Origin of the sequence: Actinomadura alba, assembly GCF_014323705.1 — a bacterium.
GTDB lineage: Bacteria > Actinomycetota > Actinomycetes > Streptosporangiales > Streptosporangiaceae > Actinomadura_C > Actinomadura_C alba.
Genome location: NZ_JABVEC010000049.1, coordinates 1 through 46,203, shown reverse-complemented (window position 1 = coordinate 46,203; position 46,203 = coordinate 1). Strand labels below are relative to the sequence as shown.

Here is a 46,203-nt window from a genome sequence, read left to right as displayed (position 1 = left end):
AAGGGCCGGCACCATCGCCATCGCGATGACCGGGAGCGCCAGCACCACGGAGGTGATGAGCCGGTGACGCAGTGACCGTGCCTCGTGGTCCTCGGACTCGTCCTCGCCCCGGTCGCCGGCGGCCTCGGTGCCGGCGGTGTTCGGGGGCGGGGGCAGCTCGGCGGTGTAACCGGCCTTCTCCACCGAGGCGATCAGCTCGGCGGGGTCCACGTTCTCTTGGAAGTGGACCTTGGCCTTCTCGGTGGCGTAGTTGACGGTGGCCGTCACGCCCTCCATCTTGTTGAGCCGTCTCTCGATGCGAGCGGCACAGGAGGCGCAGGTCATCCCGCCGATCGCCAGCTCGATCTGCGCCGTGGTCGCGCCGGATTCCACCGCGTCCTCCTCAGCCATGGTCGTGGTCCCTGGGGCCACCAGGTGCCCGTAGGCCTCCAGGTAGGGCTGAAGGTCGGTCACCGGCCGGCCGGCCGGCCCTGCTCACCGACAGCGTGAGCCGGCTGCTCTTCCCGGGGACGAGGTCGCCGGTCAGCTTCACTGTGTAGTCACCGATCCGCGCCGTCCGCTCGGCCTTCGGCAGCGGCTCGGGCCGGAAGTCGCCCGGTGCCGAGATGTCGGTGCCGAGGGTCAGCTGCCGCTCGGCCGTCTCGGGCCTGACGTCGGCGAACACAGGGTACACCCCCGCCTCCGGCAATCGCGGCCGACGTGGGCCCGGCCGGCCGGCCGGGCCCGGCGGCCGCGCCGAAGAGGACGGCCGGCCCCGCCACACACGCTCCGAGCCTGATGGGCGTGTTCATGAATCCTCCCGCTCGACCCCAGTTACCCCTAGGGGGTATCGATCTCAGAATGGCATCCGAGCGGGCGAGATGCAACCCCTACCCCCTATAGGTGTCAGCCCCTGGGTGGCAGGTGGGGGCTCTCCTTCGAGATCGGTTTCGGCGGTGCCATACCGGCCTCCTCCGGTTGGGACCGGCCGAACGGACGCCTTGACCTGCCCAGGAACCCGACGGTGGGCCGCTGTTCCCCCTCTTCGCGGGCGATCTGCTCGGGGCGCCGGGTCGTGCTGACGCCGACGCCCATGGGCGACCGCGCCAGGGTGTCCGTGGAGGGCACCCCACCGAGCTCCTCCTTGGACGGTTCACGGCCGGGCCACTGCGGCCCGGGTGGCGGGCTCGCGAAGGCGAGGTCGCCGGCCCTGCGGACCTCGGGGCTCCCCGTCCCCACGGCGGGAGAGAAACCGTGCCAGTGTTCCTCCGGATATGTCATCTCATGCCACCTCCGTTCCTTCTCCAGCCTGTCACCAGGCCTCGGCGGGAAAGCGACGACCGGTGGCGGCGTCACATCTGCCGGATCTTGATGTAGCGCCTCAGTTCGGGGAGCGATCGGACGACGAGCACGGTGATCCCGGCGACGGCCGCGCCGACGAGTATGTGCCTGAGCATGGGTCACGTCCTCTCTGGATGCCGTTCCCTGATCAGTTCGAGCACGAGATCAGCGGCCCGGTCCACAGCGCCGGCGACCGGCGGGCTGAGCTCCATGCCGGGCGAGGTGTCGGCCGGCTCGCAGCCGACGATGAGGACGCGACCCGCCGCCCCCACGCGACCCGCCGTCCCCTCGCGCTCGCCGCCGTGGTCGCCGCCGCCGTCGCGACCGAGCACTTCGGCGAGGGCCAGCACCGCCTCGGGGGTCAGGCCGTGGCCGTCGACGCACGGGACGGGCTGGTCGCCGGGCCGGGGCTCGATGACGTACAACGTGCCGGGCGCACCGCCATGGGGCACCGCGTCGACGAGGATCACGGCGGAGTAGCCGGAGCTGAGCTCATAGGCGAGGTGCAGGCCCCCGGTGCCGAAATCGGTCACCGAGGTCCCGGCGGGCAGTGGCATCGCGGCGAGCCGGCGGGCGACCACGCTGCCGAAGCCGTCGTCGCCGAGGAAGATGTTCCCGCATCCGGCCACCAGGACTCTCATGGTGCGGCTCCTTCGCGGTGGCCGTCCCGGCCGGCCGTGCCGCTGCGGCCCGGCCCGGCGGTGATGGGTTCGATCTCGTCCGGGGCGAAGTAGCGGAAGCGGCCCTGAGTCCGCTGCAGGTCGGCGCCCGGGTCGTCCTCCAGGGTGACCGCCAGGTGCTCGGCCCCGTCGATGTCGATGAGCACGGCCTCCACCACGGCGGCCCGGCCGGCGAGGAACATGTCCTGGGCGTCGGCCCCCCGCACGCCGGGCCGGAGGAGCACCCGGCTGCCCCTGCCGACCGGTACGCCCGCGACGAGCACGCTGTCGACCTCCGAGGTCACCGGGCCTTGTTGAGTCGTGGCGTGTCGGGGTTCACGGGCACCTGGAGACCCCGACACGCCACGAGTCGACGTCGTAACCGGGCCCAGGCCGCGGATCGCGCCGTGCAGCCGCTCGATCAGCTCCGGAGGCAGGTCGGCGACCCGCTGGACCAGCTCGGCGGCTCGCGGATCGGTGGCCACCGCCTCCCGCCGCTCCGCCTCGGTGAGGGTGAGCGTGCGCAGGCTCAGCAGCTCGTCGATCTCCGTGCCGTCGAACAGCTCGCCCGGGCTCTCGGGAGCGATGACCGGATGGTCGTACAGGATGATCGGTGACGACAGCAGCACGTCGCGGGCCTCGGGATCGCCGACGAGCACCGGCCAGGTGTGCTCGTTCCGGCAGTCCTCGGCGGCGGCTCTGGCCCACTCCGGCGGATCGAGCAGGGAGACGAATCGTCCGCCGGTGACACTCAGCAGCAGATGGGTGGCGATCAGCGAACGGCGCAGCGCCCGTTCGCGCGGTGCCTCGGGCTCGTCCCACCCGGCCGTGTTGCACACGTCGATCCGCAACCTGACCAGGCCGTACGGCCCGTCGACGCGCGTGGCGCGCAGCCGGAGCCCGGCCTGCAGCGGCAGGTGCTCGCGCACGATGCGGGCCGGCGCGCCGCTGATCGGCTCGACGTCCAGGTCGCCCGGGATGCCGACATCGACGGCGTGCTCGGCCTCGAGCAGGCCGGCCAGCGGCAGGACGGCCAGGGTCTCCCGGGGGGTCGCCTCGTCGTAGCCGAAGTGCGTTGTGCCGCCGACCGTGAGCCGCGTGACCGGGCGGTACCCGCCGGGGCCGTCCCCCTCGATCGCGCGCTCGATGGTACGGGTCCTGACGTGCAGGAATCGCAGGTGCAACCGCAGCGCCGCCCGTGTGCCGGCTTCGAGCAGGCATTCGGTGCGGCTGGCCGAGGGCTCGCCGGTCGCGGTGAAGCCGGGCGGCACGAGGACTCCGAACTGCCAGCGGATCCGGTTCTTCGGTGCGGAGGCGCGGTAGGGATAGAGCAGGTAGCCCTCGAACAGGACCGCGTCGGCGATCCTGCGGGCGTCCTCGATCGCGGTGCTCATCGCGGGGACTCCTGGAGCAGCCGTTCAACGGCCTCGTCCCACGTGGCCAGGGCATGGCTGGACTTGAACCGGTGAAGGGCCCGGAGAGTGTCGCGGCGGAGCCGCAGCCAGCCGGAACCGGGGAAGTAGAGGTTCATGAGCTCCTGCCACACGGCCACCGGAAGCCGGCACCGGGCCTCCCGGTCCCACGGCACCGGCCGTACGGTGAAACCGGCCGCCGCGCGGGCGAACACCGTGCCGCTGAACAGCAGGAGCAGCGGGATCTCACCGTCGTCGAGCGCGGCGAAGTAATGGCCCGCCGCGACCTCCATGTCGTAGCCGCACGGCACCGGCAGATCGACCTCCGTGCTGCCGGTGAAGCCCGGGACCATCAGCGAGACGCTGGCGAACTGCATCGCCTGCTGCGTCTCGTCCCACCGGGCGGGGGCGCCGAAGACGTCGGTGAGCAGTACCGACTCGGCCTCGGTGTAGCGCCGCAGCCGCGGCTCGACCCTGATCTGGCAGCGCAGCGCGATCGTGTGCACGCCGTCGGGCGACGGCTCGGTGATGCGCAGCCGCAGAAGCAGCGTGGGCGAGACGGCGTGGGCCTCCGCGCGCGCTCCCAGGCACTCGAACCGCAGTTCACTCAAGGTCGTCTCACTCAAGGTCGTCGATCCTTCCGGATGTCGTCTCCCGGCAACGCCCGCGCAACGTGCCGAAGTAGGACTCCAGCGCGTCCCATGCCTCCGGGCCGCCGGTGAAGCCCTTCCAGTTCAGCCGGAGCAGACCGACCAGCTCGTAGCAGGCGTCGATCGGCACCAGATAACAGCCGAAGCCGTCCGGGCCGCGGTCGACCAGCAATGCCTCCACGTCGGGCCGGGCGTCGGCGACCCGGGGGTTGGCGGCCAGCACGCGCTCCCAGGTGTCCAGCGGCAGCTCCGACTCGGTGGCGCCGCCGGGGCCCGGATAGAACGCGACACTGCGGCCGAGTGAGGAGTTGTGGAAGAAGAACGCCATCCGTACCGGGATCTGCAGCTCCTCCCAGTCGGCGGCCGAGATCTCGAATGTCGGCGTGTAGACGTAGCGGTCCGGCACGGCGCGATAACGCCCCCGCGCCGCCCCCGGTCGCAGGAACAGCAGACAGCAGCCGCGGCAGGTGCACATCAGCGCGCGGCTCTCCAGATCCACCACGTGGCGGTGCTCCGGCTCGATCGACTCCGCGCACATCTGGCACGCCTGCACCTCGGCCCCGGCCTCCGCCGGCTCGCGGAACCGCCGCAGTTTGATGATCATTTGGCTGCGCCCCCGGGCACCGGGCTCGGCTCCGGCGGGCGGCGGCCGATCTGCAGCAGCGGCGCCGTGTCGTCGGCCGGGACCTCGACCTCGACCCGCGAGATCTCCGGCGCCGCCTCGGCGATGGCCCGCTCGATGGCGTCGGTGACGGTGCGCAGGGAGGACGGGCAGCCGTGGCGGCCGCCCTCCATGCGCAGCCGTACGACGCCGTCCGCGGTGACGCCGAGCAGTTCCACCCCGCGCTGGTCCGCCCCGAGGCGCGGACGTACCTCGTCGAGTGCCTCGCGTACGCGCTCATCGGTGGTCAGCGGGTGCAGGTCGTGCAGGATGAGCAGCCCGGAGACGAGGTCGTCGGTGGTCAGCCCGTGGAGCACCTCGGCGGCGTCGGTCTCGATGACGATCTGCAGAATGCGCTCCAGGCCGCCGCCGTACAGCTCGATCAGAGCCTTGACCAGTTCCTCGGCCGTGGCCCGCGTCGTGGGGTCGGGACGGCCACGGAGCTCGTCGAGCAGGGCCTCGACCCGGTCACCGGTGGAGTGGACGGCGTGGAACGGCGGGGTCGTGCCGCCGGGCGGGCGGGCCGGCCGGCCGGGGCCTGGAGGGCCCGTGACGGAGCGGGCGGTACGGACGCTTCGGGCGGTCTGGGCTTCCGGCATCTGTGCTGATCCCCCTGTTCGTGCCGCGGCTGCTCACCTGCCGGGCGGTCATGGCGTCGAGAAGGCGTGCGGGCTGTGCACCCTGCGCAGCTCCTGTCCCTTGCCGAGGTACATGTGCACGCCGCAGGGCAGGCAGGGGTCGAAGCTGCGGACGGTCCGCATGATGTCGATTCCCTTGAAGTTCTCCGGTCCGTTCTCCTCGAAGATCGGGGTGTTCTGCACCGCGTCCTCGTACGGGCCCGGCGTCCCGTGGCTGTCACGCACGCTGGCGTTCCACGGGGTCGGCGGGTACGGGTGGTAGTTCGCGATCTTGCCGTCTCTGATCACCATGTGGTGGGACAGCAGGCCGCGCACCGCCTCGGTGAAACCACAGCTGATCGCGTTCTCCGGGACGGTGAACGGCGACCAGGTCTTGGTCCGCCCCTGGCGCACCTCGTTCAGCGCCTGCTCGGCGAAGTGCAGAGCACAGGCCGCCGCGTAGGCCTGGAAGTAACTGCGGGCGCGGTTGCGCTCGAGCGCGTTCGACATGAACTCGCCGCCACGCACGGGGATCCGCCAGACCAGGGTCTTCGGCGGGCGGGCGGCCGTCTTGGGCAGGTTGATGCGGACGCTGCCGTCGCCGGGCGTCTCGATGTAGCCGATGTCGACGGACGCCGACAGGGCCGTGGACCACAGGCGGGCGAGGGGTCCACCGCCGGTGTCGAGGGCGAGCAGGTCCGTGCCGTCGAACCACCGGGGCGACATCACCCAGCTGTAGTTGCCCGCGAAGTCGCGCTTCTGCGGTCGCGGGATCGTGTGCTGGTTCCACGGGTGCCGCCGGTCGACCGGGTTGCCGAGCGGGTCATGGGTGACGAACTGCTCCTGGTCCACCCAGTCGTCGTAGTAGGAGCTGCCCAGCAGGATCCGGATGCCGAGATTGATGTCGACGAGATCGTCGGTGACCAGCCTGCCGTCGACGATGACGCCCGGCGTGACGAACATGCGGCGGCCCCAGTCGCCCATGTTCTCGTACCGGAAGTCGCAGTGCTCGGGATCGTTGAGGCTGCCCCAGCAGCCCAGCAGCACGCGACGCCGCCCCACCTCCTCGTAGCCGGGGAGCGCGTCGTAGAAGAAGTCGAACAGGTCGTCGTGCATCGGTACGACCCGCTTCATGAAGTCCACGTACTTCATCAGGCGGGTGAGGTAGTCGGTGAACACCTGCACCGTCGCGACCGTGCCGACGCCGCCCGGGTAGAGCGTGGAGGGGTGCACGTGGCGGCCCTCCATGAGGCAGAACATCTCCCGCGCGAGCCGGCTCACCTGGAGCGCCTCGCGGTAGAACTCGCCCTGGAGCGGGTTCAGCGACCGCATGATGTCGGCGATGGTCCGGTAGCCGTGCTCGCCCGCGTGCGGTGCCTCGGTGCGCTCGGCGAGGGCCAGCACGCCGGGGTTGGTCTCGCGGACCATGTGCTCGCAGTAGTCCACCCCGACGAGGTTCTCCTGGTAGAGGTTGTGGTCGAACATGTACTCGGCGGCCTCGCCCAGGTTGAGGATCCACTCGCCGATGTGCGGCGGCCGTACGTCATAGGCCATGTTCTGGGCGTAGACGGAGCAGGTCGCGTGGTTGTCACCGCAGATCCCGCAGATCCGGCTGGTGATGAAGTGCGCGTCCCGCGGGTCCTTGCCCTTCATGAAGATGCTGTAGCCCCGGAAGATGGACGAGGTGCTGTGGCACTCCACGACCTCGCGGTTGGCGAAGTCGATCTTGGCGTAGATCCCGAGGCTCCCGACGATGCGGGTGATCGGGTCCCAGGCCATCTCCACGAGCTGCCGGTCCTGCTCCTTGCTCGTTGCGCGATCGGCTTTCTGGGTCGTCATGTGATCAGCTCCAGTGCGCCTTGTGACCGGTGAGCAGTTGGCGGCCCCTGCGGCGCCACTTCGGTTCCTTGTCGACGGTCCTCAGCGTGAAGCCGCGCAGGGTGCGGATCACCGTCCCGGTGGTGGAGCTGATGGAGGAGGAGACCCGGGCGCCCGGCGGCTCGTCCATGAACGGCATGAACTTGTCCGGGAAGCCGGGCATCGTGCAGGCGATGCAGATGCCGCCCACGTTCGGGCAGCCCCCGATGCCGTTCATCCAGCCCCGCTTGGGGACGTTGCACTTCACGACGGGTCCCCAGCAGCCGATCTTGACCAGGCAGGTCGGCGTGCCGTACTCCGTGGCGAACTGGCCCTGCTCGTAGTAGCCGCCCCGGTCGCAGCCCTCGTGCACGGTCTGGCCGAATAGCCAGGTCGGCCTCAGCGCCTCGTCGAGCGGAATCATGGGGGCCTGCCCGGACAACTGGTAGAGCAGGTAGAGGATCGTCTCGGAGAGGTTGTCCGGCTGGATCGGGCAGCCGGGCACGTTGACGATCGGCAGCCCGGCTTTGGACCGCCACTCCCAGCCGAGATAGTCGGCGACGCCCATGGCCCCGGTCGGGTTGCCCGCCATCGCGTGGATGCCGCCGTACGTGGCGCACGTGCCGGCGGCGAGCACCGCCGTCGCCTTCGGGGCCAGCCGGTCCAGCCACTCGCTGGTCGTCATCGGCTGGCCGGTCTCGGGGTTGTTGCCGAACCCCGCCCAGTAGCCCTCTCGTTTGATGGCCTCGTTGGGGATGGACCCTTCGACGACGAGGACGAACGGTTCGAGTTCGCCCCGGTCGGCCCGGAAGAACCACTCGATGAACGGATCGGCGCCCTGCATGGGCCCGGACTCGAAGTCGACCAGCGGCCAGTGCACCGCGACCCTGGGGAGCCCCGGCAGCACGCCGAGCGCGATGTCCTCGATGCTCGGCTGGCTGGCCGCCGTCAGGGCGACGGAGTCACCGTCGCAGCTCAGGCCCGCGTTTATCCAGAGAATGTGGATGAGCGGTTCGTCCGGCCGTCCCGGGCCGGCCTCCGTGGACGTGCTTGGCGCCGTCATGCTGCCTCCCCAGTGTCAGCGGTGGTCGCCTTCGAGCTGCCGGGCCGTCGCACTCCGGCCGGAGGACTGTGTGCTGCCCCGATTCCGGACATCCACACACTCCGTAATGGACCGTGCTATTCACGCTATGTCGCCTGTTCTCGGAGTCGACACCGTTGGCAACACAATCTGCGGTAAAGGCTGATTCGGCGATGTAAGTTCTTGTCGACGACACGCGCAGGGTCCGCAGGGGCCCGTCGGGAGCCGCCGGCGTGGGGACTATGCCTTGACGGAGGCCATGACCGCCGCGAACTCGTCGAGCTTCCCGTACGTCTCCTCGGCCGGGAGGGTGGGAAGGGCGAAAACCATCCTGTCGACGCCCGCCTCGACCACCCGCTCGATCGCCTCGCGGTCGGCGGGCACCCCGTAGACCGTCACCGGGAGGCGTCCCCGGCCGGCCTCGCGAGCGCGCCGCTCCAGCTCGGGGATCCGCTCGATGATGGTGTCGACGCCCATCGCGAAGCTGGGCATCCAGCCGTCGCCGTACTCCACCACGCGGTCGAGCGCGGTCGGCCCGCTGCCGCCGACGTAGATCGGCGGGTGCGGGCGCTGCACCGGCTTGGGCCAGGAGAAGATGCGGTCGAAGTTCACGAACCGGCCATGGATCGCCGCCTCGTCGGTCGTCCAGATCTCCTTCATCGCGAGGACCCGCTCGCGGAGCAGATCCATCCGGGTCGTCGGGTCGGTGCCGTGGTCGCGCATCTCCTCGCGATTCCAGCCCGCGCCGATGCCGACGATGACCCGCCCGCCCGACACCTGATCGAGGCTCGCCACCTCTTTGGCGGTGATGATGGGGTCGCGTTCGACGACGAGGAGGATCCCGGTGCCGAGCAGCAGCCGTTCGGTGACCACGGCGGCCGCCGTGAGGACCACGAAGGGATCGAGCGTCCGGTAGTACTCCCTCGGCAGCTCGCCGCCCTGGGGCCACGGTGACTCGCGCTTGACCGGGATGTGCGTGTGCTCGGCCACGAACAGCGACTCGAACCCGCGCTCCTCGACGGCACGGCCCAGTTCCACCGGTCCGATGCCCTCGTCGGTCACGAAGGTCGTCACCCCGAACCTCAGCCCGTCGTCGGTCACCACGGGTTCATTCCAGGCCCGTCCGTGGTCCAAACGCCTCGGTGATCGGTGGACACAGCCCGCTGACCAGGGCGATCCGGTGACCCGGCCGGGAGGGGGAGTCTTGGCCGCCGCGCTTCCCGGGTACACCCGGCGAGAGGAGCGGACAGCGGAAGGCACCGCCATACCCCGCGGGAATCCGGGTCGGCCCACGTTCCGGCCGGCGAAGAAACGCGCTTGTGCGGCCGTCGCCGCGCGCCGCGACGACGTCGTACGGCTCAGCCGGGCGATCCACGCCGAGCCCGAACTCGGTTTCGAAGAGCACAACGCGGCACGGTGGCTCGGGGACCTGCTCGCCGATGCGGGCTTCGCGGTCACGGCGGGGCCATGTGATCTGCCCACCGCTCTGATCGCGGCCACGGGCGGGGGTCCGTTCGTGGTGGACGTGTTCGCCGAGTACGACGCCCTGCCGGGGATCGGACATGCCTGCGGGCACAACCTGATCGCGGCGGGCGCGGTCGCCACCGCTCTCGCGCTGGCGCCGGCCGCCGACGACCTCGGGCTGACGGTGCGGGTGGTCGGCGCTCCGGCGGAGGAGACCGGCGGTGGCAAGGTCCTGCTCATGGAACGCGGGGCCCTGCGCGACACGCGACTGGCGCTCATGGCGCATCCGGGACCGTACGACTGCGTCACGCCGTGCTTCGTCGCGGCCGGTGGCCTCGAGGTGCGCTACGACGGCCGGGAGGCGCATGCCGCGCTCAATCCGTTCGACGGGATCAACGCCGCCGACGGGATGCATCTGGCCCAGACCGCGATCGCCCTGCTGCGCCAGCATCTGCGTCCGGGCGAGTTCGTGCACGGGGTGGTCACCGAGGCCGGGTCGGCGCCCAATGTGATCCCCTCGGTGGCGCGCGCGACCTATGGCCTGCGCGCTCCCGATCTGCCCGCGCTGGCCGAGCTCACCGCGCGGGTGACCGCGTGCTTCGAGGCCGGTGCCCTGGCGACCGGGGCGCGGCTGGGGTTGACGCCCGACGCCGTGTCGTACGCGGAGCTCAGGTCCGACCCCGCGCTGGCCGAGTCGTTCCGGGACAACGCACCCGCGATGTGGGCCGAGCCGGCCGACGCGCCGAGCCGGGTCTTCGGCTCCACTGATTTCGGCGACGTGTCACATGTCGTGCCCGCGCTGCATCCGGTGTTCGGCATCGGGGCGTCGGTGGCCAACCACCATCCCGGCTTCGCCGCCGCCGCGGCGACCCCTCACGCCGAGGAGGCCATGCTCGCCACCGCACGCTCGCTCGCCTGGACGGTGATCGACCACGCCGGTCGGCGGTCTCTCGGCTGACGGGCCGGGATCCGCCCCAGCGAGCGGGCACCGGACGATGGCGCGGGAGGAGCCGGTGCGGAGGTCCGCGACATGGGCAGGTCGCCGTCCTCTCTTCTGTCGACGCCTGGGACCGCCGGTCACCGTCTGTCACCGGCACCGTCGCGGCCGGCCCCGCTCCGGCGGTGTCCTCGCGGCGGGTGTCGAGGTCCCCGCACCGCCGTTTCCCGTGGTCCTCGTGGGTCGGTTGGCCCATTCCACGGCGTTGCAGAAGGAACGGGGGATAACGTGTTCCGTGACGGCTCGATTACGCTTCGTAAGGGACGGTCCTGATGTCGGATGGCCGGTCTGAGATTTCGGATGGTCTCGCCGAGGTGACGATCGGCGAGTGGCTGAATCGGCTCGCGACCGCCGAGGGCCCGGGCGGATACGCCTGCGCGCTGATCAGCGTCGCGCAGGCCGTGGCCCTGGTCGAGAGGATCTGCGACATCACGCTCGCCGATGACGCGCTCGAAACACTGCACCCGGCCGTCGCCGGGTGCCTGTCGGAGGCCGGTGGGGTACGGCTGCGGGTCCTGGAACTGCTGAGGCAGGCCGCGGAGGCGCACGTCGGTCTGCAGGCGGCCTACCTGCTGCCGGCCGACGACACGGCGGACCAGAACAGCCGCCGGCACGCGTTCCAGGCCACGGCCGAGGTGTCGGCGGCGGTCGGGATCGAAGTGGTCAAGGTGGCGGCCAAGGCCGCCGACCTGGCCGGTGATCTGCACGGCCGGGCCGACCCGGTCATGTTCGCGCACATCGGCGAGGCCGCCGCGCTCAGTGCCGCGGCCATCGAGGCGGCCGCGCTCCACTGCTGGTTGCATCTGGCGGATGTGATCGGCACAGGGTTGAAGACCGATCTCGATCGGGAGTTGCACGAGCACATCGACAAGGGGCTCGGCAGCGCCTCCGTGGCGATCTACAACGCGCGGGCCCAGGGCAGGGAAGGCGTCGGCCTCTGACTTAGCCGCGCGGCGGTCCCGGGCGCCCGCCCGGCCTCGCCCGTCTCATCGCGGCTCGGATCAGGTCGCGTACCCGATCGGCGAGCGCCGGCGCCGGACCGGCCGGCAGGTTCGCCGGGGCGCTCTCCATCCCGGGACGCGGACGGGTCGGGGTGAGGCCCTCCGCCACCCGCAGGGCGGCGGCCAGGCTCCTGCGCTCGTTCTCACCGACCTCCTCGCGCAGCCTGACGAACTCGTGACGCTCTTCCGCCAGCGCATGGGCGAGCACCTCGTCGCGCAGCTGATCCAGGATGCCCAGGAAGCGCGGGTCCTCGGTGTCCATGTTCTCCAGCTCGGCGAGGATGGCCTTGGCCGTTTGCTCCTCGGCGAGGCGGTCCCGCACGATGCCCTCGCCGCCGGCGAGGGTACGGCGGGCCAGTGGGTGCACGATCTGTTCTTCGGCGCTCTCGTGCACGGCGAGCAGCCGCGCCAGCCGATCGAACGCCGTCCGGCGTTCCGTCCCGATGGCGAGCGCGACCGCGATGAAGAGGTCTCTGATCTCGGCGTGCTGCCTGATGAGCAGGTCGATGACGTCCTCCGAGGCCGGAGCCGCCGGGGTCGGCGGGGTCGGCGGCTGCATGGCTCCCCCTCGTCGTCGAGTACGGCCGATCGCCGCTCATCTCCCTACCCGGGGGCCGGCGCCGCACGCGATGAGCGTGTGGGACGACGGTAAAGACTTCGTCTCCGGAGCCGACCTGCCGATGACGTGGCCGTGGACACGGGTGTACGGCCTGAGCTGCGGGAACGTTGTACGTGAGGGTCGACAAATCGCCTCGAATGGGGCAGGGGGGATCGATGATGAGCACGGAGAACGTCAGCAGCGCGCCCATGGGCTCGCACACCGGTGCGCACAAGGTCGTACTGGGTACGTACAGCACTCACGACGCGGCACAGCACGCGGTGGATCTCCTGGCGGAGCACAACTTCCCGGTCGAGCACGTCACCATCGTGGGCACCGGCCTGAGGCTGGAAGAGCAGGTGACCGGCCGGTGGACCCTGCCCAGGGCGGTGATCGCCGGCGCCGGTACCGGTGGGTGGATCGGACTACTGATCGGCCTGGTGTTCTGGATCGTCAGCCCATGGGCGGTGGGTGCGGTCATCTCCGCGATCCTGCTGGGCCTGCTCTTCGGCGTCGTCTTCGCCGCGATCGCCCATGGGGTGCAGCGGCGGACCTTCACGACCGTGTCCGCCATCGTCGCCGACCGCTACGACGTCATGGTCGACGCGGAGTTCGCCGAAGAGGCCCGGCGGGTGCTCGCCGCCGCGCTCTCGGCCACCGACCCGGCGGCGGACCAGCCGAGCTGAGGCGCCCGCCGATGGCTTGACGGCGCCGGTGGCGAAGTGTGATCTCGGGAGGGCCGGGTGTGGGAGCCTCGCGCACCCTCCCGATCACACGGCCGTCCCGTTTGATGACCCCGACCCCGACGTACGGTGGGACTGTGCGGCGTCGCAGACGGATCTATCTGATCATGATGGGCACCTGTGTCACGCTCTTCGTGCTGGCCTGGGCGGTCGTCCGGTTCTACTCGACCGGTGCCGCGGTCGTGATGTCGATGGTGGCCCTGGTGATCCCGCCGTTCGCCGCCATCGTCGCCAACCGCAGCGACGACCGAGGCGACCGAGGCGACCGAGGCGACCGACCGGAATAACCGTCGCTGACCGGGAAGAACCGGTCCATGACGACAGCTCGATCCGCGACCATCGAAACCCGTATCCCGGCCCGCTTGGATCGTCTGCCCTGGTCTCGATGGCACTGGCTGGTGCTCACCGGTCTCGGCACGGTGTGGATCCTCGACGGTCTCGAGGTCAACGTCGTCGGGGTCATCGGGCCGCGGCTCACCGACCCGTCGGGCGGTCTCGGGCTGACGGACTCGCAGGTCGGGCTGGCCGCCTCGATCTACGTCACGGGCGCGTGCCTCGGCGCGCTGCTGTTCGGTTACCTGACCGACCGTTTCGGCCGCAAGAAGCTCTTCCTCATCACCCTGGCGCTCTATCTGACGGCCACCGTCGCCACCGCGTTCTCCATGAACGCGCTCTGGTTCTACGCCTGCCGTCTCCTCACCGGAGCGGGCATCGGCGGGGAGTACGCCGCCATCAACTCGGCCATCGACGAACTGATCCCCGCCCGGGTGCGCGGGCGCGTCGACATCCTCGTGAACGGCTCGTTCTGGATCGGCACCACGATGGCGGCGGCCCTGTCCCTGCCCATCCTCAACTCCGATCTCCTGCCCGCCGATCTGGGCTGGAGGGCGATGTTCCTGCTCGGCGCGCTGCTGGGGCTCGGCGTCATGCTGGTCCGGCGTACGGTGCCCGAGAGCCCCCGCTGGCTGTTCATCCACGGCCGTCAGGACGAGGCCGAGCACATCGTCCGGGGCATCGAGCGCAAGGTCGAGGAGGACAGCGGCGAGCGCCTCGCCGAGCCCGATGAGAGCATCACCGTGCGCCAGCGCCGGGCGATCGGGTTCGGGATGATCGCGCGGACCATGGTCCGCGACTACCCCCGCCGGTCCATCCTGGGCCTGGCGCTGTTCGTCGGCCAGGCGTTCCTCTACAACGCCGTCTACTTCACCTATGCGCTGGTGCTCGCGAAGTTCTTCCAGGTTCCGGACGGCCGGGTCGGCCTCTATCTCATTCCCATCGGGATCGGGAACTTCATCGGGGCGCTCTTCCTCGGGCGGCTGTTCGACTCGATCGGGCGGCGGATCATGATCACGGGGTGCTACATCGTCTCCGGTGTCCTGCTGATCGGCACCGGCCTGCTGTTCCGGGAGGGCGTCCTGTCGGCGGCCACCCTCACCGCGTGCTGGTGTGCGGTGTTCTTCTTCGCCTCGGCCGGTGCGAGTGCCGCGTACCTCACCGTGAGCGAGCTCTTCCCGATGGAGACGCGTGCCATGGCGATCGCCTTCTTCTACGCGGTCGGCACCGCGCTCGGCGGCATCATCGGACCCACGCTGTTCGGCCGCCTGGTCGAGACGGGTGAGGTGATGGCCGTGACCAACGGATACTTCCTCGGCGCCGCACTGATGATCGCCGCCGGGCTGGTGGAGCTGGCCATAGGCGTCGAGGCGGCCGGGCAGTCGCTGGAGAGGATCGCCCCGCCGCTCTCCACCGCGAGCCGGCGCTGACCGGTTCCGGCGGCGGCGCGCCGCCGCATTGATCGCCCCTCTCGTGGCACAACGACTGCGAAGACCCGTTCCAGGGGAGGCGACATGGCAGTCTGGGGAAGGACGAACGCGAAGGCGTCCGACACGTCCGTGGACATGGGGCTGATCGGCGTCTACCTCAACGACCACCTGGCGGGGTCCACCGCCGGCGTCGAGCTCGTGCGTCGCGCGGCCAGGTCCCAGCGGCACTGGGTGGGCGGGCAGGTTCTCGAACGGATCGCCGCCGAGATCGCTGAGGACCGGGCCGAGCTGATCGCCATGATGCGGGCCCTCGGGGTTCCGGTCCGCCGCTACAAGGTCTGCGCCGGCTGGGCGGTGGAGAAGCTCGGCCGGGTCAAGGTGAACAGGCGGCTTGTGCGCAGGTCGCCGTTGAGCGACGTCATCGAGCTCGAAGCGCTCCGGCTCGGCATCGAGGGCAAGCAGGCCGGCTGGCGGGTGCTGCGAATGCTCGCCGACACGGACGACCGCCTCGACCCCGCCCGTCTCGACCGGCTCATCGGCCGGGCCCGTGGTCAGGCCGAGACCGTCGAGGACCTGCGGGTCCGCGCGGCCGAACGGCTGCTCGGGTCGGCTTGATCCGCGGCGGATGCCCGGCCGCCGGGCGCCACCCGCGCGGCGGCCGGCGCGGCCGGGGCTGGATCGCCGACGACCGGGCGGGCGGCAAGGGAGTCGGATGCCCGCCCGGTGTCGGGTTCACGCCGGGCACTGCGCCGCTACTCGGCGCCGTGCCGGCGAGCACTGGAGGCTCCGGCCGTCGTGGTGTACGGCCCGGAGCGGCTCGGGCCAGGGAGCCGGCCCGATCGGCCGTGAGGAGAAGTACCGTGAGGACAAGTGTGACAAAACTGGACTAACAGCAGCATAGTCCGTACGTGACGTCAGCCGGTGACGACCACGAGGGGGCGGGCCGGGGCGGAACTGCGCTCGAGTTCGACTTCGAAGCGGCTGCGGTCACCGCGATGGAACGCCACGAAGCTCTCCACGGGACGGTCGTCGACCCCGAGGCTGACACTGCGCAGGACGAGCACGGGGGCTCCCCGCGCGAGGCCCAGGCTGCGGGCGAGCGATGGGTTCGCCGCTGCGGCCTCCACCGACCGGCGTCCCCGCACCAGCCGTACGCCGTACTTCTGCTCGAGCAGCGCGTAGAGGGACTGGTCGGTCAGATCCTCGTCGACGAGTCCGGGCGCCAGGTCGGCCGGCACGTGGGTGATGGTGAGCACCCACGGTTCCTCGTCGACGTAGCGCAGCCGTTCCACCACGGTCACCGGCGTGTCCGGCTCGATGTCGAGGTCGGCCGCGATCTGGGCGTCCGCGGGCACCACCGCGAGCTTGCGGACGTCGCTGCGCAGGTGCCCGCCGCGCGCCGCCACGTCCTCGTAGAGGCCGGTGAGCGACTGCACGAGTCCCTCCACCGTCTTGGGCTTGGCGAAGAAGGTGCCACGTCCCTTGATCCGCTCGATGACGCCCTCGGCCTCGAGCTCGGCCAGCGCCTGCCGCACCACCGTACGGGAGATGCCGTACCGGACGCAGAGCTCATGATCGCCAGGCAGCCGGTCGCCCGGCTGGCAGTTCTGCCGTTCGATCTCCGCGAGGAGGATCAGCTTGAGCTGATGGTAGAAGGGCAGCGGTGAGGAGCGATCAATACTTGACTGCATGTCATTAGAGGATAACAAGTTACGGGCAGGCTGTCCCGCGCGCTCGGCGCCAGGACAGGGATGCAGCGCCAGGACAGGGATGGCGCTCAGGGGCTCCACGCCAGTGCCCTCGCCGGATTGTCCACGAGTACGGTGCGCACCAGCTCGGCGCCGCCTTCGCGTTCCAGCCGGGGAACGAACCGGGCCGGCAGGTAGGCGAGCCCGGGCATGCCGCCGTACGCCACGTAGCGGGTCCTGCGCGCGACGTCGCCGCCCAGCAGCACGCGGTCGGCACCGCCCAGCGCCGCGACCCGGAGCAGGCAGTCGAGGAGCACGGAGTCCGGCCACTGGCGGGTGCGCGCCATACCGTCGTAGCCGAGGTAGGCGCCCGTAGCGGCGAGTTCGGCGTGCGCGCCCGGGTCGGGGTTGCGATCGAGGTGGGCGAGCACCACCCGATCGGCGGGTACCCCGCCGGACGCGAGGAGCTCCAGGACCTCCACCGCCGCGCTGCCGTGCTCGAGGTGGACCATGACCGGTGCTCCCGTCGCGCGGTGGGCCGCAGCGACGGCGTCGAGCACGTCTCGTTCGAACGGGCTGATCGACCAGTAGCCGGTACCCGCCTTCAGCAGGCCGGCCCGCACGGGCTCGCCCTTCGGTGAGCGTGCCGGAGCGGATTCGCCGGGGCCGTCCATGGCCGGGGCACCGTCCAGCAGGTCCGCGGTGAAGCGCTCGGCCAGCCGGGCGGGCCCGAGTGCGGTCAGCCAGTGGCCGCTGGGATAGTGCGCCTCCCGGTGCGCCCCCGTCGTCAGCACGACGCCGAGCCCGGTGCGCGCGCTGATCCGCGCGGTCGCCGCCGGGTCGCGGCCGAGGCCGGTCGGCGTGGCCTCGACCATCGCGTCGATGCCCGCGGCACGCAGCAGCCGGGCCTCCTCGCCGCTGAGGTCCTCGTCGTCGAGCTCGTCGCCGGGCAGCAGCGGCGTCACCTGGAACAGGTGCTCGTGGTAGTCGGTCCGGCCCAGCGCGGCGGCCTCGATGTCGCCGAGCACCGTGCGGACCCGGCCGATCACCTCAGCTCCTCCGCGATGGCCGCCAGCCGCTCGACCGTCGCGGTGTCGAGGTCGAGATGGAAGACCTCGGCGATGGCCTGGGTCCAGCCGTGGATGAAGTAACGCCACCCGTCGATGACGGTCAGGTCGCGCGCGTCGCGCTGGGCGAGGGACTGCTGCAGGAAGTCGAGCCGGCCCCGGTAGTTGAGCTCCCACACCAGGCCGTGCTCGGGGAACCGCACCGCGGCGGTGAGAGGTGATCCGGGCCGGTCCTTGCCGAGCCCGGTCGCGTTGACGACCAGGCTGCCCCGCGCCGCCGCAGTGACCAGCCGGTCGCCGTCCCCGGCCGACTCCACCAGCTCGTAGCGGAAGAGGCCCGGATCGAGCTCTCCGCCCAGGTGCACGTCACGCAGATGGGCGAGCCGCTCCGCGGAGGTGTCGGTGCAGACGATCCGCGCGGGAGCGTCCGGCCGGCGGGCGAGATACCAGGTGAGGGCGGTACCGGCACCGCCCGCGCCCAGGCAGACGACGTCGGCGCCGGTGCGCGCGAAATGCCCCGGTGGCAGGAACTCCTCCAGCGAGAGCCCCGCCGTCACCGGGTCCTTGGCGTGGCCGATCAGGCGCCCGCCGTTCTTGGAGATCGACGAGATCTCGCCGCAGAGCCGCGCGAACTCGTCCAGCTCATCGAACTGGTCGCTCGCGGCCCGGAACACTCCGATCTTGTGCGTGGTCACGAGCGCCCCGAGATGTGCAGGGTCGTCGCGGATCGCCGTGACGAGCGCCCGGTAGTCGGCCGCGCTCGCGTCGAGTGGCAGATCGTGGCCGACCAGCCGCCGCGCCGGTAGCCCGAGCGCCTCGGCCCACCGGGGGAACACCTTCATGATGGACGACCCCGCCGTGCGCACCCCGACGAAGCCCATCTTCGGTTCCGTCCCCGGGCCGCCGCCCGGGCCGGTCTCGGTGGCCGCCCGCGGGCTCACGCCGCCCGCCACTGCCGGACCGCCTCGGCGAACCCGCGCGCCCGGTCCTCGATCTCCTCGTAGCGCCCCGCTGCCAGGTCGGCGGCCGAGCACAGTTCTCCGCCCGCGCCGAGGGCCACCGCTCCGGAGCCGAGCCACGTGCCGAGGTTGTCCGCATTGACGCCGCCGGTCGGCACGAACGGCACGTCCGGGAACGGTCCGCGCAGCGAACGCAGGTAGCCGGGACCACCGAGCGAGGCGGGGAAGATCTTCACGGCGTGGGCGCCGAGCGCGGACACGCGCATGACCTCGCTCGGAGTGAGCGCGCCGAGGAGCACCGTCGTCCCGGTGCCGAGCATGGCCCGGCCCAGCTCGTCGGTGGTGCCGGGGCTCACCAGGAAGCGCGCGCCCGCGTCGGCCGCCTCGGTGGCCTGCCCGGGGGTGGTCACGGTGCCGGCGCCGAGCAGCACGCGGTCGCCGTACCTCCGGTCGATCTCCGCGATCACCGCGGCCGCGTCCGGGGTGCTGTAGGTGATCTCGATGCCGGTGACGCCGCCGGTGACCAGCGCGTCGACACCGCGCAGTGCGCTCGCGGTGTCCGGCGCGCGCACGACGGCCACGACGGCGGCTTCGGCCAGTGCGTGGAGTTCGGGGGCCAGTGCCTGAAGTTCGGCGGACGGGGTCATTTTTCCTCCTGGACGCGTACGGGGTGAGCCGGGCCGGCTCCGGACAGCACCGCGAGCACGTCGGCCGTCGCGGCCGAGCCCATGCGGTCGACGGCCTCGACGGTCTGCGCACCGATGTGCGGCGTGATGACGACCCGCTGCGCGAGGTCGTCGGCGAGCAGCGGGCTTCCGGCATCGGTGCCCTCCGCTGACAGGGTGTCCGCGGCGTAGCCGCCGAGCCGGCCGGAGCGCAGCGCGGCCGCGACGGCCGCCTCGTCCACGAGATCGGCGCGGGCCGTGTTGACGATGACCTGCCCCGGCCGGGCTCGCTCCAGCCATGCCGCGTCCACGACCCGGTGCCCGCCGGGCGCGTGCAGTGAGACCGCGTCACAGTCGGCGGCCAGTTCCTCCAGCGAGGCCGGCCGGACGCCCAGCGCCCCGGCGTCGTCGCGGCGCAGGTACGGGTCATGGGCGAGGACCTCGGTGCCGAAACCGGTCAGCCTGCGCGCGACCGCCTGCCCGATCCGGCCGAAGCCGACCACGCCCAGGGTCAGGGATCCCAGCTCACGGCCGCGACGCACGCCCCAGTCGCCGGAGCGCACGCCCCGGTCACCGGCCACGATGCCGCGCAGAGCCGCCAGCAGGAGACCGATGGCGTGCTCGGCGACGGCGTCGCTGTTGGCGCCGGGGGTGTTCGTCACGGTCACCCCGCGACGTGCCGCCGCGGCCAGGTCGACGGCGTCGACGCCGACGCCGTACCTGGCCAGTACGCGCAGGCGTGGTGCCCGCGCGAGATGGTCCTCGGTGACCGGCCCGGTGCCGGCGATCCAGGCCACCGCGGCGGCGAGCGGCTCCGCCAACGCGGCGAGGTCGTGCGTCGCGGGTCCGCGCACCACAGTCAGACCGCCCGCCGCCAGTTCCGCGACCAGGTCGCGGGAACCGGAGGAGAACGACCGGGAGGTCACGAGCACGGTGCCGCGCGCCTGCGCCGGGACCGGGGCGGGTCCGGGGACGGGGGCGGGGGCGTCCGTGGTCGCCCGCGAGGTGTTCACGTGGACTCCCCGGCGTGCTCGAACCACGGCTCGAGCCTCTGGTAGGCGTCGAGGAAGAGCTCGTGGCGGCGGCGGTAGGCCTCATGCCGGGCCGGGTCGGGCGCGAACTCGCCGGTGACCTGTGACAGGGTCGGCGCGACCTCGAAGCCATCGAGGACCCCGGTGCCCACACCCGCCGTCACCGCGGCGCCCAGGCTGTTGGCCTCCTCCACGATGCTGCGCCGGCGGACCGTGGCCCCCCACACGTCGGCGAGGATCTGCAGCCACACGTCGCTCGCCGCTCCGCCGCCGATGGCGTCCACCCGGTCGACGGCGGCGCCGGACTCGCGGAAGGCGCCGACGCAGGTACCGAGATTGAACGCCACGCCTTCGAGAACCGCCCGGGTCAGGTGCGCGGGGCCGTGGTGGCGCGACAGCCCGACGAAGGCGCCCTTGGCGGCGGGGTTCCAGTACGGGGACCGCTCGCCGAGCAGGTGCGGCAGGAAGTACAGACCCTCCGAGGACGCCTCAGCCGTGTCGGCGTCGGCCACCAGGCGGCGGAACCGGTCGGCGTCGTCACCCGGCACCAGCAGATCGGTGACCCATTGCAGGGAGCCGCCGCCGGCCTGCATCGTCGCGGTCGGGACGTACTGGCCCGGCACGACATGGTCGAACGTCATGGTGCGCATCCCCGGGTCGTGCAGCGGAGCGCCCGCCGAGACCGAGACCCAGGACGATGAGCCGAGATAGGCATAGGCGCCCGCCTCGGGGCTCACCACCCCGGCTCCCACCGCCGCCAGTGGGCCGTCGCCGCCGCCGATCACCACCGGAGTGCCGGCGAGCAGCCCGGCCGGCCCGGCCGCGGCCTCCGTCACCTCGCCGACCACGGTCGTCGACGGCACGATCTCGGGGAAGAGGGCGGGGTCGAGGCCGGCGGCGGCGATGAGCTCCGCTGACCACGTACCGCGGAGCTGGTCGTAGGCGTTGGTCGACGACGCGTCCGACGGATCGGTGACCAGCACGCCGGTGAGCCGCTGGACGACGAAGTCCTTCGCCAGGCAGACGTGCGCGACCCGGGCGAAGGTCTCCGGCTCGTTGTCACGGACCCACATGACCTTCGTGAGTGAGTAGGTGGGGTTCAGCCGGTGGCCGGTGACGCGGTAGGCCGGCTCCATGCCGAACCCGTCGATGAGCACGTCGCACTGATCGGTGCTGCGATGGTCGGCCCAGATGATCGCCGGACGGACCGCCTCGTACGCGGAGTCGAGGAGGACCGCGCCCATCATCTGGCCGGAGAAGCCCACGCCCCGTACGTCGCCGGGTGCGGTGCCGGAGTCGGCGAGCAGCCGCCGGGTGGCCGAGCACACCGCCCGCCACCACTGCTCCGGATCCTGTTCGGCGACCCCGCCGTGGTCGAACCTGGTCGGGTAGGGCACCGTGACCGACGCGACGAGCCGTCCTCCGTCGTCGTGCAGCGAGGCCTTGTCACCGGTCGTGCCCAGGTCGTGTGCCACCAACATGGTCGTTCCTCACGCTTGTCTTCTGCGGTGCGCGGGCGTGCGTCCTGCCGGGTCAGATGTGCGTCCGGCGGCGGGTGCGGGTCCGGCCGGGGCCGGGACGCCGGTCAGGCGGATTCGTACGGAGCCAGCTCGTATCCGTTCGGGCTGCGCAGTGCCCGGGCCCCCATTCCGTGGTCGAGCACCCATTGGTAGTCGTGGCCGGCGCGACCGGGGTAGACGGCGAGAAAGCGGTACGGTTCGTCGCCGACGTTGACGCTGCGGTGGGCCCAGTGCGGCGGGATGTAGCCGATGACACCGGGCGCCATGTCGATCCACTCCGTCCGCTCGCCGTCGAACAGCAACAGGCCGCCGACGCCGGTCAGGCCCAGGTAGATCTCACCCTGCGGGTCAGGGTGCTGGTGGCCCTTGGTCATGTGGAACTCGCCGCCGCAGTCACCGGGCAGGATCGTGGTGATCGACTGGGGCAGCTCCCGGTCGAGCTCCGGCACGGGGGACGACGTCACGGTGTAGACGACCGGGTCGTCACCCGAGGCGGAGCGACGCCACTCGGTCTGATCGGCGAACAGTCCTTCCAGATCCGACATGCGCCGGGTCAGGATGGGCCCCGTCGGCTCGATCGTCGCGGTGGCGGGATCGAACGAGATCCGCAACGGACTGATCGGCGGGGTCGCGAACGCGGTCACAGGGTCCTCCAGAGCGCGGATGTCGGGCATCTGAACTGTAGTCCTGTACGTACAGGATGGCAAAGGTCGCGGATGCGGAAACCCCGAGAACACCGGGCATCCGGAGAATGAAAATGGTGATCACCTATTACAGTCCGTAGTAGCTCAGGTGAATCCGACGTTCAGCCCGACCTTCAAGCGATGAGGAGACCTCCATGGCCATCTGGAACCGGCTGCGCGAGTCCGCCAAGACGATGCAGGCGCAACTGGAGTCGAGGAAGAACGACCTCAAGAGCGGAGCCTTCCGCGACGCGAGCATGGCGATGTGCGCGCTCGTCGCGGCCGCGGACGGCAGCGTCGATCCGGCCGAGCGGCAGCGGGTCGCGTCGCTGATCACGAGTAACGAGGTCCTGCGGAACTTCCCCGCCGACGACCTGCAGCGGCGCTTCAACGACTACGTGACCAAGCTCACCGGCGACTTCGCCCTCGGCAAGGTGAGTCTCCTGCAGGAGATAGGCAAGGTGAAGTCGAAGCCGGTCGAGGCGCGGGCCGTGATCCAGATCGGCATCGTGATCGGAAGCGCCGACGGCGACTTCGACCAGAACGAGAAGGCGGTCGTCCGGGAGGCCTGCCTGGCCGTGGACATCCCACCCTCCGACTTCGAACTCTGACCGGCGACGGCCGCGGGTGACGCGCGCGGGATGTCGGGGTGCGTCGTGTTTGAGGTCTGTTGTCAGGGAAGAGAGTCCCGAGCAGTCGTCAGCGACGCAGAGAGGATACTCCCGTGACCATTGGCGTCAGCATCGCCCTCATCATCATCGGTGCCATCCTGGCGTACGCGGTGAACTTCAGTATCAGCGGCCTCGACATCGAGGTCGTGGGCTGGATCCTGATGGCCGGCGGAATCGCCGGCCTGATCATCGGCCTGTTCTGGATGGCCTCCGCGCGGCGTCGTGCCGCGCCTCCGGCCAGGGGTACCGCGCTGCGCGAGACCTACTACGACGAGACCCCGCCCGCCTACGGCGATCGGCCCCCGCGACGCACGTACTGACCCCTCCGGTCGCGCCGATTGCGCAGCCGTCGTGAAAGCCGGCCCGTACCGGCGCCCCGTCCGAACGGCGGGCGCCGGTGCGGGCCGGAGCCGTGTCCACTCGCCGGTTTTCTGGGCGGGCCTACTTCTTCGGGCCGCGGATCAGGTTGGCGAGCTTGCGGCCGACGAGCAGGTAGGCGAGGACGACGCCGGCGGTGTTGAGGATGACGTCGTCGATGTCGAATGCCCGGCCCTGGACCGCGAACCCCTGGGTGAGCTCGACCATGAACGAGATCAGGCCGCACACGAGGGCGAGGCGCAGCGGCCCGCGCAGGCGCGAGAAGACCACGGGGAGCAGGATGCCGAGCGGGGCAAAGAGCACGAGGTTGCCGCCCAGCTGCCGGATCGCCTCCTTGATGTCGGGCTGGTCGAGGTAGAAGCGCAGGCTGTGACCGGCGTCGGTGTTGCCGACCGCCTGCCCGTGGTCCTCGATGGGGGTGAGGGTGATCATCGCTGCCCAGTACGAGAACACGATTCCGATTCCCAGCGCGATGACGATGGCGAGGACCCGGAGCGGAGTGACGTACCAGGAGCTCTTCCGAGCGGTCTTCGCTGAGGGCCGTGACCTGGTCGACGTGGACACGCTGGCCTTCCCTTCGCTGTCGGTCGGTGGCGGCTGCAGCCTTCCTCCCCAAATGACGCGGATGTAAGCGAAGGCGGTGGATGCGATGGGGTGAACGTTCGCCCGGAATGCCAGGCATCGTACGGCTTCGGGAGAAGGGCTTCGGGAGAAGCGGTCTTGCCTGGGCAGGCGGAAGTGCCCGTGACTCCGCGTGGACCTGCGGGTGTGGACTTCTCAGCGGTGCGGATTGTCGTAGGCACACGGCACGATATGGGCATGACGGACGCACCAGACGCGATGCCGGTCGCCGACCAGGCCGCCTATGCCCAGGCCGTACAGACGGCCGTCGACGCCGCCGCCGCCTACTACGGCGATGGTGACTCACCGCTGGACGACGACGCCTATGACCGGCTGGTGCGCGGCATCGCCGCCTACGAGGACGCTCACCCCGACCACGTACTGCCGGACTCGCCCACCGGGAAGGTGGCCGGCGGTGCGATCGTCGGGGACATACCGCACACCATCCCGATGCTGAGCCTCGACAACGTCTTCTCCGCCGAGGACCTCGCCAATTGGGCGGCCGGGTTCGAACGCCGGATCGGCCGCCCGGTGGCGGCGTGGAGCGTCGAGCCCAAGCTCGACGGGCTCGCGGTGTCGGCTCGCTACCGCGATGGCCGGCTGGTGCAGTTGGTCACCCGCGGTGACGGTACGGCGGGTGAAGAGGTGTCCCACGCGATCGGAGCCATCCTGGGGCTGCCCGCGGAGCTGTCCGAGCCGGTGACGGTCGAGATCCGCGGAGAGGTGCTGATGACCGCGGCGCAGTTCGAGGCCGCCAACGTCACCCGGGTGGCGCACGAGGGCGTGCCGTTCTCCAATCCCCGGAGCGGCGCCGCCGGCACGCTGCGCGCGCGAGAGCGGACCTACCGGGTCGAGATGACGTTCTTCGGCTATGGCGCGCTGCCGCTCCCGCCGGACGACACCTCCGATCTCGCCACCAGGCTGCGGGAGCTGCCGCACAGCGAGATCATGGAGCTGGTCGCGGGGCTCGGCGTGCGGACCACGGCGGCGACACCGGTCGCCGGCACCGTCTGTACGACGATGGAGCAGGTGCAGACCAGGGTCGATGAGATCGGCGCGCTGCGGGCCGAGCTGCCGTTCGGCATCGACGGCATTGTGATCAAGGCCGACCTGGCGGCCGACCAGGAGCAGGGCGGATTCAGCTCCCGGGCACCCCGGTGGGCGATCGCGTACAAGCTGCCCGCCGTCGAGAAGATCACCCGGCTGGTCGGCGTGGAGTGGAATGTGGGGCGCACCGGGATCATCGCGCCACGTGCGGTGCTCGAACCGGTGCACCTCGACGGCTCGACCGTCACCTATGCCACGCTGCACAACCCGGCCGACATCACCCGCCGCGGCCTGATGATGGGCGACCACGTGACGGTCTACAAGGCGGGCGACGTGATCCCTCGCGTCGAGGCCCCCGTGGTGCATCTGCGCACCGGCGAGGAGAAGACGATCGAGTTCCCGTCGGTGTGCCCGCGGTGCGGCAGCGACATCGACGCCTCCCAGCAGCGGTGGCGGTGCGTCAGGGGGCGCGACTGCCACGCGGTGGCCTCGGTCTCCTACGCCATCGGCCGCGATCAGCTCGACATAGAAACCCTTGGCGAGACCCGCATCATCCAGCTCATCGAGGCCGGGCTGATCAGTGACTTCGCCGACCTGTTCACCCTCACCCGCGACCAGGTGCTGACCCTGGAGCGGATGGGCCCCACCAGCACCGACAACATGCTCGCGGCGATCGAGCAGGCCAAGACCAAGCCGCTCAACAAGGTCTTCTGTGCCCTCGGCGTACGGGGGACCGGCCGGTCGATGTCCCGGCGCATCGCCCGCCACTTCGGCTCGATGGACGCCATCCGCGCGGCCGGGATCGAGGACGTCCAGCAGGTCGAGGGGATCGGCCCGGAGAAGGCGGCCGTGCTGGTCGAGGAGCTGGCCGAGCTCGCCCCGCTCGTCGACAAGCTGGTCGCCGCCGGGGTCAACATGATCGAGCCGGGTGTCACGGGGCCGGCGCCCGGCCCGGCCGACCCCGGCCAGGAGCCGGACGCCGCCGACGCGCTGCCCCTCGCCGGGATGTCGGTCGTCGTCACGGGGTCGATGACGGGAACGCTGGCCGAGCTGTCGCGCAACGAGATGAACGAGCTCATCGAGCGCGCCGGCGGCAAATCGTCGTCGAGCGTTTCCGCCCGCACCTCCCTGCTGGTGGCCGGCGAGAAGGCCGGCTCCAAGAAGGACAAGGCCACCAAGCTCGGCGTCCGCATCGCGACCCCGGAGGAGTTCGCCACCCTCGTCCACGACCACATCTAACGGGCGAGCCGGTCCGATCGGCCGGCACCGTCAGCGCGCCCGTCGGCGGTGCGCCTTGCGGTGCCGACCCGAGCGAGTTCCGCGCCAGTTCCCTCAACCGGTGAGCAAAGGTGACTCGTCCTGGCCGTCGGGATCGGTGCGGGCACCCTTACGCGGTGACTGGGGTCAGTCGGTGCGGAAGCCGGCCATCATCGAGGCCGGGTAGCGGCCGCCCGCGGAGCCCTGGGGGAGGATCTCCCGGATACGGGCCAGGTCGGCCTCGGTGAGTACCACGCCGGCCGCGCCGGCGTTCTCCTCCAGGCGTGTGGCGCTGCGGGTGCCGGGGATCGGGACGACGTCCTCGCCCTGGGCGAGCAGCCAGGCCAGGGCAAGCTGGGCAGGGGTGACGCCCTTGGCGGCGGCAAGGTTCTTGAGCTGCTCGGCGGCGTTCAGGTTGTAGGCGTAGTTCTCGCCCTGCCAGCGCTCGTCCCAGCGGCGCATGTCGCCCTCGGGGTACTCGCTGGCCGGCTTGACCACGCCGGACAGGAAGCCGCGGCCGAGCGGCGAGTAGGGCACCAGGCCGATGCCCAGCTCCCGCAGGACCGGCAGGATCTTCTCCTCCACTTCGCGCTCGAAGACCGAGTACTCGTACTGGAGGGCCGTGACCGGGGTGACGGCATGGGCGCGGCGGACGTACTCCGGGCCGACATTGCTCAGACCGAAGTACTGCACCTTGCCCTCGGCGATCAGGTCACCGACGGTGCCGGCGACCTCCTCGGCCGGTACGTCGGGGTCGGCGATGTGCTGGTAGAAGAGGTCGATGCGATCGGTCTGGAGATAGCGCAGGCTGTTCTCGGCGACCTTGCGGATGTTCTCCGGGCGGCTGTTGGCACCACTCCCCGGCGTCTCGCTGGTCATGTCGAAGCCGAACTTGGTGGCCAGGACCACCTCGTCGCGGAAGTCCTTGACGGCCCTGCCGAGCAGCGTCTCGTTGCTGCCGGTGCCCTGGCCGTACAGCTCGGCGGTGTCGAAGAAGTCGACCCCGAGCTCGTGGGCGCGGCGGATGGTGGAGATGCCGTCCTCGTCGTTCGAGGGGCCGTAGGCCATGGTCATACCCATCACGCCCAGCCCGAGCGCGGAAACGCGCAGTCCCTGCTGTCCCAGGGTGCGGTGCTGCATGAGTTCGCTCCTCGTGTCACGTCGGCTGCCCCAGCTGACCAAACCGAACTGTTTGGTATGAGCATATGCGCACCTCGGGCGCAATGCAAAACCGAACGGTTCGGTCGCCTATCCTGGGTCCATGCCTAGCTCCACCGCATCCGGCCAGGCCTCGGACCCCACCACCGCGGGCGAGTCCGCCGACTCCACACGCGAGCGGATCGTCGCCGCAGCCAAGGAGGAGTTCGCCCGACACGGGATCGCCGGCGCCCGCGTGGACCGCATCGCCAAGCAAGCCAGGACCAGTAAGGAACGGGTCTACGCCTACTTCCGCGGCAAGGATGCCCTCTACGCCCACGTCGCCGAACGTGAACTGACCGCGCTCGCCGAGGCCACACAGATGGATCCGGCCGACCTGCCCGGCTACGCCGGCCACCTCTTCGACCACTTCACGGCCCGCCCCGACCACTACCGGCTAATCACCTGGGGCCGCCTGGAGCTGACCGAGTCCGCCGCCAACACCACCGGTCCCCTCCAGGCCACCATCGCCCGCAAACTCGACCAGCTCCGCGACGCACAGAGCATCGGACTGCTCGACCCGGCCTGGGACCCGGTCGACGTTCTGGCCCTGATCAACCAGATCGCCACGACCTGGGCGGGCCAGCCCGAGATCGGCGCCGCCGCCGCGGACCAGGCCGCGTACCCGTCCATCGCCGCCCGCCGCGCCGCCTTGGTGACCGCCGTCGAGCACCTGTTCCCCCGCGCGAGCTGAGTGCGTCTACACCCAGCACGAGCCCCGCGACGAAGTGCTGACGGTCGGCAACTACTTGTCCGTGTATGTCGTGGAATGGACGTTGCACCACCTCGACCTGATCGCGCACCTGCCCTCGGCCGCCGAACCGCCCGCCGAGACCCTTGCGGCCGCCCGCGCGTCGCTGGAAAAGATCGCCGGGGCACCGATTCCGGCGTCGTTCTCCGACAAGGACGCGCTGCTGGTCGGGACCGGACGTCGCGCTCCGACGGACGCCGAGACGGCCGCGCTGGGTGGGCTGGCCGCGAAGATCCCGCTCGTGCTCGGCTGAACGAGCCACCTAACCCCCTACTGACCTGGGCAGACCATCCCTGAACAGACAGGGACAGCCGGGAATGCCCAGATCAGCAGCGCGCTTGTCATGCGGTTGTTCGCGCTCGGCGCCATCACAAGGCGGCGTTCGCCAAGATCACTTCCGTCGGCAAGCCGCCCGTCACCTCCTGGAGAAAGAGCGGGAGAACGCTCGTCCCCTGACAGGCCCATATGGAAGGGGACACGCTATGACATCGACATTCCGCACCACCCGTACTATCCGCACCCTCGGCACAGCCCGCACAGCCCGCACAGCCCGCGCCCTGGCCACCGTGGCCGGGCTGGCGGCAGCGTTCGGCACAGCCCTCTCCACGCCCGCCGGCGCCGCCGGCGAAGGCAGCGCCGTCCACTTGCGCGTGGCCACCTACAACATCCACGCCGGTGCCGGCGAGGACGGTGTGTTCGACCTCGACCGCACCGCGGCGGCCATCCGCGGCCTGAACGCGGACGTCGTCGGACTCGAGGAAGTGGACGTCAACTGGTCTGATCGCAGCGCGTGGATGGACGAGGCCGCCGAACTCGGCCGCCTGACGGGCATGCGGGTGTTCTTCGCGCCCATCTACAGCCTCGACCCGCTCTCCGCGGGGGCGCCGCGTCGGGAGTACGGCGTGGCGGTCCTCAGCCGGTTCCCGATCGCCTCCGGCGAGAACCATGAGATCACCCGCCTGTCCACGCAGGTGCCGAACCCGGTGCCGACTCCCGCTCCGGGCTTCGCTGAAGCCGTGGTCAAGGTCAAGGGCGTGCGCGTGCACGTCTACGTCACTCACCTGGACTACCGTTCGGACCCGGCCGTCCGCAGAGCCCAGGTCGCCGACACGCGGCAGGTCATGGCGCAGGACGGGCCGGCGGCCAGGCAACTTCTGCTCGGAGACTTCAACGCAGGGCCGGCGGCACCGGAACTCGCGCCGCTGTGGGGTGGTCTCACCGACGCGTGGAGCGCCGTCCACGGCTCCGGCGGGGGCCTGAGCTACCCGGCCGGCACGCCGGTCAGTCGCATCGACTATGTGACCGCCTCGCCCGGCGTCCAGGTCGGCGGCGCCGAGGTGGTCGACACGAAGGCGTCCGACCACCGCCCGGTCGTCGCGGACGTGGTGATCGACCGGAAGGGCTGAGCGCGTAACCACTCCCGTGATCTTGCAGTCGCTCGCGGACCGGCCGGTCTGCCGCGAACGGATGGCCGCACCGCTCGCGGTGCGGCTCCAAGATCACGCGATCCAGCCGTTGGAGCGGGCTCGGGAGAGTTCGCGTTCCGCCTCGCGGTTGTCGAGCATCTCCAGGCCTCTGATCGCCCAGAGCCGCAGTGACTCGTCATCGTTGTCGAGCTGGCCCGCCAGCACCGGCAACGCACGGGGAGAACGCGCCTCGCAGACGAGCTCCAGGAGCCAGCAGCGCAGCGCGTGGTCCTCGTGTTCTTTCTCGAACTCGGCGATGAGTTCGTCGACATAGGCGTCCGCGTGCTCGCGGAGGAAGTCGAAGCCGTCCCCCCGGAGCCGGGAGTCCGGGCCGCGCATCGCCTGCAGCGCCCGGGTGAATCGTTCGTTCGACATCAGACCACCTGCGCCGCGGGGCGGTCGGGCTTGGTGCGCTTCATGCATCTAGTGTCCCGCCACGGCGCGTACGAAGGACACGTCGCGTGCGCAGCGGCGGAATCCCACCGCCTGGTAGGTCGCCCGCGCGGCCGGATGCGCGTCGTCACCGCGAGCGCGGACCCGCGCGGTCTCGGCGCCGAGTTCCCGGGCGGCGTGCAGTGACGCGAGGATCGCGGCGCCGGCCAGGCCACGGCGGCGGTGTGCCGGGTCGGTGCCGACCGGTTCGAGTACGGCCGCGCGATTGCGCTCGTCCAGCCAGACCAGGCAGAACGCCACCGGCGTTCCGTCGGCCGCTTCGACGAGCCAGTCCAGCTCTGTGCGATAGGGCCACGCCCGCATGACCGCGCGGTAGCTCTCGGCGCTGACCTTGGAGGGCGGCAGCCCGGGCAGGGAGAAGGCCGCCCGGTGCACACGGGCACGGGCGTCGGCATCGGCCGTACCGGACACGTGGCGAAGGGTGTATCCACCCGGGGTCGCGGGCTCAAGGCCGGCCAGGTCTCTGCGGAGGTGGATGAAGAACGGCCCCTCGGTCGCCTCGACGTAGCCGTGCCGGCGGAGGACGTCGATGAGAGCCGTCTCAGCGTCGAGCACCGTGACCGTGCGCGTCTCACCGGTGGCCACCTCGTCGAACCATCGCAGGATCTCGACCGCCAGATCCGGGTGCGCGGGATCGAGCTGAAGCTCGAGGTCGCCGGGCGATGTCGCCCAGGCCCAGGCGACCGGTTCCCCGTCGCACTCCCACAGGGCCGTACGCCACTCCGGTTCCCGCCCGATGTGCTGGAACCGGGACCAGGCGAGCTCGCCGATGTGCCATCGGCTCGCCGGTGACCACAGCCGCCGGCTCAGCGACTGCATCACCCGCAGATCGGCCGCTCCTTCGTAGGGCCGCCGTCGATATCGGTCCCGCACCCGCCCGGCGCTCACTGCTGCGATGCGCCCACGCGGTACTCCTGCGGGCTGACCCCTCGTACGCGCTTGAAGGCGGTGCTGAGCGCGAAGGAGCTGCCGTAGCCGACCTGCCGGGCAACGGCGCCGACGGTGGCGTCCGGCTCGCGCAGGAGCTCGGCGGCCATCGCCAGCCGCCAGCTGGTCAGGAAGGCCATGGGCGGCTCGCCCACGAGGTCGGTGAACCTGCGGGCCAGCGCCGCCCGCGAGACGCCCGTCCGGGCGGCCAGCGTGGCGACGGTCCAGGGGTGCGCCGGGTCGCCCTGGAGCAGCCGCAGGGCCGGGCCGACCACGGGATCGCTCTGGGCGCGGTACCAGGCCGGGGCCTCGGCCTCCGGGCGGGAGAACCAGGCCCGCAGCACCGCGATGAGCAGCAGGTCGAGCAGCCGGTCGAGGACGACGTCCTGGCCCGGCTCGTCCCTGCCGATCTCCCTGCCGAGCAGGGAGATGAGGGAGCCGTCCCACGCCTCGGACGGCAGGACCAGCAGCGGAGGCACCGCGGTCAGCAGCCGCCGGGTGACCTCGCCGCGCATCTGGTATGTGCCGACGAGCATCTCCACCGACCCGTTCGGGTCGGAACCCCACGTACGGACGCCGAGATCCATCACGGAGCACAGGGCGTCGCCCTGCGGGGTGGTGCTGAGCTGCCCCGGCTGGATGACGACCTGTGGCGGCGTGGCCGGGTGGTCGGAGACGGTGTAGGGATCCGGGCCGCGCAGAACCGCGACGTCACCCGGGGGGAGCCGTACCGGCTCACCGTGGTGCGGGAGCACCCACGCGTCGCCCTTCGCCATCGAGATCAGCGTGAGCGGCGCCTGATCCTCGACCCGTACGGACCAAGGCGGGTTCAGCAGCGCCCGCAGGAGAAACGCTCCCCGGGCCCTGGGGCCGTCGAGAAGGCCCGAGAGTGGGTCCATGGCTTCCAGATTAGACGCAGGAACATGCGGTCGAGCCTTTCAACCATGTCGTACGCCGCGCCGTGGGACTTCACTGGTGGCATGACGGAAAGCACGCGCGAGAAGGCGCAAGAGAAGACGACGCTGGTTCTCGGCGGCACCGGCAAGACCGGTCGCCGCGTGGTGGAGCGCCTCACGGCCCGCGGCCTGCCGGTGCGCATCGGTTCCCGTTCCGCGGAGCCGCCGTTCGACTGGGACGACCAGGCCACCTGGGAACGCGCGCTCGAGGGCATGACCTCGGTGTACGTGACGTACTACCCGGACCTGGCGTTCCCCGGGGCGGCCGACGCGGTCCGGTCGCTCGCCGAACTGGCGGTGCGCAGCGGCGTCCGGCGGCTGGTGCTGCTGTCCGGTCGCGGTGAGGAGGAGGCCGCGGTCAGCGAGCAGGCGGTGAGGGAGTCCGGCGCCGAGTGGACCATCGTGCGGGCGAGCTTCTTCAACCAGAACTTCAGTGAGCACTTCCTGCTGGAGCCGGTGCTCAGCGAAGAGGTCGCGTTGCCGGCCGGGACGGTCGCGGAGCCGTTCGTCGACGCCGATGACATCGCGGACGTCGTGGTCGCGGCGCTGACCGAGGACCGGCACGTGGGCCGGGCCTACGAACTGACCGGTCCCCGGCTGCTGACCTTCGCGGAGGCGGCGGCGGAGATCGGCGAGGCGATCGGGCGGGAGATCCGTTACATACCGGTGTCCGCGGAGCAGTACGAGTCCGCCCTGGTGGAATACGACGTGCCCGCCGAGTACGCGAAGTTGCTGACCGAGCTGTTCACCCAGGTGCTGGACGGACGCAACGCCCACCTGGGCGACGGTGTACAAGAGGCCCTGGGCCGTGAGCCCCGGGACTTCGCGGACTACGTGCGGAGCACCGCCGCGACCGGCGTCTGGGGCCGGTAGGCGACGGAGGCCGTGCGGGCGGACGGAGATCCCCTCCGCCCGCACGACCCACGGGGGTCGAAGACCCCGCTGCAGGAGATAGGCGGGCTCGCGCGGGCGAGCGCGATCTCGGGTGATGGAGGAAAGTGATGTTGGATCAGTTTCGAGGCGTCTCGTTGGTCGCGGCCACGATCGCCATGGGGCTCGCCGCGGGCCTCTACTACGCGTACGCCTGTTCCGTCATGCTCGGACTGGGCAAGGCCGACGACCGGACGTTCGTCGAGGGAATGCAGAAGATCAATGTGGCGATCCTCAACGGCTGGTTCTTCCTGACCTTCGCCGGCGCGCTGCTGCTGACCGCCGTGGCCGCCGTGCTCCACTTCCGCGGAGACGGTGGACGCGCGGCGTTCGCCTGGATCGTGGCCGCCCTGGTCCTGTACGTGGTGGTGCTCATCGTCACGATGGGCTTCAACGTGCCGCTCAACGATCGGCTCGAGGCGGCCGGGGACCCCGCCCGCATCGCCGATCTCGCCGCGGTGCGCGAGAACTTCGAAGCGGCGTGGGTCCGCTGGAACATCGTCCGCACGCTCGCGTGCACGGCCGCGTTCGGGTGTCTCACCTGGGCCCTCGTGCTGTACGGGCGGAGCGGGAGCTGACGCCGGGAGAACGATCGGGTTCGAGGGGCGGTGTCCACCGGCGAGGGCCGGTGGACACCGCCGTGTCATTTCGGCGTCTCCGCTCCGCGCCCGGAGCCGGGGGCCGTCGCCGTCTCTGTGGGAACCCCACTGGCGCATGGGTGTGAGGGTTCCGTAAAGACCGTGGGCGCAGGCGTATGGAAACCGTCAAGACTCCCGAATTGCCCACCTAACGGGTGTTTTCTTCTCTGCGGCGCTCGCGTTCGGCGAGGCGGAGAGAGGCGGTGGAGTGACCATGGATTCGGACCACCCACCGCGTTCACCGCCGCCCGGCGGACCGGCGGGCGGTACGGCGGCACAGTGTCGATCCGCCGCCGCTGGGCACGCTTCTCATAGCGGCACCGGGCGGCCCGCAGCAGGGCCGGCGACCGGTGCTCCCAGCAGGCCGTACCGCGGTCCACGGTCTCTGACGCCATCACGCGGCAGGGCCGCGTTCCGCCGCCCGTGAATCCGCCCGCAGGGGCGTGCCGGCAGATCGACATCAGAACCCGGCCGGAGAACCGGGCCATCAGGTGATCAAGGAAATCAGGAGAAATGGCTGACGTCGTGTTCGTGGTGCTGACAGTCGCGGTCTTCGCGCTGTTCAGCCTGGTCGTGAGGGCGGTGGGGCGGCTGTGAGCGCCGACAATCTGATCGGGCTGGTGCTGGTCGCCGGGCTGATCGTGTTCCTGGTGATCGCCCTTCTACTCCCGGAGCGGTTCTAGATGAGTTCGACGACCGCGGGGATCCTGTTCATCGGATCCCTGGTGATCGCTCTTGTGGCCGTCCATCGGCCATTCGGCGACTACATGTACCGAGTCTTCACCTCGACCCGGCATCTGCGGGTCGAGCGCGGGCTGTACCGACTGATCGGCGTCAACCCGGACGCCGAGCAGAAGTGGAGTGTCTACGCGCGCAGCGTGCTGGCCTTCTCGCTGGTCTCGGTGCTGTTCCTGTACGCCTTCCAGCGGCTGCAGGGCTACCTTCTGCTGAACCTCGGGTTCAAGGGCGTGCCGGATCACATCGCCTGGAACACCGCCATCAGCTTCGTCACCAACACCAACTGGCAGGCGTACTCCGGTGAGTCGACGATGGGCCACCTGGTGCAGATGTCGGGTCTGGCGGTGCAGAACTTCGTGTCCGCCGCCGTCGGCATCGCGGTCGCCATGGCCTTCGTCCGCGGGTTCGCGCGCAAGAAGACCGACGAGCTCGGCAACTTCTGGACCGACCTGGTCCGCGCCTGCGTACGCGTCCTCCTGCCCATCGCGGCCGTCGCCGCGATCGTGCTGATCGCCGGTGGCGCGGTGCAGAACTTCGCCGACCCGCACACGGTGCACACCGTCGCCGGCGGCACGCAGACGATCACCGGCGGCCCGGTCGCGAGCCAGGAGGTCATCAAGGAGCTCGGCACCAACGGCGGTGGCTTCTACAACGCCAACTCCGCCCACCCGTTCGAGAACCCCACCGCCTGGACGAACTGGATCGAGATCTTCCTGCTCACCATGATCGCCTTCTCGCTGCCGCGGACGTTCGGCCGGATGGTCGGCGACAAGCGGCAGGGCTACGCGATCGTCTCGGTGATGGCCACGCTCGCCGTCCTCAGCGTCATCGCCATCAACGTCGCCCAGCTGGCCCATCACGGCACGGTGCCGACTGCGGTCGGCGCGGCCGCCGAGGGCACCGAGACGCGGTTCGGGGTGTCGAACTCGGCGACGTTCGCCGCGGCGACGACGCTGACCTCGACCGGGGCCGTGAACTCCTTCCACGACTCCTACACGAGCCTCGGCGGCGGCGTGACCATGCTCAACATGATGCTGGGCGAGGTCGCTCCCGGCGGGGTCGGCTCCGGTCTGTACGGGATGCTCATCCTCGCCGTCATCACGGTCTTCGTGGCCGGGCTGATGGTGGGCCGTACGCCGGAGTACCTCGGGAAGAAGATCGGCGGGCGGGAGATGAAGTTCGCGTCGATGTACTTCCTGGTGACCCCCGTCATCGTGCTCGTGGGCACGGCGACCGCCATGGCGATGCCCGGCCAGCGGGCGAGCATGCTCAACACCGGGCCGCACGGGCTGTCCGAGGTGCTCTACGCCTTCACCTCGGCCGCCAACAACAACGGATCGGCGTTCGCCGGCCTCACCGTCAACACCCCGTGGTACGACACCGCGCTGGGCCTGGCGATGGTGTTCGGCCGGTTCCTGCCCATGGTCTTCGCGCTGGCCCTGGCCGGCTCGCTGGCCCGGCAGTCGCCCACTCCGGTGTCGGAGGGCACGCTGCCGACCCACCGGCCCCTGTTCGTGGGCATGGTCGCCGGCGTCACCCTCATCCTCGTCGGCCTGACGTTCTTCCCGGCGCTGGCCCTCGGACCGCTCGCAGAAGGAATACACCAGTGACCACCCAGACCATCCACGCGTCGCCGGCCCCCGAGCCGTCGCGCCCCGACTCGTCGGGAGACCGCGTCAAGGGCGGCCTGCTCGATCCGAAGATGCTGGTCCGCTCACTGCCGGACGCCGCCCGCAAGCTCAACCCGGCCACCCTGTGGCGCAACCCCGTCATGCTCATCGTCGAGGTGGGCGCCGTATGGACCACCGTGCTCGCCGTACGGGAGATGACGGCCTTCGCGTGGCTCATCACGATCTGGCTCTGGCTGACCGTCGTCTTCGCCAACCTGGCCGAGGCGGTGGCCGAAGGCCGCGGCAAGGCGCAGGCCGCCACCCTGCGGCGGGCCAAGCAGGACACCGTCGCGCGCCGGCTGGTCGGCTGGCGACCCGGAAAGGCCGCCCCGGTCGAGAACGTACCGGCTCCCGAGCTGCGGCTGGGCGACCACGTGGTCGTTACGGCCGGTGAGATCATCCCCGGTGACGGCGACGTCGTCGAGGGTGTGGCCAGCGTCGACGAGTCCGCGATCACCGGCGAATCGGCCCCCGTCATCCGGGAGTCCGGCGGCGACCGCTCCGCGGTGACCGGCGGTACGAAGGTGCTGTCCGACCGGATCATCGTCAAGATCACACAGAAGCCGGGGGAGAGCTTCATCGACCGGATGATCGCCCTGGTCGAGGGTGCAAACCGGCAGAAGACCCCGAACGAGATCGCGCTCAACATCCTGCTGGCCGCGCTCACGATCATCTTCCTGATCGCGGTCGCGACCATGCAGCCCCTGGCCATCTACTCCAAGGCCGGCAATCCCGGCGTACCCAACACCACCGCCCTGGACCAGAACGGCGTCACGGGCATCGTGCTGGTCTCGCTGGTGGTCTGCCTCATCCCGACCACGATCGGGGCACTGCTGTCCGCGATCGGCATCGCCGGAATGGATCGTCTGGTCCAGCGCAATGTGCTGGCGATGAGCGGCCGGGCCGTCGAGGCGGCCGGCGACGTCAACACCCTGCTGCTGGACAAGACGGGCACCATCACGCTGGGGAACCGGCAGGCGGCGGAGTTCATCCCGGTGGGGGACGTGGACGAGACCGCGCTCGCGGACGCGGCGCAACTGTCCAGCCTCGCCGACGAGACGCCCGAGGGCCGCTCGGTCGTCGTCTTCGCCAAGCAGCGGTACGGGCTGCGCGAACGCAACCCCGGCGAGCTCGGGCACGCGAGCTGGGTGGCCTTCACCGCCCAGACCCGCATGTCCGGGGTGGACCTCGACGGTGACGTCGACGGATCGTCGGCCAAGGACCGGAGTCTGCGCAAGGGCGCGGCCACCGCGGTGGCGGACTGGGTCCGCGGGCACGGCGGGCACGTTCCGCCCGCGATGGGCGACGTCGTCGACGGGATCTCCGCCTCGGGCGGCACGCCGCTCGCCGTCGGCGAGGTCGTTCGCACCGACGCGGGTTCCACCGCCCGGGTCCTCGGGGTGATCCACCTCAAGGACGTCGTCAAGCAGGGTATGCGGGAGCGTTTCGACCACATGCGGGCGATGGGCATCCGCACGGTCATGGTGACCGGGGACAACCCGCTCACCGCGAAGGCGATCGCCGATGAGGCCGGGGTGGACGACTTCCTGTCCGAGGCCAAGCCCGAGGACAAGATGGCCCTGATCAAGCGGGAGCAGGAGGGCGGCCGGCTGGTCGCGATGACCGGCGACGGCACCAACGACGCCCCCGCGCTGGCCCAGGCCGATGTCGGCGTCGCGATGAACACCGGCACCTCGGCCGCCAAGGAGGCCGGGAACATGGTGGACCTGGACTCCGACCCCACCAAGCTCATCGAGATCGTCGAGATCGGCAAGCAGTTGCTGATCACCCGTGGAGCGCTGACGACGTTCTCCATCGCCAACGACATCGCGAAGTACTTCGCCATCATTCCGGCGATGTTCGTCGCCCTGTTCCCGGGGTTGGACGCCCTCAACATCATGCGGCTGCACAGCCCGCAGTCGGCGATCATGTCGGCCGTCATCTTCAACGCCATCGTGATCATCGCCCTCATCCCGCTGGCGCTGCGCGGCGTCCGCTACCGGCCCAGCTCGGCATCGAAGCTGCTCAGCCGCAACCTCTACGTCTACGGCCTTGGCGGGATCATCGCCCCGTTCATCGGCATCAAGGTCATCGACTCCATCGTCCGCTTCATCCCAGGGATCTCCTGATGCGCTCCTCATGGCTCCGCAGGCACGTAGCGGCGCTGCGCGCGCTGCTCGTCCTCACCGTCGTCACCGGTGTCGTCTACCCGCTCGCCATCTGGGCGATCGCCCAGATGCCGGGGCTGCGCGGCAGCGCGGACGGCTCAATGATCAAGGCCGCCGACGGCAGCGTCGTCGGCAGCCGGATCATCGGCCAGTCCTTCACCGGCAAGGACGGAAACCCGCTCAGGTGGTATTTCCAGCCCCGGCCGTCCGCGGCGGGCGACGGGTACGACCCGACCGCCACCGCCGCGAGCAACCTCGGCCCGGAGTCCGTCGTCGACACCCTGCCCGTCCCGGGCGCCAAGGACGAGGAGGGCAACCCGGATGAGGGAACCCAGAGCCTCCTCACCCAGGTGTGCGGTCGAAGCAAGGCGATCGGCGAGCTGGACGGCGTCGACGGCTCCAGACCGTTCTGCACCAAGAGCGGTGTCGGTGCGGTGCTGTCGGTGTTCGGGCCCCGCGACGCGACGGGACGGGTGACCCGCCCCACCCGCGTCGTCAGTGTCAACGAGGCCTGCCCGGCCGTGCCGTTCGTCGCCACGTACCGCGGGGTCACGGTCGAGTGCGCCAAGCCCGGCGAGGATTATGCTCCGGGTCGGATAGTGCCCGTCCGGGGCGGTGCGCGGGCCACGCCCGCCGTGCCGTCCGACGCCGTGACGGCGAGCGGCAGCGGACTCGACCCGGCGATCTCGCCCGCCAACGCCCGGATGCAGGCGCCGCGCGTCGCCACCGCCCGTGGGATCACCACTGACAGAGTGCTCGACCTGGTCGGCGAGCACACCACGGGCCGGTCACTCGGCTTCATGGGCGAGCCGTCCGTGAACGTCGTCGAGCTGAACCTCGACCTCGACCGCGTCGCGCCGCACAAGTCCTGAACCGCCATTACGTACGGGAGGAGAACGCGATGAGCCGGGGGCGGCTACGGATCTATCTCGGGGCTGCCCCGGGGGTCGGCAAGACCTACGCGATGCTCTCCGAGGGGCACCGGCGCGCCGGTCGCGGCACCGACGTCGTGGTCGGGTTCGTGGAGACCCATGACCGGCCGCGCACGCTCTCGATGCTCGAAGGGCTCGAGGTGGTGCCCCGCAAGACCATGACCTATCGCGGGGCGGTCTTCACCGAGCTCGACACCGACGCGGTGATCAAGCGAGCGCCACAGGTCGCTCTGATCGACGAGCTGGCGCACACCAACATCCCCGGGTCGGCGCACACGAAGCGCTGGCAGGACATCGAACGCCTGCTGGAGGCGGGCATCACCGTCATCTCCACGGTGAACATCCAGCATCTGGAGTCGCTCAACGACGTCGTCGAGGAGATCACCGGAGTCCCGCAGCGTGAGACCGTCCCGGACGAGGTCGTCCGCCAGGCCGACCAGGTAGAGCTGGTCGACATGGCACCGGAGGCGCTGCGCCGGCGCATGGCGCACGGCAACGTCTACACGCCCGAGAAGGTCGACGCGGCACTCACGAACTACTTCCGGGTCGGCAACCTGACCGCGCTGCGCGAGCTCGCCCTGCTGTGGCTCGCCGGGAAGGTCGACGAGCAGCTCGAGCGCTACCGCGCCGACCACGACATCGGGGGTACGTGGGAGGCCCGCGAACGCGTGGTGGTCGCGCTCACCGGCGGGCCGGAGGGCGACACGCTGATCCGGCGCGCCGCCCGCATCGCCGCCCGTACCAAGGGCGCCGACCTGCTCGCCGTACACGTCACCCACAGCGACCGCATCGCGGTCGCGGGGCCCGCGAACCTCGCCCGGCAGCGGACCATCATCGAGAGCCTCGGCGGCACCTACCACCAGGTGGTGGGCGACGACGTCGTCCGCGCGCTGCTCGACTTCGCCCGCGGCGTCAACGCCACCCAGCTGATCCTCGGGGTCTCCCGGCGGAACCGGATCGCCCAGCTGCTGTCCCCCGGAGTCGGGGTCACCACCACGGCGATGTCCGGCTCCATCGACGTCCACATGGTGAGCCACGAGGAGGTCAGAGGAGCCGGTCGCCCGGCCCGCCGGACGACGGGCGTCGCTCCCCGCCGGCGGCTCGCCGGGTTCGTCCTGGCGGCCGTGGGCCTGCCCGCCCTGACGTTGACCCTGGCCGGCCTGCGCCAGGAGGCATCCCTCCCGACGGACATCCTGGTCTTCCTCGCGGCGGTCGTGGGCGTCGCCCTGGTCGGCGGGCTCTATCCCGCCCTGGTCGCCGCCATCGGCGGCTTCATCCTGCTCAACTACTACTTCGCCCCGCCGCTGCACCGGCTCACCATCGCGGAGAGCGAGAACGCCTTCGCGCTGCTGGTCTTCGTACTCGTCGCGGTGGGCGTGAGCGCGGTCGTCGACCTCGCGGCCAGGCGTACCCGGGAGGCCGCCCGGGCGAGCGCCGACGCCGAGGTCCTGTTCACGCTCGCCGGCAACGTCCTGCGCGGTGAGCACGCGCTCGACTCCCTGCTTGAGCGCCTGCGCGAGACCTTCGGCCTCACCTCGGTGACGCTGCTGGAACATCCGCCCGGCGCTCCGCTCACCCCCGACCGGCAGCGAGATCCGGCCAGCTGGCGGATCGTCGCGACGGTCGGCGGCAGACCGTGTACGACCCCGGAGGAGGCCGACACGGAGGTCCCGGTCGGTACGGAGCTGTCACTCGTCCTGCGCGGCCGTACCCTCCCCGCCGCCGACCGCCGGATCATCGAGGCTTTCGCCGTCCAGGCCTCGGTGGCCCTGCGCCAGAAGCGGCTCGCCGAGGAGGCCGAACGGGCCGGGCCGCTGGCGCAGGCCGACCGGATCCGCACCGCGCTGCTCAACGCGGTGAGTCACGACCTGCGCACGCCGCTGGCCTCGGCCAAGGCGGCCGTGGAGAGCCTGCGCAACTCCGAGATCCAATGGACCGGCGAAGAGCGCGCCGAACTCGCCGCCACCGCCGGTGAGTCGCTCGACCGGCTCGACCGCCTGGTCGCGAACCTGCTCGACATGAGCCGCCTGCAGGCGGGTGCACTGGGCATGGTCATCCAGCCGCTCGCCATGGAGGAGTTGGTCCCCCGGGTCCTCGACGATCTCGGTGCGGAGAGCGGGCGCGTCAACAGCCGGATCTCGGGCGATGTCCCCGAGGTGCTCGCCGACGCCGGCCTGCTGGAGAGGGTGCTGGTCAATCTCATCTCGAACGCGCTGCGCTTCAGCCCGCCGGCGGAGAAGGTCCTGGTCACCGCAAGCGCACTGGCCGACCGCGTGGAGGTACGGATCGCCGACCGCGGCCCCGGCATCCCGGTGGGCGATCGGGACAGGGTCTTCCTGCCGTTCCAGCGGCTGAACGATCGTGACAACGAGATGGGCGTGGGCCTGGGACTGGCGCTGGCCCGCGGGCTCGCCGAGGCGATGGGCGGCGGCCTGGCTCCGGACGAGACCCCTGGCGGAGGGCTCACCATGATCCTTTCCCTGCCGGCGGCGCCGGCCGCCGAGCAGGGGCCGTCCCGTGGCCGGCGCGGCGACGCCGCCGGGTTCGCCGTTCGCGACCGGGCGGCCGAGGACGAGGGCCGTGCGCACCGCGACGCCGCCGGGTTCGCCGTCCACGACCGGGCGGCCGAGGACGAGGGCCGTGCGCACCGCGGCGACGACCCGAGGATCGGAACGACATGACGCGCATACTCGTCGTCGACGACGAACCGCAGATCCTGCGGGCGCTGCGCATCAACCTGCGCGCCCGCCAGTACGACGTGGAGGTCGCCGGTGACGGCACCGAGGCGCTGCGGCGGGCCGGTGACTGGCACCCCGACCTCGTCCTGCTCGACCTCGGCCTGCCCGACGTCGACGGTGTCGAGGTCATCCACGGGTTGCGCGGCTGGACCCGGGTGCCCATCATCGTGCTGTCCGGCCGCGCGGGCAGCCGGGACAAGGTCGAGGCGCTCGAGGCGGGTGCCGACGACTACGTGACCAAGCCGTTCAGCATCGACGAGCTCGTTGCGCGCATCCGGTCGGTGACCCGGCGCTTCACCGGCGAGGACAACGCCCCGGCGGTCGAGGTCGGCGACCATGTGGTCGACCTGCGCACCAAGACGGTGACCGGTCCCGGCTCCGAAGGAGTCCGGCTGACGCCCACCGAATGGCACCTACTGGAGATCCTGCTCCGCAACCCGGGCAAGCTCATCAGCCAGCGGCAGCTGCTGACCGAGGTGTGGGGCCCCTCCTACGCCCGTGAGACGCACTACCTGCGTCAGTACATGGCCCAGCTGCGCCGCAAGCTGGAGCCCGACCCGGGCCGCCCCCGCCACCTGCTCACCGAACCGGGCATGGGCTACCGCTTCCAGCCGTGAGCCCCTGTGGACGGCGGGTTCACCGCGCGCGGTTGGGGCGGGTGGGTGCGCAGGAGGGTGCGGCAGCGCCGCTCATGGGCGCCCGCCTGAGCCGCTGTACGGCCACGGCGTGGAGCCCTGGACCGGCTGGGCGCTGACGGCCTGGTCGTCTTGAGTCGTGGCGTGTCAGGGTCTTCTAGCAGCATGAGGGCCCGACACGCCAACGACTCAACGATGCCGTAGGCAGTGGCCTGGGTGGTTCTGGCTGGTTCGGGGGTGGTGGGGGCTGTTCGGGGGTGTTCCGGTCCTTTGGGCTGACGGGGTGTTGACGTGTTGACCTGGCGGCGGGTGGTGAGGGTGTCGGGTGGGGTGGCCGTTTCGGTTCGCGTCAACACGGCTTTGCGCCCGGCGCGCCGGTACAGCTCTCGCTGTTCGTCGGTCTCGAAGGGGGCGCGAACGTGCTCGTTGCGGCGTAGCTCGTGAGTCCAGGTCTCGGCCAACTCGGGGATGTGGTCGCGGTCCTGGGTCATGTTGGGCATCCCCTCGGTCGGCTCGAACTCCAGTGTCCTGCTGGTTGTCGGCGTAGGGCTTCCAGTGCACTGGGACGTACAAGTAAACGTGCAGAGATGGCGTCGGGGGCGGGTGCTAGGTTGCGGCGGCGTGGTGACATCCTCCCGGCAGAAGCAGCCGTTTCTTTATGTGATCGATGAAGATTTCGTTCTGCCCGATCGGGGTGACGGGCAGGAAGGGCCTGAGTCTGCGGTTCCCGCTGGTGATCCGGACGAGGCGGTGCGGCTCTTCCACCGCTACCGGCGGCTGATGGCGCAGATCCTCGGGTACGAGGAGGAACTCCTCGAGCCCGCGAGCGAGGATGACCTCGCCGCGGTGGAGGAGGAACTCGGCGTCGTGCTGCCTCCGGATCTCCGCGCGCTGTACGGCATCGCGGACGGTGGCGGTGACCTCGACCCGCTGTTCGACGGGCACGATTGGCTTCCCCTTGCCGAGGTCGGCGACCTGGATGACGAGTGGCTCGATATCGCGCAGGAATGGGAGCACGAACCCTGGCGCCGGACAGTGTTCGATACCGGGCCCTCGAACACCGTCCGGAGGTCGCCGCTGCGTGCGGGCTGGATCCGGTTCGCGTTCGACACCGGCGGCAACTGGCTCGCCGTGGACACCGATCCCGGGCCGAACGGTCGTCCCGGGCAGGTCATCGCGGTCGGAGTCGACTACAAGGAGGGGCCGACGTACGTTGCTGACTCGGTGACCACGTTCCTGCGACGTCTGGTGGAAGCGCTGGAACGCGGTGACTACCGCACGCACGACAAGAGCCTGTGGATCGACGCGGACCTGCCGGATCTGCCCGGCAAGCACACCAGGTACCGCGACGACCGGCCCTCCCGCGCGCGGGCCGCACAGGCCGGTCCGCGTGTGCAGGAGGTCCGGGTGTCCGACGTGGAGGATTGCGCGTTCCTCGCCGCGGTGCCCGAGGTGTGCTCGCTGGCGCTGTCGAGCAGGGGTTCGCCCGACCTGACCCCGCTCGGTGCCCGTCCGGTGGAGTATCTGGAGCTCGATGTGGAGTCGGCCGACCTGACGGCGCCGGCCCGGAACCGGGAGTTGCGTTCGCTGTCGGTCACCTGCGCGCGGCCCGTCGAGCTGGCTCCGCTCCGTACGGTGCCCAACCTGTGGGCGCTGGACATCGCGGCGGCACCCGTCGCCGACATCGCCACGGTGACCGAACTGAAGGGATTGCGGTACCTGGAAGTGACCCAGGACCAATGGCGAGAGCTGTCAGAACTCGACGACCTACCGCCACTGGCCATCGTCGGCATCCACCCCCACCACCCCGAACGCCACTGGCCGACCCCAACGGCCTGGGAAACCACCCACGACGAGCCACCATCGCCAACAGCCTGAAGGTGCCTGGGCGAGGGACTCACCCGGCTCGCTGGACAGGAGATCGCCACCTTCACGGACGGCTCAACACCGACCGCGTGCCCCCGAGCGCGAACAATCTCGACGAGCAATGCGACCAGAGCGGACGTAACCAGACCCACGCGTGATCGCCAACTCCCGCAAGGAGCTTCGGAACGACCAGTCCCGCCTTGCCAACGTGGTCGCGAGCTTTAGGGCAAGGCCGTGAAGTTACGGGCTGATCGAGTCTGTCGAGAGGATGTCGATGCTGATGGTGGTCTTGTAGGTGCGGCGGTCGACGCGCAGGCTTTTGTAGGCGTAGCGGGACAGCGGGCGTTTGACGGCGCGGAGGCTGAGGCGGAGGCGGCGGGCGGGCATGAGCTGGTCTAGGACGGCGCGCCCGATGGTGCCGACGAGGTCGATGACGGTGTCGGCGATCACTCCTGCGGCTTGGATGGCCTGGTCGCGGGCGGTCTGGAGGGCGACTGTGAAGCTGGCGCGGTCGGGGTCTGCGTCGGGGACGGTCGCGGTGGCGTCGGCGATCGCGATCCGGATGAGCTGGTAGGTGGTCAGCAGGGCGTAGACCTCCTGGGTGATGCCGGGCATGGTGCGGGCGCGCAGCACGCGCCGTCCGAGCATGGATTTCTTGATCGCGAAGAAGGCGGATTCCACTTCCCACCTCTCGTGATACAGCCTGACCAGTTCGAATGCCGGGTGGCGGCGGTGGCCGAGCAAGGTGGTGGCCAGGCGGTAGACACCGGTGGTGCGCCCGGCGGTGGTGGCGATGGTGATCTCGCACTCGATGATGCGGACCTCCAGCTTCCCGATCCGGGACAGGAACGAGCCGTCGTCGAAGCGGCGAAGGACTGGGGGCTTGCGGGCGGCGGAGATCCGGGCGCAGAACGCGGCGCCGGTGCCGGCGACCGTCTCCAAGAAGGCGTTGGAGGAAAAGCCGCGGTCCAGCAGCACGATCATGCCGTCGTGCAGGGAGCGGGCGACGCGCGTTGGCCGTGGGTGGTCCCGCCGCGGGTACGGGGGCCGAAGACCGCGTCGATGACGGCCCGGGTGCCGCAGGCGACCAGAGCGACAGGCAGATCTGCGGATAGCCGGAGGCGGCGTACTGGTTGGAGCCCTTGCCCAGGCGGGCCCTGGTCGCCGGGTCGTCGGGGACCTCGAGGTAGGTGCCGTCGATCGCGACCACCCGCAGGCCCGCCCAGCGGGCCCCGGCGGTGCGGATCGCGGACGCCGGCCCGCGCAGCAGGTCGAACAGGGCCCGCATCGGGCGCACCCCGAGCCGGGCGCGGGCGTGCCACAGCGCGGTGGCGGTGACCTTCGGCACGGGCAGCGAGCCCAACGCGGCGGTGAGCTTGGCCCACACCGCCCGGTAGCCGCACTCCTCGAGCAACGCCGCAGCCAGCAGCAAGTACACCACCACCCGGGCGGGCCGCTTATGCAGCCGCTGCTCGACGGCCCCGCACCCGGCCAACGCCTCGTCGACCATCTCGAACGGCACGATCTGCGTCAACTCGCCCAGATGGCCCGGGGCGAAGACACCTTCGGCCACCGCGATCTCGCGGGTGATGACACACTGACCAGACAGCGGAGCTCCCGTGGTGAACGATTCGTCTTTGGCGGACAAACCGTTCTACCGGGGCTCCGCTTCCTACGTCCGGCGAACCGCCCTGCCACCAGCCACGCAGCCGTAACTTCACGGCCTTG

The 46,203-nt window shown here is 70.7% G+C and carries 49 protein-coding genes and 1 pseudogene; 23 read left to right on the top strand and 27 right to left on the bottom strand.

The features are described 5' to 3' along the window. The 12 genes from HKK74_RS35895 to HKK74_RS35845 form a co-directional block, all read right to left on the bottom strand. The coding region (locus HKK74_RS35895) for a cation transporter (RefSeq protein WP_187247873.1) at nucleotides 1-390 on the bottom strand (390 nt) is incomplete at its 3' end. Then, nucleotides 383-673 (bottom strand): hypothetical protein, encoded by a 291-nt coding sequence (locus tag HKK74_RS35890; RefSeq protein ID WP_222723160.1) that lies wholly within the window; start codon nucleotides 671-673, stop codon nucleotides 383-385. The genes HKK74_RS35890 and HKK74_RS35895, both read right to left, overlap by 8 nt. Before the next feature lie 212 nt (nucleotides 674-885). Further along, nucleotides 886-1,260 (bottom strand): hypothetical protein, encoded by a 375-nt coding sequence (locus HKK74_RS35885; RefSeq protein WP_187247871.1) that lies wholly within the window; start codon nucleotides 1,258-1,260, stop codon nucleotides 886-888. 71 nt (nucleotides 1,261-1,331) lie between these two features. Next, entirely contained in the window at nucleotides 1,332-1,436 is a 105-nt protein-coding gene (locus HKK74_RS42075; RefSeq protein ID WP_376771585.1) for a DUF6893 family small protein, read from the bottom strand. 3 nt (nucleotides 1,437-1,439) lie between these two features. Next, nucleotides 1,440-1,961 carry a hydrogenase maturation protease gene (locus HKK74_RS35880; protein ID WP_187247870.1) on the bottom strand — a complete coding sequence of 174 codons (522 nt, stop codon included), beginning with the start codon at nucleotides 1,959-1,961 and terminating at the stop codon, nucleotides 1,440-1,442. Next, a complete protein-coding gene (locus HKK74_RS35875; protein WP_222723159.1) occupies nucleotides 1,958-3,373 on the bottom strand; it encodes a hypothetical protein in 1,416 nt (471 codons plus the stop codon). Before HKK74_RS35875 ends, HKK74_RS35880 begins: the two co-directional genes overlap by 4 nt. After that, nucleotides 3,370-4,017 (bottom strand): DUF6084 family protein, encoded by a 648-nt coding sequence (locus HKK74_RS35870; RefSeq protein WP_246492321.1) that lies wholly within the window; start codon nucleotides 4,015-4,017, stop codon nucleotides 3,370-3,372. Before HKK74_RS35870 ends, HKK74_RS35875 begins: the two co-directional genes overlap by 4 nt. Further along, nucleotides 4,010-4,645, bottom strand: a complete 636-nt coding sequence (locus HKK74_RS35865; RefSeq protein WP_187247869.1) for a DUF5947 family protein — start codon at nucleotides 4,643-4,645, stop codon at nucleotides 4,010-4,012. Before HKK74_RS35865 ends, HKK74_RS35870 begins: the two co-directional genes overlap by 8 nt. After that, entirely contained in the window at nucleotides 4,642-5,301 is a 660-nt protein-coding gene (locus HKK74_RS35860; protein ID WP_187247868.1) for a NifU family protein, read from the bottom strand. Before HKK74_RS35860 ends, HKK74_RS35865 begins: the two co-directional genes overlap by 4 nt. A gap of 48 nt (nucleotides 5,302-5,349) precedes the next feature. Next, entirely contained in the window at nucleotides 5,350-7,158 is a 1,809-nt protein-coding gene (locus HKK74_RS35855) for a nickel-dependent hydrogenase large subunit (RefSeq protein ID WP_187247867.1), read from the bottom strand. A 4-nt stretch (nucleotides 7,159-7,162) separates the two neighbouring features. After that, nucleotides 7,163-8,239: an NADH-quinone oxidoreductase subunit B family protein gene (locus HKK74_RS35850; RefSeq protein ID WP_187247866.1), complete on the bottom strand. Its 1,077-nt coding sequence runs from the start codon at nucleotides 8,237-8,239 to the stop codon at nucleotides 7,163-7,165. A gap of 258 nt (nucleotides 8,240-8,497) precedes the next feature. Next, nucleotides 8,498-9,361, bottom strand: a complete 864-nt coding sequence (locus tag HKK74_RS35845) for an LLM class F420-dependent oxidoreductase (RefSeq protein ID WP_312882129.1) — start codon at nucleotides 9,359-9,361, stop codon at nucleotides 8,498-8,500. A 100-nt stretch (nucleotides 9,362-9,461) separates the two neighbouring features. Between HKK74_RS35845 and HKK74_RS35840 the strand changes: the two genes are divergently transcribed. Together HKK74_RS35840 and HKK74_RS35835 are read left to right on the top strand one after the other, a co-directional pair. Further along, nucleotides 9,462-10,679, top strand: a complete 1,218-nt coding sequence (locus HKK74_RS35840) for an amidohydrolase (RefSeq protein ID WP_222723158.1) — start codon at nucleotides 9,462-9,464, stop codon at nucleotides 10,677-10,679. A gap of 353 nt (nucleotides 10,680-11,032) precedes the next feature. Beyond that, nucleotides 11,033-11,659, top strand: a complete 627-nt coding sequence (locus tag HKK74_RS35835) for a cyclodeaminase/cyclohydrolase family protein (RefSeq protein WP_187247864.1) — start codon at nucleotides 11,033-11,035, stop codon at nucleotides 11,657-11,659. Nucleotide 11,660: 1 nt separating this feature from the next. Here the strand turns inward: HKK74_RS35835 and HKK74_RS35830 are convergent, their stop codons facing one another. Further along, a complete protein-coding gene (locus HKK74_RS35830; RefSeq protein WP_187247863.1) occupies nucleotides 11,661-12,278 on the bottom strand; it encodes a hemerythrin domain-containing protein in 618 nt (205 codons plus the stop codon). Nucleotides 12,279-12,496: 218 nt separating this feature from the next. On the opposite strand from HKK74_RS35830, the gene HKK74_RS35825 reads away from it, so the two are divergent. The 4 genes from HKK74_RS35825 (at nucleotide 12,497) to HKK74_RS35810 (ending at nucleotide 15,438) form a co-directional block, all read left to right on the top strand. Beyond that, the gene (locus tag HKK74_RS35825) at nucleotides 12,497-13,003 is read left to right on the top strand and encodes a YflT domain-containing protein (RefSeq protein ID WP_222723157.1); all 507 of its coding nucleotides are present in this window, start codon (nucleotides 12,497-12,499) and stop codon (nucleotides 13,001-13,003) included. A gap of 134 nt (nucleotides 13,004-13,137) precedes the next feature. Continuing rightward, nucleotides 13,138-13,347, top strand: coding sequence for a DUF3099 domain-containing protein (locus HKK74_RS35820; RefSeq protein WP_312882127.1), 210 nt, complete (start codon nucleotides 13,138-13,140; stop codon nucleotides 13,345-13,347). A 27-nt stretch (nucleotides 13,348-13,374) separates the two neighbouring features. Then, a complete protein-coding gene (locus tag HKK74_RS35815; RefSeq protein WP_187247861.1) occupies nucleotides 13,375-14,823 on the top strand; it encodes an MFS transporter in 1,449 nt (482 codons plus the stop codon). 84 nt (nucleotides 14,824-14,907) lie between these two features. Then, nucleotides 14,908-15,438: a hypothetical protein gene (locus HKK74_RS35810; RefSeq protein WP_187247860.1), complete on the top strand. Its 531-nt coding sequence runs from the start codon at nucleotides 14,908-14,910 to the stop codon at nucleotides 15,436-15,438. 299 nt (nucleotides 15,439-15,737) lie between these two features. On the opposite strand, the gene HKK74_RS35805 is transcribed toward HKK74_RS35810, so the two are convergent. From HKK74_RS35805 to HKK74_RS35775, 7 genes are all read right to left on the bottom strand, one after another. Beyond that, nucleotides 15,738-16,514 carry a GntR family transcriptional regulator gene (locus tag HKK74_RS35805; RefSeq protein WP_187247859.1) on the bottom strand — a complete coding sequence of 259 codons (777 nt, stop codon included), beginning with the start codon at nucleotides 16,512-16,514 and terminating at the stop codon, nucleotides 15,738-15,740. Between the two features lie 86 nt (nucleotides 16,515-16,600). Next, on the bottom strand, nucleotides 16,601-17,560 hold the full coding sequence (locus tag HKK74_RS35800; RefSeq protein ID WP_222723156.1) for a phosphotriesterase family protein: 960 nt from the start codon (nucleotides 17,558-17,560) through the stop codon (nucleotides 16,601-16,603). Continuing rightward, nucleotides 17,557-18,519, bottom strand: coding sequence for a shikimate dehydrogenase family protein (locus tag HKK74_RS35795; protein ID WP_222723155.1), 963 nt, complete (start codon nucleotides 18,517-18,519; stop codon nucleotides 17,557-17,559). Before HKK74_RS35795 ends, HKK74_RS35800 begins: the two co-directional genes overlap by 4 nt. Continuing rightward, nucleotides 18,516-19,184: a bifunctional 4-hydroxy-2-oxoglutarate aldolase/2-dehydro-3-deoxy-phosphogluconate aldolase gene (locus tag HKK74_RS35790; protein WP_187247858.1), complete on the bottom strand. Its 669-nt coding sequence runs from the start codon at nucleotides 19,182-19,184 to the stop codon at nucleotides 18,516-18,518. Before HKK74_RS35790 ends, HKK74_RS35795 begins: the two co-directional genes overlap by 4 nt. Continuing rightward, nucleotides 19,181-20,215, bottom strand: coding sequence for an NAD(P)-dependent oxidoreductase (locus HKK74_RS35785; RefSeq protein WP_222723154.1), 1,035 nt, complete (start codon nucleotides 20,213-20,215; stop codon nucleotides 19,181-19,183). Before HKK74_RS35785 ends, HKK74_RS35790 begins: the two co-directional genes overlap by 4 nt. After that, nucleotides 20,212-21,714 (bottom strand): xylulokinase, encoded by a 1,503-nt coding sequence (xylB, locus tag HKK74_RS35780; protein WP_187247857.1) that lies wholly within the window; start codon nucleotides 21,712-21,714, stop codon nucleotides 20,212-20,214. The genes HKK74_RS35785 and xylB overlap by 4 nt, the downstream gene beginning before the upstream one ends. Nucleotides 21,715-21,818: 104 nt before the next feature. Continuing rightward, nucleotides 21,819-22,397: a glucose-6-phosphate isomerase family protein gene (locus HKK74_RS35775; RefSeq protein ID WP_187247876.1), complete on the bottom strand. Its 579-nt coding sequence runs from the start codon at nucleotides 22,395-22,397 to the stop codon at nucleotides 21,819-21,821. Between the two features lie 194 nt (nucleotides 22,398-22,591). Here HKK74_RS35775 and HKK74_RS35770 point away from each other — a divergent pair, with 194 nt between their 5' ends. Together HKK74_RS35770 and HKK74_RS35765 are read left to right on the top strand one after the other, a co-directional pair. Further along, nucleotides 22,592-23,047: a tellurite resistance TerB family protein gene (locus HKK74_RS35770; RefSeq protein WP_187247856.1), complete on the top strand. Its 456-nt coding sequence runs from the start codon at nucleotides 22,592-22,594 to the stop codon at nucleotides 23,045-23,047. A gap of 113 nt (nucleotides 23,048-23,160) precedes the next feature. Next, nucleotides 23,161-23,427 (top strand): DUF6458 family protein, encoded by a 267-nt coding sequence (locus HKK74_RS35765; protein WP_187247855.1) that lies wholly within the window; start codon nucleotides 23,161-23,163, stop codon nucleotides 23,425-23,427. Nucleotides 23,428-23,548: 121 nt separating this feature from the next. Here HKK74_RS35765 and HKK74_RS35760 read toward each other — a convergent pair whose 3' ends face one another. Beyond that, on the bottom strand, nucleotides 23,549-24,049 hold the full coding sequence (locus HKK74_RS35760) for a VanZ family protein (RefSeq protein WP_312882126.1): 501 nt from the start codon (nucleotides 24,047-24,049) through the stop codon (nucleotides 23,549-23,551). Nucleotides 24,050-24,304: 255 nt separating this feature from the next. Here HKK74_RS35760 and ligA point away from each other — a divergent pair, with 255 nt between their 5' ends. Next, nucleotides 24,305-26,392 (top strand): NAD-dependent DNA ligase LigA, encoded by a 2,088-nt coding sequence (gene ligA / locus HKK74_RS35755; protein WP_187247854.1) that lies wholly within the window; start codon nucleotides 24,305-24,307, stop codon nucleotides 26,390-26,392. Between the two features lie 165 nt (nucleotides 26,393-26,557). Here ligA and HKK74_RS35750 read toward each other — a convergent pair whose 3' ends face one another. Next, nucleotides 26,558-27,550: an aldo/keto reductase gene (locus tag HKK74_RS35750; RefSeq protein ID WP_187247853.1), complete on the bottom strand. Its 993-nt coding sequence runs from the start codon at nucleotides 27,548-27,550 to the stop codon at nucleotides 26,558-26,560. Nucleotides 27,551-27,671: 121 nt separating this feature from the next. On the opposite strand from HKK74_RS35750, the gene HKK74_RS35745 reads away from it, so the two are divergent. From HKK74_RS35745 to HKK74_RS35735, 3 genes are all read left to right on the top strand, one after another. Beyond that, the gene (locus tag HKK74_RS35745; RefSeq protein WP_187247852.1) at nucleotides 27,672-28,301 is read left to right on the top strand and encodes a TetR/AcrR family transcriptional regulator; all 630 of its coding nucleotides are present in this window, start codon (nucleotides 27,672-27,674) and stop codon (nucleotides 28,299-28,301) included. A gap of 70 nt (nucleotides 28,302-28,371) precedes the next feature. Then, on the top strand, nucleotides 28,372-28,611 hold the full coding sequence (locus tag HKK74_RS35740) for a hypothetical protein (protein ID WP_312882125.1): 240 nt from the start codon (nucleotides 28,372-28,374) through the stop codon (nucleotides 28,609-28,611). A 229-nt stretch (nucleotides 28,612-28,840) separates the two neighbouring features. Next, entirely contained in the window at nucleotides 28,841-29,764 is a 924-nt protein-coding gene (locus HKK74_RS35735; protein ID WP_187247851.1) for an endonuclease/exonuclease/phosphatase family protein, read from the top strand. Nucleotides 29,765-29,857: 93 nt separating this feature from the next. Here HKK74_RS35735 and HKK74_RS35730 read toward each other — a convergent pair whose 3' ends face one another. The 3 genes from HKK74_RS35730 to HKK74_RS35720 are packed head-to-tail and all read right to left on the bottom strand — an operon-like array spanning nucleotide 29,858 to nucleotide 32,103. Then, nucleotides 29,858-30,199 (bottom strand): HEAT repeat domain-containing protein, encoded by a 342-nt coding sequence (locus tag HKK74_RS35730; RefSeq protein WP_222723152.1) that lies wholly within the window; start codon nucleotides 30,197-30,199, stop codon nucleotides 29,858-29,860. Nucleotides 30,200-30,247: 48 nt separating this feature from the next. Beyond that, complete coding sequence (locus HKK74_RS41710; protein ID WP_222723151.1) at nucleotides 30,248-31,165, bottom strand: GNAT family N-acetyltransferase; 918 nt, start codon at nucleotides 31,163-31,165, stop codon at nucleotides 30,248-30,250. Further along, on the bottom strand, nucleotides 31,162-32,103 hold the full coding sequence (locus HKK74_RS35720) for an AraC family transcriptional regulator (protein ID WP_187247849.1): 942 nt from the start codon (nucleotides 32,101-32,103) through the stop codon (nucleotides 31,162-31,164). The genes HKK74_RS41710 and HKK74_RS35720 overlap by 4 nt, the downstream gene beginning before the upstream one ends. Before the next feature lie 81 nt (nucleotides 32,104-32,184). Between HKK74_RS35720 and HKK74_RS35715 the strand changes: the two genes are divergently transcribed. The 9 genes from HKK74_RS35715 (at nucleotide 32,185) to HKK74_RS35675 (ending at nucleotide 44,487) form a co-directional block, all read left to right on the top strand. Continuing rightward, entirely contained in the window at nucleotides 32,185-33,033 is an 849-nt protein-coding gene (locus HKK74_RS35715; protein ID WP_187247848.1) for an NmrA family NAD(P)-binding protein, read from the top strand. Between the two features lie 128 nt (nucleotides 33,034-33,161). Next, nucleotides 33,162-33,668: an anthrone oxygenase family protein gene (locus tag HKK74_RS35710; protein WP_187247847.1), complete on the top strand. Its 507-nt coding sequence runs from the start codon at nucleotides 33,162-33,164 to the stop codon at nucleotides 33,666-33,668. Between the two features lie 653 nt (nucleotides 33,669-34,321). Beyond that, nucleotides 34,322-34,411 (top strand): potassium-transporting ATPase subunit F, encoded by a 90-nt coding sequence (locus HKK74_RS35705; protein ID WP_187247846.1) that lies wholly within the window; start codon nucleotides 34,322-34,324, stop codon nucleotides 34,409-34,411. Further along, a complete protein-coding gene (gene kdpA / locus HKK74_RS35700; RefSeq protein ID WP_187247845.1) occupies nucleotides 34,412-36,076 on the top strand; it encodes a potassium-transporting ATPase subunit KdpA in 1,665 nt (554 codons plus the stop codon). Continuing rightward, nucleotides 36,073-38,265, top strand: a complete 2,193-nt coding sequence (gene kdpB, locus HKK74_RS35695) for a potassium-transporting ATPase subunit KdpB (RefSeq protein ID WP_187247844.1) — start codon at nucleotides 36,073-36,075, stop codon at nucleotides 38,263-38,265. The genes kdpA and kdpB overlap by 4 nt, the downstream gene beginning before the upstream one ends. Then, nucleotides 38,265-39,176: a potassium-transporting ATPase subunit C gene (locus HKK74_RS35690; protein ID WP_187247843.1), complete on the top strand. Its 912-nt coding sequence runs from the start codon at nucleotides 38,265-38,267 to the stop codon at nucleotides 39,174-39,176. The genes kdpB and HKK74_RS35690 overlap by 1 nt, the downstream gene beginning before the upstream one ends. A 29-nt stretch (nucleotides 39,177-39,205) precedes the next feature. Further along, nucleotides 39,206-41,917: a DUF4118 domain-containing protein gene (locus HKK74_RS35685; RefSeq protein ID WP_187247842.1), complete on the top strand. Its 2,712-nt coding sequence runs from the start codon at nucleotides 39,206-39,208 to the stop codon at nucleotides 41,915-41,917. Further along, the gene (locus HKK74_RS35680; RefSeq protein WP_187247841.1) at nucleotides 41,914-42,591 is read left to right on the top strand and encodes a response regulator; all 678 of its coding nucleotides are present in this window, start codon (nucleotides 41,914-41,916) and stop codon (nucleotides 42,589-42,591) included. The genes HKK74_RS35685 and HKK74_RS35680 overlap by 4 nt, the downstream gene beginning before the upstream one ends. 639 nt (nucleotides 42,592-43,230) lie before the next feature. Beyond that, complete coding sequence (locus HKK74_RS35675) at nucleotides 43,231-44,487, top strand: SMI1/KNR4 family protein (RefSeq protein WP_187247840.1); 1,257 nt, start codon at nucleotides 43,231-43,233, stop codon at nucleotides 44,485-44,487. Between the two features lie 228 nt (nucleotides 44,488-44,715). Here HKK74_RS35675 and HKK74_RS39445 read toward each other — a convergent pair whose 3' ends face one another. Continuing rightward, complete coding sequence (locus tag HKK74_RS39445; protein WP_281398183.1) at nucleotides 44,716-45,471, bottom strand: transposase; 756 nt, start codon at nucleotides 45,469-45,471, stop codon at nucleotides 44,716-44,718. A 194-nt stretch (nucleotides 45,472-45,665) separates the two neighbouring features. On the opposite strand from HKK74_RS39445, the gene HKK74_RS40575 reads away from it, so the two are divergent. After that, complete coding sequence (locus tag HKK74_RS40575; RefSeq protein ID WP_246492319.1) at nucleotides 45,666-45,872, top strand: hypothetical protein; 207 nt, start codon at nucleotides 45,666-45,668, stop codon at nucleotides 45,870-45,872. Here the strand turns inward: HKK74_RS40575 and HKK74_RS42070 are convergent. After that, nucleotides 45,806-45,985, bottom strand: a pseudogene (locus HKK74_RS42070) (transposase domain-containing protein); the annotation flags it as partial. The gene HKK74_RS40575 and the pseudogene HKK74_RS42070 sit on opposite strands and share 67 nt — an antisense overlap. Between HKK74_RS42070 and HKK74_RS40570 the strand changes: the two are divergent. Beyond that, nucleotides 45,935-46,203: hypothetical protein (locus tag HKK74_RS40570; protein ID WP_246492318.1), on the top strand; the 269-nt coding region annotated here is incomplete at its 3' end. The pseudogene HKK74_RS42070 and the gene HKK74_RS40570 overlap by 51 nt on opposite strands.

Bases quoted from the DNA above. Each gene is read 5' to 3' on its own strand.
- HKK74_RS35885 (WP_187247871.1), bottom strand. From the start codon at position 1,260: ATGACATATCCGGAGGAACACTGGCACGGTTTCTCTCCCGCCGTGGGG.
- HKK74_RS42075 (WP_376771585.1), bottom strand. From the start codon at position 1,436: ATGCTCAGGCACATACTCGTCGGCGCGGCCGTCGCCGGGATCACCGTG.
- HKK74_RS35880 (WP_187247870.1), bottom strand. From the start codon at position 1,961: ATGAGAGTCCTGGTGGCCGGATGCGGGAACATCTTCCTCGGCGACGAC.
- HKK74_RS35875 (WP_222723159.1), bottom strand. From the start codon at position 3,373: ATGAGCACCGCGATCGAGGACGCCCGCAGGATCGCCGACGCGGTCCTG.
- HKK74_RS35865 (WP_187247869.1), bottom strand. From the start codon at position 4,645: ATGATCATCAAACTGCGGCGGTTCCGCGAGCCGGCGGAGGCCGGGGCC.
- HKK74_RS35860 (WP_187247868.1), bottom strand. From the start codon at position 5,301: ATGCCGGAAGCCCAGACCGCCCGAAGCGTCCGTACCGCCCGCTCCGTC.
- HKK74_RS35855 (WP_187247867.1), bottom strand. From the start codon at position 7,158: ATGACGACCCAGAAAGCCGATCGCGCAACGAGCAAGGAGCAGGACCGG.
- HKK74_RS35850 (WP_187247866.1), bottom strand. From the start codon at position 8,239: ATGACGGCGCCAAGCACGTCCACGGAGGCCGGCCCGGGACGGCCGGAC.
- HKK74_RS35830 (WP_187247863.1), bottom strand. From the start codon at position 12,278: ATGCAGCCGCCGACCCCGCCGACCCCGGCGGCTCCGGCCTCGGAGGAC.
- HKK74_RS35825 (WP_222723157.1), top strand. From the start codon at position 12,497: ATGAGCACGGAGAACGTCAGCAGCGCGCCCATGGGCTCGCACACCGGT.
- HKK74_RS35815 (WP_187247861.1), top strand. From the start codon at position 13,375: ATGACGACAGCTCGATCCGCGACCATCGAAACCCGTATCCCGGCCCGC.
- HKK74_RS35810 (WP_187247860.1), top strand. From the start codon at position 14,908: ATGGCAGTCTGGGGAAGGACGAACGCGAAGGCGTCCGACACGTCCGTG.
- HKK74_RS35805 (WP_187247859.1), bottom strand. From the start codon at position 16,514: ATGCAGTCAAGTATTGATCGCTCCTCACCGCTGCCCTTCTACCATCAG.
- HKK74_RS35790 (WP_187247858.1), bottom strand. From the start codon at position 19,184: ATGACCCCGTCCGCCGAACTTCAGGCACTGGCCCCCGAACTCCACGCA.
- xylB (WP_187247857.1), bottom strand. From the start codon at position 21,714: ATGTTGGTGGCACACGACCTGGGCACGACCGGTGACAAGGCCTCGCTG.
- HKK74_RS35770 (WP_187247856.1), top strand. From the start codon at position 22,592: ATGGCCATCTGGAACCGGCTGCGCGAGTCCGCCAAGACGATGCAGGCG.
- ligA (WP_187247854.1), top strand. From the start codon at position 24,305: ATGACGGACGCACCAGACGCGATGCCGGTCGCCGACCAGGCCGCCTAT.
- HKK74_RS35750 (WP_187247853.1), bottom strand. From the start codon at position 27,550: ATGCAGCACCGCACCCTGGGACAGCAGGGACTGCGCGTTTCCGCGCTC.
- HKK74_RS35745 (WP_187247852.1), top strand. From the start codon at position 27,672: ATGCCTAGCTCCACCGCATCCGGCCAGGCCTCGGACCCCACCACCGCG.
- HKK74_RS35735 (WP_187247851.1), top strand. From the start codon at position 28,841: ATGACATCGACATTCCGCACCACCCGTACTATCCGCACCCTCGGCACA.
- HKK74_RS35730 (WP_222723152.1), bottom strand. From the start codon at position 30,199: ATGTCGAACGAACGATTCACCCGGGCGCTGCAGGCGATGCGCGGCCCG.
- HKK74_RS35720 (WP_187247849.1), bottom strand. From the start codon at position 32,103: ATGGACCCACTCTCGGGCCTTCTCGACGGCCCCAGGGCCCGGGGAGCG.
- HKK74_RS35715 (WP_187247848.1), top strand. From the start codon at position 32,185: ATGACGGAAAGCACGCGCGAGAAGGCGCAAGAGAAGACGACGCTGGTT.
- HKK74_RS35710 (WP_187247847.1), top strand. From the start codon at position 33,162: ATGTTGGATCAGTTTCGAGGCGTCTCGTTGGTCGCGGCCACGATCGCC.
- kdpA (WP_187247845.1), top strand. From the start codon at position 34,412: ATGAGTTCGACGACCGCGGGGATCCTGTTCATCGGATCCCTGGTGATC.
- HKK74_RS35690 (WP_187247843.1), top strand. From the start codon at position 38,265: ATGCGCTCCTCATGGCTCCGCAGGCACGTAGCGGCGCTGCGCGCGCTG.
- HKK74_RS35685 (WP_187247842.1), top strand. From the start codon at position 39,206: ATGAGCCGGGGGCGGCTACGGATCTATCTCGGGGCTGCCCCGGGGGTC.
- HKK74_RS35680 (WP_187247841.1), top strand. From the start codon at position 41,914: ATGACGCGCATACTCGTCGTCGACGACGAACCGCAGATCCTGCGGGCG.